We start from the raw sequence: 57,274 nt of genomic DNA, 5'->3' as shown, positions 1-57,274 counted from the left end.
TAATCGTGACTGAGCTGCTGGGGCTACTGGCCATCTGCCTGCTGGGGGCCGGCTACTGGCAGGTTCGTCGCCAAAGCGAGTTTGCCCGTCGCTGGCTGGAGCGCTATTGCCGCCAGCAGCAATTTCAGCTGCTGAGCGTCTATCGCTATCGTTATGTCTGGAAGAAGGGCCGCTTGCTGGCCCGCTTTCGATTCGAATTCAGTCACGACGGTCTGCAGCGCGACGAAGGCGATCTCTGGCTGCACAGCCTGACCGTGCTGAATGTGTCGGTACCGGTGTTGCGCGAACCCCCGTCACCTATGCTGTAATGCATGGACGACCCTTGCCTGGCCGCAAGGTGTTCGCTTCATGTGTCAGCCACCCCCTATTTTGACGGTAACAAGGAGACGATAATGGAACATATCACTCACCCTTTCAGTGAACTGTTCGAGCAACTGGGGCTGGATGCCAGCCATGAAGGCATAGAGCATTTTCTCTCCACTCACCGCCTGCCGCCCGAGGTGGAGCTGATGGATGCCCCCTTCTGGAGCGCATCCCAGGCCGGCTTTTTGAAAGAAGGGCTGCAGGACGACTCGGACTGGGCCGAAATCATCGATCAGCTGAACGCCAGCCTGAGATAACACCACCGGAGCCATCATGCCCCAACAAAATATTATCGACGCCATTCACAGCCTGGTGCGAGAAGGCAAGGCCATCTCCACCGCCGCCGTCAAGGCTCGGGTCAGTGGCCCGGTCAACATGGTCCAGTTGCTGCAACTGGTCAGCCGTTACAAGCAGTCACCGGGCAGCCTGCCGTCGGCCGAGCCCATCAACGCCGTCGACGAGCCGCAACACGACGCCAGCCTGGCCGCTAAAGTGGCCGAGCTGGAAGCCCGGGTCGCCCGGCTGGAAGCCCTGTTGACGTCGTCAACCGCCCTTAAAGAGGAACAACACGACTGATGTGGGTCTGTGAACTGAACTTCGATTGTTACCAGGACATAGAGCTGGCCCAGGCCGAGCCGGCCATTCGCCAGTTTATCGATGCCCTGCGCTATAACGGCCAGATCCTGGGCCGGGAATTTCCCACCTCCATGCATCAGGGCTGGCTCAGCGCCCGGGTGGTCTGTCCGGAAAAAGACAGCCTGCACCCGCGTTATCACAGCCGCCAGGTGACACTGGCCATAGAGCAGTTGCACCAGGCCGGGCTGACCAGCCCCAAGGTGCAACTCAGGGGCCAGGACCTCAACTCGGATACCACGGATCATTGCGAGCAGCGCCGCTGGCAACTGCTGTATACCACCTACCTGCATAGCTGCTCGCCGTTACGCTGCGGCGACCATTTCACCCCGGTGCCACTGTATCGCATACCGCCGGTCGCCAATGGCGACAGCAAACAGATACTGAAGTGGCAGGAAGACTGGGAAGCCTGTGATCAGCTGCAGATGAACGGCTCCATTCTGGAGCACGGTGCCGTGAACGAGCTGAGCGAGCCGAACAGTCGCCTGGCCAAACGCGGTCGTGATCTGGCCAAACGCATCGAATACCTGACCGAGGTGCCGACCTTCTACTACCTGTATCGGGTCGGTGGCGACAGTCTGGAGGCAGAGCTCAACCGGCCCTGTCCGAATTGTGGCGAAGCGTGGAGACTGGCCGAGCCGGTGCACGAGATTTTCGACTTCGTCTGCGAACCCTGCCGGCTGGTGTCCAACCTGTCCTGGGATTTCAAGAGTTAATACCGCGTGAGGCGTGAGGCGTGAGGCGTGAGGCGTGAGGCGTGAGGCGTGAGGCGTGAGGCGTGAGGCGTGAGGCGTGAGGCAAAAATGATAGCCGCCCATTTATGCGGTGCAAGCCCGATGGCACATCGGCATATTCAGGTCCGGAGCCGCCTTGCTCCCTCCCCTTGAACACCACTCCCGCAGAATAGTAGCGGGTGCAACGCAAGGGGAGGGCTGGGGAGGGGTTACTGCAGAATACCTGCATACTCTGCCGCTCCGGTGCCCAGGCCTAAAGCCCCCCCTCCCCGCCTCCCCCTGGCGAATGCCCGCCGCTATGCCTGTGCCCCCACTGCCAAGGGGGAGGTGCAGTTCGGTGCCAAGCTGTCAATTCGACGCTTGTTTTACTCCTCACGCCTTTCCCCTCACCCCTCACCCCTCACTGATGTTAGCCGCAGGGCTCCAGCCGGCGCAGAAACTGGGCCAGGTTCGGTGCCAGCACGCCGATGGGGCCCTTACCCAGCCGTTCCAGCAAGACTTCGCCGCTGGCGTTATCCAGGGTCACCAGCCGTTGTTCATCCCGACAGGTGGCCAGAAACCAGGTCGCGGGTAATTTGAGTTTCTGCAGCATCAGCTGGTGCGCAATCTGGTTTTGCTGCAGTCGTTCAAAATCCTGCTTATTCCAGGGCTGCAGCAGGGTCAGAAACAGCCCCTTGAAGCAGCCCGGTACATTACCCGCATAATAATGGCCGAACACCGCACTGATGTCCGGGTGCACCGGCATCGCCAGCGCGGTAGCAATATTGTCGAAATGGCCGGGCTCGGGCAAGCGCCAGGGCTGCCAGCCAACCCGCCCGCCCCGGGCCGGTAATTGCTCGGCGGGGGAAGCAAAATCGGCGTCGTGATCCACCAGCGGTATGCCCCCCAGTCGCCGCTGGCGTGCAAACAGCTCGGCCAGCGCCATCACCACTTGATCTTGCATGTTAAAGTCTCACAATAGGCTCAGTGACCCGCATTCTACCAACTGGATCCCGAAATGACACCCGAGCAGAAATACCAGGCCAGCACCGCGCTGGATGACCTTCCCCTGGGCAAGCAAAGCAGCTACGTCTGTGAATACGATGCCGGCCAGTTGCAGCCGGTGCCTCGCAGCCTGAACCGGGACGAGCTTGGGCTCGATGCCGATGCCTTGCCTTTCGCCGGGGAGGATCTGTGGAACCTCTATGAACTGTCCTGGTTGAATCGCAAGGGCAAACCCATGGTCGCCATGGGCGAGGTGCGCGTGGCCGCCGGCAGCCGCAACCTGATCGAGTCCAAGTCGTTCAAGCTGTATCTGAACAGCTTCAATCAAAGCCGGTTCGACAGTATTGAAGAGGTAGAAGATATTCTGACCCGGGATCTGACCCTCTGCGCTCAGGGGCCGGTAAAGGTCAAACTGTACGAGCTGCAGGCGGCGCCGAGCCAGTTTGGCATGCTGCCCGGCGACTGCATCGATGGGCTCGATATCGAGATTCAGCATTACCAGCCCCGGGCCGACCTGCTCATTAACGCCACCGACGCCGAAGAGGTGTGTGAGACGCTGCATTCCCATCTGCTCAAGTCCAACTGCCTGGTTACCGGCCAACCGGACTGGGGCAGCCTGATGATCCGTTATCAGGGCCCGCGTATTCGCCGCGAAGCGCTGCTGCGTTATCTGGTGTCCTTTCGCCAGCACAACGAGTTTCATGAGCAGTGTGTCGAGCGGATATTCATGGATCTGATGCAGCACTGCCGGCCGAAAGAGCTGACCGTCTATGCCCGTTACACCCGTCGTGGCGGCCTGGATATCAATCCCTATCGCAGTAATGTGGCCGGCAAGGCCGCCAATGTTCGTCTGCAGCGACAGTAACAAGCGAATCCAGGCGATCAATACGCCGGATTGCGTCAGAAGCTGGACTCCCTTCGGCCTGCTACGTAAACTGGCGCTTCATCCGCATATTATTCGGTATTCGTTATTGTGATTCTGTCTGCTGCCGTCCTGGTCTCGCATCTGGCAGGCGCCCCGGCGCTGTCGCCGTACCAACCCGAACCCGTTGAATTGCAACGGGCGCGGCAGCTGATGCTGAGCCGGCCCGGCGAGTGCATCGCCCTGACCAACTTCTTTCTGCAACGCAAGGAGGTCGATCCGGCGCAGATGATTAACTCGCGTCAGGACTTCGATCACCAGGAGCTGGCCCGGCGCTATCGCACTCGAGAGCAAAGTCAGGCCGCCTGGCAAATTCAGGCCCTGTGCCAGGCCAACGAAGGCCTGACATTACCGGCGGATACCAGCATCAATCAGGCCATCAAGCTCGCCAAACGCCATCATCAGTCCGATGCCGAGGCGGCCAGCCTGATGATCAAGGCCAAGCTGGCGCTGATAAAGCAGGATACCGAGCAGGCCGATACCCTGCTCGATGAAGCCGGCGCCCTGTTAACGACCAGTGCCCCGCCCTCCCTGACAGCGGCCCTGCCTCTGTTGCAGGCCAGCGTACTCTTGTATCAGCACCGCGGCGATGAAGCCCGGCTGGCGTTCGAGCAGATTCGAGTGCAGGCCCAGCAGCAAGGCGAATATATTCAGCAGGCCTGGGCCAACTATCTGCTGGGTGAATATTATCTGTTGCTGCAACAGGATGAACTGGCGCTGTCACACTATGTGGAAACCCTGGATCTGCTGGGCAAGCGTCGTCAGTACTATCTCAAGGCCATGGCCGCCGACAAGGCGGCCACCCTGTACGCCTCGCTGGGCAAAGGCGAACAGGCGGTACATTACGCCAACCAGGCCACCACCGAGTTCGAATTGCTGGGCAACTCCAGCCTGCTGATAGGCTCGCTGCTGAATCTGGGCCGGGTCACTCGCGCCGGTAACGACGCCAGCCTGGCGCTGGTTTATTTTTTCAATGCGCTCGATCTGGTCAAGATTCAGGGCGATGCCACCCTGATGGCTCGTCTTTATCTGGAAATCGGCCATTCTTACCGGCTGCTGAAGACCTATGCCGAAGCGCGCCATTACCTGACCCTGGCCCGGGCCAGCTTCGAGCGCAGTGAGGATATTCCTCGCCAGATAGACACGCTGCTGCAACTGGGTCAGCTGCATCTGGAACAACAGGAAAACGGCCTGGCCCTGCTCCAGCTCGACCGGGCACGCCAACTGGCCGAACAACTGGATGACGTGCCCCGCCTGATTGAGAGCCACCGGCTGCTGGCCCTGCTGTTTGAAACCAGCGGTAATCTGACCCAGGCGCTGGTTCATCACAAGGCCTTTCATGGCTATTACGAACGAGCCAGCCGGCTCAACCGGCTGCTGACCCAGAGCCTGGTGCAGGACAGCGATCAGCAGTTGCAACAAGAACGCGAGCTGACCACGCTACGCCAGCAGAATGAACAACTGCAACAGGACAAAGGACGCTTTACCCTGCTTGCAACCAGCCTGGGACTGATTGCCCCGCTGCTGCTTTACGGCTGGCTGCGTAATTATATTCGCAGCCGCCGCCTGTTGCAGGACAAGAGCGAACTGCAACAATCGTTGTTGCTTGAGCCCAGAACCGGTTTACCCAACTGGCGCCAGCTGATGCTGCGTTTACCCCAGGAAATGGCCAAGCGCCAGCAACGTTCCGAGCAGTGGTATCTCAACGAAGCCGAAGCACAACCGTTTAACGATAAAATCTATTATCTGCTGCTGCATGTCCCCTTTATGGTCGATCTGAGCGAGCGAATAGGGTTGGCCCATGCGGCCGCCCTGCAGAAAGAGCTGGGCGAATACCTGCAAGGACGCATTCATCCCAAGGCCCGGATCTATGACTTGCGCGAAGGGCAGTTCATCTACGTGATTTCGCAACGGCAGGTCAACTCGCTGCAACAAACGGTCGCCAGCCTTGAACGCATGTTTATGGAATTTCCCTGTCGATTCCGGCTCGATCAGCGTATGGCCATCGGCATTATCGGGCATCCGTTCCTGCCGAAGGCGCCCCACGCCCTGGATGACATGCGCCTGGGCGATATTCTTTATCTGGCCATGGCTGCCGCCCACCAGCTTGCAGAACAAACCGGTGAACGCGCCTGGGTAGAGCTGCTGGCGGTTGATTGTCAGCAAGCCGCTTTTTTTAATGGCGATATTCGCCACTGCTGTATTCAGGCTATTCTGAAAGGACTGGTCAAGGTCAATAGTTCACATAAAAAACAACAGATTGACTGGAATGCATTGGCCCCCGAGCCGGCAATCTCGATATAATTTTACAGGCCCTTCTGCGCTAGGGTGTAATGGTGAACCATGGACAATATCGACAATAATAAGATGTTAATGGAACTGGCATCCGTTATTGACAGGCTGGAAGCCATTCTGGGCGGCCTGCAACAACAAGAACAGCAGTCGCCAGCCTCGCTATCCGGTGGCACATTCTCGGAGCCGGCTGGTCGTCTTATCAGCCATTGGCAGAAATTGTTTGTTGTCCCGTCCGAGCCGGAAGCGTCACCCGTTCAGTCCCGGCTGTTGACCGAGCTGGAGCAACAGCTTGCCCGACTGCGGCAAGGGCATGCCCGGCTGTCTGGTGCACAGCAACTCAACGGCAATAAACTGCAACAGGTAGCGGCACAGCTGCAGCAATCCCCTTTCATCCCCGCCGAGACCCAGGCCCGGCTGGCAAAACTGAAACACGGCAACGAGGGCCATGAGAAAAAATTATGGCGGCTGCTGGACTGCTACCAGACCGCTCTGCACCTCTGCACCGAACAGCACAGTCAACACCAGGAACACTATCACGAACTGTGTTCCCGACTGCAGCAGCTGATTGCGGAGTTCAACTTCGCCGGCGAGGTTGCCGTCGAGCTGGACAAGATACAGCGTCAACTGTCACGACAGACAGAAACCGCCCAGCTACCGGGTATTTGCCTGCGTCTGATCGAGCTCACCATCGAAGGCTGCCGGTGTGAGCGCAAAAATTCCACCCTGTTTCTGACCAAGCTCCACAGTAATCTGGGGGAAATGCAGCATCACTTCGCCATTTCTCTGAGTGAGGGCCAGGCGTTATTTGATGCCCGTACCCACCATGGCCAGCATATCGCCGGTGAGCTCAGGGCCATTGGCGAGCATCTGGTCAGTCAGGATAGCGAACACCTGAAAGAAGAAATCGAACTGCGCATGCGCGGCATCAGCCATATTCTGGTACAGCATGAGCGGCTGCAGGAACGCGAACAATCGTTACTGAAACGCATGAATGAAATGGACCAACAGATACAATCGCTCAAAAGCGAAACGGTACATTTCAAACAACAGCTCAGGGCACAGAATGAAAAGCTGTTTATCGACAGCCTGACCCAGATCCATAACCGGGCCGGTATGGATGCCCGGCTGGAAATTGAATATCGTCGTTGGCTTCGTTATCAGGCCCCCTTGTGTATCGCCCTGATAGATATTGATTACTTCAAGGAAATCAACGATAAATACGGTCATCTGGCGGGAGACAAGGCCTTGCGTCTGATTGCCAGAACCATCCAGCAATCATTGCGGGAAAGCGACTTCGTCGCGCGATTCGGGGGCGAAGAGTTTATTGTTCTGCTGAACAACATCGATCCCGCTCATCTCAAGGTTCCACTGGAAAAGCTGCGCGAGCAAATTAAAAACATTCCGTTCCGTTTTAAAGAAGAGCGCGTGACCATCACCGCATCCATCGGTGCCACCCTGTTTCGGCAGGGCGACAGCATCACTTCCGCTCTGGAGCGCACCGATCAAGCCCTGTATCGTGCCAAGCATGCCGGGCGTGATCAGATAGTCATGGATTGACCTATAACAATATTACGGGAGTGGCCATGATCACCCATATTAATCCGGTCGGCAGCATGAACCTGCTGTCGCAGGTCGAAGTCGATCACCTCAAACAGTCCGCCTCCGGCGCCCTGTACAAACTGTTTCGCAATTGCGCCCTGGCGGTACTCAACTCCGGCAGCAAAACCGACAGCTCCAAGGAAATTCTCGACCGTTACCAGTCTTTCGATATCAATGTGATCCGCCGCGAGCGCGGGGTCAAGCTGGAGCTGTTCAACCCGCCGGATCATGCCTTTGTAGACGGTGAAATTATCCGCGGTATTCAGGATCATCTGTTTTCGGTGCTGCGTGACATCATCTACGTCAACAGCAAGTTGCAACAAGAAAGTCAATTGAGCCTAACCTCGTCGCTGCACCTGACCGACCTGGTGTTTTCCATTCTGCGTAATGCCCGGGCCGTCAATCCCGGCTCCGAGCCTAATCTGGCAGTATGCTGGGGCGGCCATTCCATCAACGCCACCGAATATCAGTACACCCGCGAGGTCGGCAACGAGCTGGGGCTGCGCGAGATGAACATCTGTACCGGCTGTGGCCCCGGCGCCATGGAAGGTCCGATGAAAGGCGCCGCCGTCGGTCACGCCAAACAGCGAGTTACCGGTAGCCGCTATATCGGCCTGACCGAGCCGTCCATCATCGCCGCCGAGCCGCCCAACCCCATCGTCAACGAACTGGTGATACTGCCGGATATCGAGAAACGGCTGGAAGCCTTTGTGCGTCTGGGCCACGGTATCATTATCTTCCCCGGTGGCGCCGGTACCGCCGAAGAAATTCTCTATATTCTCGGCATCATGATGCACCCGGAAAATCGGCACCAGCCTATTCCCATCATCCTGACCGGTCCTGAGGAAAGTGCCGACTACTTTCGCAGCGTCGACGAGTTTATCGGCAATACCCTGGGTCCCGATGCCCAATCGCTGTACCAGATCATCATCAATGATCCGGCAGAGGTGGCGCGGCGCGTCAAGAACGCCATGCCGCTGGTACGGGATTATCGCAAATCGGTCGGTGACGCCTACTCCTTCAACTGGTCATTGAAGATAGAACCGGAATTTCAGCTGCCCTTTAACCCGGATCATAAAAGCATGGCCAGCCTGAATCTGAGCAGCGATCAGCCACCTCAGCAGCTGGCAGCCAATCTGCGGCGGGCCTTTTCCGGCATCGTGGCCGGCAACGTCAAGGAAGGCGGCATCAAAGCCATCGAACAAGAAGGTCCCTTCCTGCTCAGTGGCGAGCCGAAAATGATGCACATGATGGACACGCTGCTGCAGGCGTTTGTGGAGCAACAGCGCATGAAGCTTCCCGGATCTGTGTATGTGCCCTGCTACCAAATCACACGCTAACAAGATGTACCCTTAAATGCAGTTACTGATCATCGATGCCCTGAACCTGATCCGCCGGTTACATGCGGTACAGGCGCAACGGCATCAACATGAAGCAACGGCGCTGGCTGCCACCGGTGCCGCCCTGACCAACGCCGCCAACCGCTTGCTCGGCCAGTTCAGGCCCAGCCATGTGGTGGCGGTGTTCGATGGCGCGCCAGTCGGCTTTCGTCATCACCTGTACCCGGAATACAAGGCCGGGCGCAAGCCCATGCCCGAGGCGCTGGCCGGTTACCTCGGTGAGCTGCAGCAGCTGCTGTGGCAACAGGGCATCGACGCCCTGCTGTCCGACACCGACGAGGCGGATGATCTTATCGCTACCCTCGCCAGTACCCTGAGCCGCCACGGCAAAAGCAGTATTATCGTGTCTACCGATCAGGGCTTTTGTCAGCTGTTGAACTCGCATATCCGGCTATGGGATCATTTCAATCAACGCTGGCTGGATGAAGCATTCGTACAGCAACACTTCGGGCTGAAGGTCGGGCAGCTGGTAGATTACTGGGCCCTGACCGGGGTGTCCGGCAGCCAGATCAAGGGCGTACCCGGCATTGGTCCCAAGCGGGCCAAAGCGCTGCTGCAACAATACCATACGCTGGACCAGCTGCTTGCCACGCCCCCACAGCTGAAAGATGAAAATACCGTGCATACCCATCAGCACCATGCCTTGCTGTCGAGACAATTGGTCAAACTGGTGGATGATATAGAATTGGGGTTCAATCTGCAGGATCTGCGTTATCCGCCTCCGACTAAAGGGTCATAGGAAAATGACGGCGAAAATGCTATAAACAAGGGGTAATAAGACTTCCCCTCGACCTATAACTAAAAACGGAACGCTGCCCATGAACAAACGCAGTATTACCGTGATCCCGGGTGATGGTATCGGCCCAAGCATTGTCGATGCCACCCTGAAAATTCTGGATCACGCAGGTTGTCACTTTCACTACGACTATGCCGACGCCGGCCTGATAGCCCTCGAAAAGCACGGCGAACTCCTCCCCCAAAGCACCCTTGACCTGATAGCCAAAAACAAAATCACCCTCAAAGGTCCCCTGACCACGCCCATCGGTGGCGGTTTCACTTCCATCAACGTCTCGTTGCGCAAGCACTTCAGCCTGTACGCCAACCTGCGTCCCGTGGTGTCGTTTGAAGGTACCAAGAGCCGGTTTGAAAACATCGATATCATCACCATTCGGGAAAATACCGAAGGGATGTATTCCGGTGCCGGTCAGAAGCGTTCCGAAGACAATGCCAGCGCCGAGGCGATGAGCATCATCACCCGCGAAGGCGCCGAGCGCATTACGGTGTTTGCCTACGAGCTGGCCCGTAAAGAAGGCCGCAAAAAGGTCACCATAGTCCACAAGGCCAATATTCTGAAATCCACCTCCGGTCTGTTTCTGGAAGTGGCCCGCGAAGTGGCATTGCGCTATCCGGACATCGAAACCAACGAAATGATTGTGGACGCCGTCTGCATGAACCTGGTGATGTATCCCGAACGTTTCGACATTATCGTTACCACCAACCTGTTTGGCGATATTATCTCCGACTTGTGTGCCGGCCTGATCGGCGGGCTGGGCATGGCACCCGGTGCCAACATCGGCAAAGACGTGGCCATTTTCGAAGCGGTACACGGCTCGGCACCGGACATTGCCGGCCAGAACATCGCCAACCCCTGCTCGGTGATCCTCGCCTCTATTCAGATGCTGGAGCATCTGGGCATGCAGGACAAGGCCCGTCAAATTCGTGAGGCGGTTCGCAAGACCATCGCCGAAGGCAAAACGGTCACTCGGGATCTGGGCGGCAACGCCAGCACCACCGAGTTTACCCAGGCGATCATCGCCAACCTGTAACCGACTGACAAATAAGTTAAAGGGCCGAAAGGCCCTTTTTTAGTCCATTCTCCGCGACAGACTCGAACGCCTCGGCCAACAAGATCTGTTCAAAAAAACACCACTCCGTTCACAGACAGCCAACTATAGTTAGTTTTATAGATGGAGGGAACAGGTCATGGACGGTCGAAAAATACTACTGCTAGCGTTCCTTTTCCTTCCGCAATTAGCCTGCATCACCTCCAGTCAAGCCTACGAACAAACCAGCCCAAGCTACCAGCAAGCCACCGCCACTCAACAACCGCCGCTGCGTTTTAGCCTGGCGCCCCCCAGTATTAACTCTGATATTCCCAGGCGTTACGGACTCGATATCGAGTTACAGTCGACAACGGACGGAAACCAGCGTCTGGCGGCGTATCCCAGCCTGAAGCTGACGCCGCAAAGTTCGGTCGGCCTGTCGCTCAAGAACCTGCGCCCCCGGCTCGATTTCGAAGGGGGCGGTTTTAAAACTTCGCTGAAACTGCGGGGAGACGGCATCAAGCTGAACATTCGCCCCTCCGATCCCGACACCCGGCTGGAATTCGACATCAAGATCACCGACGACGAATCCAGGCTGGACTGTAAATATCGGTTTTAAAGGCGTGGTGGTGTGAGTGTGAGGTGTGAGGCGTGAGGCGTGAGGCGTGAGGCGTGAGGCGTGAGGCGTGAGGCGTGAGGCGTGATTTTACACCTCTCCCCTCACGCTTCACCCCTTACGTCGTTTTATTCCTTGGGTTGCAGCTTGGCGACCTTGCGCGGCTGATACACGTGCACGGTAATTTCTTCCCGGTCGTGATACAGCTGCTTGGCCTGCACCTGAAAGCCGCCCAGCTCGGCCAGCTCGGCCAGCTTGTCCTTCAGCTGCTGCAGGTTATGCACCGCCTCGGCGTAGCGCTTCTTCATCGGCAATTTCAGGTTGAACATGGCTTCCTGGCAGTCTTCGTTCACCAGCCAGTCGGCCATGGTCGCCACTACCCGCGCCGGCTTTTCGACCATGTCACACACCAGCCAGTAGGTATTCTTGCGTGCCGGACGCCAGATAAAACCGTCTTCCCGGTAATGCTTCACCTGTCCGGTATCCATCAAGGCCTGGCTCATGGGGCCATTATCGATGGCGGTGACCATCATGCCCCGGGCCACCAGCTGATAGGTCCAGCCGCCGGGCGCGGCACCCAGATCGACCGCCCGCAAGCCCGATGTCAGACGCAGATCCCACTCATGGCGGGGAACAAACACATGAAACGCCTCTTCCAGCTTCAGGCTGGAACGGCTGGGCGCATCGGCCGGGAAACGCAGCCGGGGAATACCCATGTGAAAAGGCGAGTTGTTGAAGGTATAGGAATAACCCAATATGGCGTGATTATTGGCCATAAAAAACAGGTGCAGCACGGGTTTGGTGTCCGACTCGTGCCGGGTCAGCAACCCCTTGCCACGCAACGCCTGGCGCATGGGCACGGTAAACTTGCGACAGAAACGCGATAGCTCCTTGCCGTCGTTGGTATCCGGGGTTTCTACCCGGATATCGCCACACAGCTCCATGCCCTCGGCCGCGTCCAGCAGCGGCGTGATGCGATCGTCCAGCGGCAAGTCTTTTATTTCGGCACAGACCACCAGCATCTGGCGGGCAAAAATCAGCTCTCTGAACCACAGCTTGCGCGCCATTAAATCGGCGTCGTCCGGCTGAAAGCATTCGTAAATAACAAAGCCGCTGTCGTCCTTGGTACGAGCAAATCCAGGGCAGCCAAACTGCCCTGCTCTGTCCTGAATTTCCGCTGCCGCCTCTTTCTCGAACCCGGGGCGACAATATATTAATAAGTGTTTCATCAATAGTTACGCGGGAAACCCCACCCTTTCAGGGCGGGGAGGGATAGCGCAGCGGCATCAGCCGCCCCTGTTCCCGCTCCTCTTTTAAACTGGCTATCTATACAGTGGTTTACTAGACTAAGCGAATGAACAAACGCGCCTACAAATATCGCTTTTACCCCACCACCGAACAGGCCGAGCTATTAGCCCGGACCTTCGGCTGTGTGCGCTTTGTCTATAACTCGGTGTTGCGTTGGCGTACCGACGTATTCTATCAGTACCAGGAAAAAATCGGTTACACTCAGGCCAACGCCCGGCTGACCGCCCTCAAGCAAGATCCCACCCTGACGTTTCTGTCCGAGGTGTCCTGCGTGCCGTTGCAGCAATGCCTTCGCCATCAGCAAACGGCGTTCAAGAACTTCTTTGAGGGGCGAGCCAGGTACCCGGTATTCAAGCGCCGGCGGCACCGTCAGTCGGCGGAGTTTACCCGCTCGGCCTTCCAGTATCGGGACGGCAAGCTGTTCCTCGCCAAGTCGAACACCCCGCTAGACATGCGCTGGAGCCGTGAGCTTCCCGGCGAGCCCAGTACCCTGACTATTTCCAAAGATGCGGCAGGCCGTTACTTTGTTAGCTGCCTGTGCGAATTCGAGCCCAAGTCGCTGCCGGTCACCCAGGGAGTGACCGGCATCGATCTGGGCCTGAAAGACCTGTTTGTCACCGACCAGCGTGAACGGATCAGCAATCCCCGCCATACCGCAAAATACGCCACCAAGCTGGCCCTTGCGCAGCGTAGGCTGAGCAAGAAAAAGCTCGGCTCGGCCAATCGCGCCAAAGCCCGGCAGAAGGTGGCGAAACTTCACGCCAAGATCTCCGATTGCCGCCAGGACAACTTGCACAAGCTGTCCCGCAGATTGATTAACGAGAACCAAGTTATCTGCATCGAATCCCTGAAAGTGAAAAACATGATCCGCAACCGGAAACTGAGCAAAGCCATTGCCGACGCCGGCTGGGGCGAGTTCGTGCGCCAGTTAGCGTACAAGGCGGACTGGGCCGGGCGTTCACTGGTCGCTATTGACCCGTGGTTCCCGAGCTCAAAACGTTGCTCGGGTTGCAAACACACTCTGTCGTCGCTGCCGTTGTCGATCAGGACATGGGACTGTCCCGCATGCGGAGCCCACCACGACCGTGACATTAACGCTGCGATCAACATTAAAGCCGCCGGGCTGGCGGTGTTAGCCCTTGGAGAGAATGTCAGTGGCATGGAGTCAATCTTCGTATCCTGTTCTCGGTGAATTGGGAATTCCCTTCCTTCAGGTAGGGGAGCAGTCAACAAGACCTCAACCAGGTGCGACCGGCCAGCAACACGCTTAACCAGCCCGCCATAAAACAAACTCCCCCCAGGGGAGTCAACCAACCAATACCTTTGGTACCAAACAGCACCAAAGCATAAATACTGCCACTGAACAACAGGGTGCCCAGTGCAAAAAACGCCGCCGCCACCTGCAGTGGCACGGCCGGTTTGAACCGCCAGGCCAGCACCACCAGCAAGAGTGCCAGGGCATGATAAAACTGATACTGCACCCCGGTGTTAAAGGCACTCACCAGAGAGCCAGACAGGCCCCTCGCAGCCAGGCCGTGCGCGCCGTAGGCACCCAGCGCCGTGGCACTCAGCCCGAACAGGGCCGCCAGATAAAACCAGAGATTAACCAGCAAGCACAAACCTCCTCATACCGGCCACAATGGCCGCCAGATTGCGTTCCAGCGTGGTTCCCGACGACTTGCGCGGGCTGAAGCCATGATCGCCGTCCTTCACCCACTGGGTGTTCACGCCGGTTGCCAGATCATAACCGGCCACCGCCTCCCGGTTGCCGAAATTGTCCCGCTCCCCCTGAACCAGCAGGGTTGGCGTGGCGAGCGTGGCCAGGTGCTGCCCGCGAAAGCGATCCGGCTTTCCCGGCGGCGTAAAGGGAAATCCCAGCAGAATAAGGCCGGCCGGGGCCAGTTCATCGGCCACCAGCGAGGCCATGCGCCCACCCATCGACTTGCCCGCCAGAAACAGCCGGGGATGGGCAAACTCGGCCGCCATCTCGCGCCAGCAATCCAGCAGCGCCGGCTCCCGATCCGGCGGTCGCTTGCGACCATCTGCCCGGGTTTTCTGCATAAAGGGAAATTCGAAGCGGATCACCTGAATATCGTCATCGGCCAGCCCCAATGCCAGGCTGTTCATCACCGCATGTTCCATACCGGCCCCGGCACCGTGGGCCAGCAACACCCGATTGGGGGCATTGTCGGCCCCGTTTATCAATACATGACTCATCCGTTCAGCGCCTTTTGCTGCTCTTCTTTAACCACCAGCGCCAGCATCCACTCCCGAAAGGCGGCAATCTTGCCCAGCGCCGCCTGGGATTCATGACACACCAGGTAATAGGCATTCTTGGACATCAGCACATGCTCGAAAGGACACACCAGCCGGCCGGCATCAATCTCGGGCTGGGTCAGCACACTGTGCCCCAACGCCACCCCCTGGCCGTGAATCGCCGCCTGGATCACCATCGACGAGTGACTGAATATCGGCCCCTGATTGACATTGGCCGCCTGAATATCGAGCTGCTTGAACCAGGCTTTCCAGTCCCGCCGCGAGGTATCGTGCAGCAGGGTATGGCGCATCAGATCTTCGGGGGTCTTCAACGGCTTGGTACCCATCAGCAGCATGGGAGAGCACACCGGAATCAGGTATTCCGCATGCAGCTTGTCGGCCCGCAGGCCCGGCCAGTTGTCTCGACCATAATAAATCGCCACGTCCACGTCGTCGGTGAGCGAACCTTCATCCAGATCCACCGCCTTGATGCGCACATCGATGTCCGGATGGACCTCGCTGAAACGCACCAGCCGCGGCACCAGCCATTGAATTGCAAAGCTCGGCTGCAGGCTCACCGTCAGCGCGCCCTTGGCACTGCGCGCCAGCAATCGTTCGGTGGCATCGGAAATGCCGGAAAAAATATCCTTGATGTCCAGAAAGTAGCTCTGGCCTTCTTCGCTCAACAGCAGGGAACGGTTGCGCCGGCGAAACAGCTTGATGCCCAGATATTCCTCCAACCCCTTGATTTGATGGCTTATCGCCGCCTGGGTAACGAACAGTTCTTCCGCCGCCCGGGTAAAACTCAAATTACGGGCGGCGGCTTCAAATGCCTTGAGCGCATTGAGCGGGGGGAGTCGCCGGGACATCGATACCTCGATAAGCTTTTCTAATGGCGGGATTATAGGGGGCCGGCGAACGACAAGCCAGCGCCGCCACCATAAAGCAAAACAATTATCGTCCCACCAACGGCTTGCCCGAGGCCACCGCCGGACAGGGCGGTGGCAATATTCATTTTATGCCGCCTCCTCTGCTACACTGAGTACCGCTTTCTTTCATCTCTGTTCAGGCCACCCATGACCGACATGCTTCCCGTTTCCCTGCTCGACTGGCTGATGCTCAGCCTGGTGCTGTTGCTGATTTTGCTGGTGCTGTTTGTCCTGCTGCGCCGACTGTGGCGCGGTGCGCCCAAACAACCCTATCAGCAGAAATTGCTGTTCAGCCCCGAGTCTGCCGCCGCCCTGCGCTTACTGGACGAGGCGATGGGAGCACAACTGCGGGTCTTTGCCGCCGTCAGCCTGAGCGAACTGGTAGAGCTCAATCCCAAACTGAAAAAGGCCCAGCGCGAGCAGGCCCTGCACGACATCTACGGCGAAAAAATGGACTTCGTGCTCTGCTCGCCCAAGGATCTCAAGGTCAGGGCCCTGGTCGCCCTGATTGACGACAGCCTGAGCAAAACCGACGGCCGCCAGCGTCAGCTGCTGCTGCAACAGATTCAGGACACCGGCCTGCCGGTTATTCACCTCTCGCCCAAGGACGGACTCTCTGCCGCCGCCCTGCGTGACGAGATACTGGCTACCCTCAAGCAGTCCCGCCCCGTCATCGCTCCTGCAGGGCAAGGCCGGGTCGAGCCGGTACTCAGCCTGCCGGACGAAGAACAATCAGACGACCACAACGAACCGCGCTTTCGGTTATAAATTTTTTCTCGATTATAAATCGGCTTCCTGCGCAAAGAGGCAACAGGGTTGCCTCTACCGACCCGCTTCAAGCACATCCATGTGACGCTCAGCACATGACATCCCTGTCATGTGATGGTCGGCTGAGGCAATCCCTGCCGCCTCTTCTTAATCCCGGAGCCATCTGCTGGCGACGTCAACCGATGGCTCCGGAGTTCTAAGGAGGGTAAAGGGATCTGCTCCGCCGACCTTCTGTTTCAGGGATGAAACAGAGAGCGTACAGGGATGTATTCATAGCGTGTCGGAGGAGCGAACCCTTTACCCGATTTACGCGCGCTTAAGCTGCATACCACTCAAGACATCTTCGCAATAAAAGTCGATCTCATCACACCCACAGGTCGCCGATGGGCGTATCCGGACTGTAATGGTGGGCTATTTGCGCCTGCAACAGCTCGGCGGTGGCCAGGGCGTCGGTCTGGGCATGATGCGGATGGTAAAACGGCAGATGATAGCGACTGCGGCTGTCGGCCAGCCGAATCGAGACCGGTGCTCTGCCCCGCAGGCGGGCCCATAGCCCCAGCGGCTTGCGCCGGTGCAGCCGCGCCTCCAGCTCCATGGTATCCACCACCGGAAATTCGATGCCTTCGTTCAGCCGTGCCTTCAGCGCCCGATCCAGAAAACCGCGCTCTATGGTTCTGTGATGCACCACCACCACCCGCCCCGCTAGGGCGGTGAGCAAATCGTCCAGCACCAGCAGCAGGTCCGGCGCCGCCTTCACTTCGGAATGGGTAATGCCGTGGATCACCACCGATTCTTCCGCCATCGGCTTGTGCGGATTCAAAATCCAGTGCCTGGCTTCCCGGCAGCGAATACGCTGCAGATCGAAGGGCACCAGACCGATGCTGACGATGGCGTCTTTTTTGGCGTTGAGTCCGGTCGTCTCGAAGTCCAGCGCCACAAAAGGCACCTCATGCAACGGCGTCTGTGCATCGACGGCACCGGCGCGATAGTACCGTTCCAGCCGATAATCCCGTGCATGGCGGGCCAGCTCGCCAAACAGCGTCTGCCAGTCCGGTATTTCCGCACTCGGCCTGATATCGTCGGGTCTTAAATAAAACATGTTGTTTCCTTAGCTCCGATTCGGCTGATAGCGAAACTTCAGAAACTTCTGCGCATGACTCAGGATCTGAAAGGCATCCTTCAGGTTGCGGCGCTCGAAGTCCGACAGATTCTCGGGCTCGATATTGTTGTCCGGATCGGAGCCCGCCTCCACATCCAGCGCCTGGTGACGAATGCGCACCGTGGCGATAAATTCCATGGCATCGCGCAAGTCCGGCCCTCGCCCCTTGGGCAGTATGTTCGACTCGATAACATCGTTCAGCCGGTCGAAGGAGTTGTGCGCCTTGGAGCCGACCGCCAGCGCATGCACCCGGATCAGATCCGCCAGTGGTGCCGTGCCCCGCCGCTTGAGGTTGATGGAGTTGTTATGCTTGCCGTCCTGCTCCATCACGAATTCCTTGAAAAAACCAAGCGGTGGCGTACGGCCCAGGGCGTTGCGGGCCATGCTGGCCAGAAAACGCGGGCTGCGTTTGGCCCGGCGCGAGATCAGGGAATTCAATTGATCGGCCCACTCGATTTTGCCGTAGACCCCGTCCAGATCGAAGAAAATGGAACTGTTCAGCAGTGTTTGCGGGCTGGGGTTATCAATCCAGTCGCTGAAACATTGCTCCCACTGGCGGCGGGTTTTCTGCCACTCCACATTGGTGGCCATGATGCCCCCGGTGCAGTAGCTGTAGCCACAGGCGGCAAGGCCATCACAAACCCGCTTGGCCAGGGCGGCAAAGTAGGCTCCGTGCAGATCGGGATCATAACGGTTATCGAGAATAATGGCGTTGTCCTGATCGGTCACGATCAGTTGCTCGTCCCGTGCCATCGAGCCCAGCGCCAGAAAACAGTAGGGCACCGGCGGCGGGCCCAGCTCGGCTTCCGCCAGCTCAAGCAGGCGCTGCTTGAAGCTGCGACCTATGCCGGCCATGGCGGTACCTATCATCTGGGAGTTGGCGTCTTCGTTCACCATACGCACAAAACAGGCCTTGACGTCATCGGCAATGGCGGCCAGCTCGTCGGCATTTTGTGCCCTGAATATATGCCGCACCACAAAGAGACTGCTGCGCGACTCGTGGCGCATCACATCCGACAGCGCGATCACTCCTATCGGTTTGCCCTTGTGCAGTATGGGCAGGTGATGCAGGTTGTAGCGCAGCATGATCAGCATGGCTTCAAACACGAACTGGCCGCTTTCCAGCGCCAGCAGATCCAGTGACATCACCTCTTCTATCCGGGTTTCGACCGACAGTCCTTCTGCCAGTACCCGGGTGCGTAAATCCCGGTCGGTCAGAATACCGGCTACCGGTTCGTCTTCCGACTCGGCGCCGGAATTCAGCACCAGAATGGACGACACCCCTTCTTCGGTCATCTTCTTCGCGGCCTCGAACACGGTGGCCGACAGCGGTATGGTCACCGGCTCGCGCGAGATCAGCTCCCGCACCGTCGAGGTCAGCAGTTCATCGCCTCCCTCCTGGCGGGAAACCGCCTGCCGCAATCGGGTTCTGTCTTCCACTTCCACAAAATCGGCAAAGGACTCGAACCCCTCATAGAGCTCGTTGAACAGCGCCTCGGGCAGGCAATAGGCCAGGGTATCTTCCAGCGCGGTAGCCGACATCCGCACCCGATTGTTCATCAGCAGCCCCATCTGGCCGAACAGACTGCCCTCGCTCAGCCGGTTATGCAGCTCGCCGCTACGCCGGTGCATCTCTACCGCCCCGCTGCGGATCAAAAACAGATCATGCACCCGATCCCCGTAATTCAGGATCACGGTGCCGGCCCGGTAATAGGCAATTTCTATTTGCCCGGCGATATGCTCCAGGGTGTGCTCCTCCAACATATCGAAGGGAGGAAAACGGCGAATAAACCCCAGAATTTCCAGTTGCTCAGCTTCCATAACCTGACTCACTCAATGCAAAAAACGAAAAAGGCAGACGGGATGCCCCCGCCTGCCTTGAACCATCTATACCACAGGGTAGCGCCTTGCTCAGCTACCGCGAGGCTCCGATGCCAGTCCCTTGATCAACGACACACAAGATACCAGCAGCACTATGGTGAACGGGAACCCGGTAGATACCGCCATGGCCTGCAGGGCGGCCAAACCGCCACCCAGCATCAGCGCAATGGCCACCAGGCCTTCAAAGGTACACCAGAACACCCGTTGCGGCTTGGGCGAATTGACCTTGCCGCCGGAGGCGATGGTGTCGATCACCAGCGAGCCGGAATCGGACGAGGTCACAAAGAATACCACCACCAGTATGATACCGATGAACGAGGTGATCTGCGCCAGCGGCAGCGCATCGAGCATGATAAACAACTGCAGCGGCACGGCAGCATCGGCCACCGCCTGATAACCGTCGTTCACCAGCTGGCTGATGGCGGTGCCGCCGAAGGCGGTCATCCACAGCACACAGGCGGTCGAGGGTACCAGCAGTACCGATACCAGAAACTCACGCACGGTACGGCCACGAGACACCCGGGCGATAAACATGCCGACAAACGGAGACCAGGAAATCCACCAGGCCCAGTAGAAGGCGGTCCAGCCCTGGGAGTAGTTGGCATCTTCTCGCTCGAACGGCATCGACAACGCCGGCAGGTGCTCGACATAAGAAACCAGGTTAGAGAAGAAGCCGCTTACAATCATCAGCGTCGGACCGACGATGATCACGAACAACAGCAGCAGAGCCGCCAGCGCCATGTTGATTTCCGACAGCCGTTTCACGCCCGCATCCAGCCCGGCCAGCACCGACACCAGAGCGATGGCGGTAATAATGATCACCAGCACGATTTCGGTGGTGGTGCCCATTGGCAGACCAAACAGAAAGTTCAGGCCGGCGCTGGCCTGAGAAGCGCCGAAACCCAGTGACGTTGCCAAACCAAACATGGTGGCAATGACCGCCAGCATATCAATTAAATGCCCCGGCCAGCCCCAGACCCGCTCGCCCAGCAGCGGATAGAACACGGAGCGTACCGTCAGCGGCAAGCCCTTGTTGAAGGAGAAAATCGCCAGACCCAGCGCCAGCGTCGCATATATCGCCCAGGGGTGAAGCGCCCAGTGATAAATGGTGGCGGCCATGCCCAGGCTTCTGGCGGCGTCGGCATCACCCATGGCGGCGCCCAGCGGCGCCCAGTCGGTGCGCACACCGTTTTCGACGCTGATACCGCCGAAGGAGGTGCCGAAATGAGACAGCGGTTCGGATACGCCATAGAACATCAGACCGATACCCATGCCGGCGGCAAACAGCATGGAGAACCAGCCGATATAGGTAAAGTCGGGAGTGGCTTCGGTGCCGCCAATCCGCACCTTGCCGAGGGGAGACACTATCAAGCCCAGGCACACCAGCACGAAAATATTGCCGGAGCCGATAAAAAACCAGTCCAGGTTGGAGGTCAGCCAGCTGCGCAGATCACCAAATAGTGGCGCGACCTGGTTCTGAAACGCCAGCGTCAAAAACACGAAGGCGACGATGGCCAGGCCGGAGATCATGAACACCCGGTTATGAATATCCAGCCCGAAGGGGCCTATCTGCATGGCGATGTTGTCCTGCCCTACCTGATAGTCGGTATCGATGGGATTCACCTTGCCTTCCGGGGCGATCACATCATGATTGTCTTTATCTGTCATTGCTCAGATCCCTTGCACTCTAAATCATTAGAGCTGTAATGAAACACTCGGTAAAGTTAACACAAAAAACCCGGTAACTGCTTGAATTCGGGGCTGAACGGCTACTTTACAATCATTATGCAGCGAAAAATAACACCGACTGACAACTATGCCAGCCCGGTGACCGTTGCCAAACGCGCCTGTTATAACACAGAGTCTTCTCAGAATAGCGCAGAAAATGTTGTCCTATGGCGCCGGTGTCGCAGAATTCAGCAAGATCTCATACCGCGCCTGAGCGGCCACCGACAATTCATGCGCCGTCCGGGTCACCATGCCGACCGATAGTTCCATAGACCACAGCGTGCGCGGCACAAAGCATCACGGCCCCCAGCGACATGCAGCAGGTGAGCGCCGCCATACGGCACCTGGCCAAGCGCCAGTAACAAGGCTGGAGTTATGTCAGGGCGTAATAAATGAACAAAGCGCCTTGCGGCGCTATTAAACAGTCCCTTCTGTCGTCATTCTCGCGAAGGCGGGAATCCAGTGCGCCGGGCTGTTAGTGTTAGATTTTTTGCGCCAGCACGGCATCGATATCTGCCGCCGAGTGACGCTCGGCCAGCGCCTCCCCGGGCACATCACTGGTGCGATTGACGATACGCCCTCTTTGTACGGCGGGCCGTGCGGCAATCTCTTTCGCCCAACGTTGCACATGGGTATAACTGGCGGCATCAATAAACTCGGCCGCATCATACGCCCGCCCCAACACCAGGTTGCCATACCAGGGCCAGATGGCCATATCGGCAATGCTGTAGTCGTCTCCGGCAATATAGGGGTTATCCGCCAGCTGTTTGTCCAGCACATCGAGCTGTCGCTTGGCTTCCATGGTAAAGCGGTTAATGGCGTACTCTATTTTTACCGGCGCATAGGCATAAAAATGGCCAAAACCGCCGCCCAGATACGGGGCCGAGCCTTGCAACCAGAACAGCCAGTTCAGCACTTCGGTACGTTCGGCAATGTTGGTCGGCAAAAAACGGCCAAACTTTTCTGCCAGATACAGCAGTATGTTGCCGGACTCGAACACTCTAATGGGGGGCGTCGTTGAGCAATCCAGCAGTGCCGGAATTTTGGAATTGGGATTTATCTCGACAAAGCCGCTGGAAAACTGATCCCCGTCGCCAATGCTGATCATGTAGGCATCGTATTCGGCATCCGTGATGCCCAGTGCCAGCAGCTCTTCCAGCATAATCGTCACTTTCTGACCATTGGGCGTACCCATGGAATGCAGCTGCAGCGGATGCTTACCTTTGGGTAAGGTTTTCTCGTGGGTCGCACCCGATACGGGGCGGTTGGTTTTTGCCCAGGTGCTGCCGTCGTCTTCGGGCTGGCTCCACACCTTGGGGGGATCATATTCACGCGTCATCTCGTTTCCTCATCTTAATATACCGGTTTATCAATGGGTACCATGCCTAACATGATCATGCCTCACTGTAACCAATATTGGCCACTACGCCCAGCATCCCCCTTTTGGGGATGAGTCGGTTTACTGCTGCTTATACCCTGCGCCGACGGTATGTCCGAATATCCCATATCGTCAGCCATCAGCAGTAGTATGTTGGGGCGGACTTCTGCAGATATGGCCAGCGGGCTCGACATTGCCAGGGTCAGTACCAGTAGTGTGTTGCGCATCATCATGAATTTTTTCCCTTAAAATTTATACATCACCATGCCCTGAAGACGCACGGCGTCCCCTTCCCGACCATCCTGCACTTGACGACGGTGATAGCTGGTTTCGAGGCCGTAGCTGACATTGGTGATCGGCGACCAGATGTAATTGAGGTGCCAGGCTTCGAACTGCTTGTTGGCACCGCCGGTGAGGGCACCAAAGTTCACCGCGTCGTCCAGATCAGCCCGAGCGACTCCATAGCCTAGCGTCATATTGCCCGGTCCCACTGTCAGGCTGAGCCCGGCGGTACCGCCGCTGGCCTTGATACTCTCCAGTTCTCCTGTCCGGGGATCGATATAAGCGGGTGCTGCCGGGCTACCTTCGAGATAACCACCGATGCCGTCGCCGTGGGTCAGTGAGCCTCGCAGCACCAGCCCCTGCGTCAAAAGGTAGGCAGCCTCCAAATTCAGTCCCCAGCCGAAGGCGTTCTGCTCTTCATCATTGGCTGTCTGGTAATACTCCAGCTGACGTAACACCGCCGAGGTACCGTAACTCAACTCACCCAGCCGGCCTTGGTAACGCAGGGTCAAATCGGGTAACGGTTGCGTAGCACTGTCGCTAGTAGCCACTGTCATCTTGCCCCCAAGATTATTCGGATCTTCCAGTGCCACGGAGAAGCCGCCCTGGGTATAACGCAGCTGAGCCTGTCGGGAGGCGTTGCCTTGACCGGGCTGGGGGGTAAAATCAATAGTCGGGCTCATACCGAGGAAACCGCCGAAATTGGTCCAGGTCTGGCCCGCTGTAATGCCGTTCCATTCGCCATAGGCGTGGCGCAGGCGGAAACTGCCGCCGCCATTGCCGAAGAAGTCCCCTTCCAGTACCACCTTGACGTCGCCCTGCTCGGTGACGGTCTGGCTACTCACCCCTAACCGGCTCTGGTAGCCGTGTAGAATACTGTGGCCCTCGGGCCCCTTCTCACCATCCAAACGGATATCGGCACGCTTGACCGTATTGCCCAGGTTTGCACCCACATCATGGATTACATCGAGCTTGGCGTAGCCATACAAGCTGGCGCGGGTATCGCCTATCTGCCACTCAAAAGCAGTCGCAGAGCCAGATAGCGCAGCGCCAACGAAGACGGCATAAAAGATGACGGCGTTGGGTTTCATATCAGTAAAGTCCTTTTCACAGAGTTATAAGTCGGCTTGCTCTGGTACCACTCCAAGACAATGCCAGGAGCTAGAAAGACCGACCCACAAAGTGGGGGTGGCACCAGAAAAAAAACATCAATCAAACATTTCATTCACTTTTAAAAAACAAATGCAGTGTAAGAGGGGTAAATTGTCCCGACAACGAAAAACAACACTGACGTGCACCAGGTGCACCAGGTGCACACTGTTGTTTTTAATAGATTTTAAGATAAAAAAACACCGGTATGGACCGGCGTTGAAAACAGGACTCGATGACCGACCGAAGACAGTCTTGTTGTTATTCAAATATCAATTGGTGCTACGCGATACCTTACCTAGCGGGGCTGTCTGAGAGGCTCGACTGGGCGCCGTTTCCCGCGACCAATACACCCCGACGGCACTTATCAGGCACAGCAGGCTGAACAGCATCGAGATGTATTGGGTATTGGTGCCCCCGCCGCCGAGGCCGAGCAATGCTTGAGCAATCAGCGGGGTGAAACCGGCGCCCAGCACAGCGGTAAGCTGATAGGTGAGCGATAGCCCGGTATAGCGGGTGCGGGTGGTGAATTTCTCGCTGATAAAGGCACCCATGGGGCCGTACATCACCGCCTGGATCAGCGGATTACCGACAATAAAACCGATCAGCATCATCCAGGGCGAACCGTGGCTTATCAATGCGAACATGGGCCAGATCATGATGCAGCCCACCAGAGCACCTGCCAGCATTACCGGCCGGCGACCGAAGCGATCCGACAACAAAGCCATCAGCGGTATGGTGAAGATATGCAGCACATTGGCCAGCGTCAGCATCAGCAAGGCGTCGCTGCGGCTGTGGCCGATGGACACCGCATAAGTCAGCACGAAGGTCGCCAACAGCGACTGTATGAACAGTGGTGCCAGGCCGGCGAGTACGCCCAGGGAAATATCGGAGGACGACTCCCGGAACAGCCGTACCAGAGGAATGCCGGTATGGACGCTCGACTCCGGACTGGCTTCCTCGGCGGCCTTGGCTTCTTCAAACTCGGGAGATTCGGTCACGCTGTAGCGCAAGTAGAGACCGATGATCACCAGGATGGCGGACAGCAGAAAAGGAATCCGCCAGCCCCAGCTCATGAACTGAGCTTCGGGCAACAACGAAAACAGACCCAGTACCATGGTCGCCAGCACGGCCCCGGAGGGCCCACCAGACACCGCTATGCTGGCTCCGAGGCCCTTGGATTTCTTGCCAGAATGTTCCATCGCCATCAGAGTGGCGCCGGCCCACTCACCGCCCACCGCCAGACCCTGAATAACCCGCAGCAGCACCAAAGCGATAGGCGCAGCAATGCCGATAGTCTGGTAGGTAGGTAACAGGCCAATGACCACCGAGACCCCGCCCATTACCATCAGGGTGATGAAGAGGATCTGCTTGCGGCCAATTTTGTCGCCGAAGTGGCCAAACAGCAGACCGCCGACCGGACGGGCCACATAGCCCGCCGCCAGGGTCAGGAAGGACAAGATGAGTCCCAACGCGGGATCCAGATCGCCGAAAAACAGCGTTGGAAACACCAGACTGGCGGCACTGCCGTACAGCAGGAAATCATAATACTCCACCGTGGAGCCCAGATAACTGGATATGATGGCCCGGCGGCTTTCCTTCCGTTGCTGATGGGGATCTTTCATACCGTCACCAAAGTGGGTTTGTGATGTGGGATTGGACATTTGACTCTCTCCTTTGAGATAAGGCCGGGCACGCCGGCCGTGCTTTCCTGCTTTTTTTAGCCCAGGTGTATTAGGCGCTTAGCTGCGGACCCGCAGCAGATCCAGGGCAACATCCACTATCATGTCCTCCTGGCCGCCGACCATGCGCCGCTTGCCCAGCTCTACCAGAATGTCTACCGTTTTCAGGCCGTATTTGTGGGCCGCCACTTCCGCGTGGCGCAAGAAGCTCGAATAAACCCCCGCATAACCCAGCGCCAGGGTTTCCCGGTCTACCCGCACCGGCCTGTCCTGCAGCGGGCGCACCAGCTCGTCGGCCGCGTCCATCAGGGTGTACAGATCTGTGCCGTGGTGCCAGCCCTGCCGTTCCGCCGCGGCAATAAACACTTCCAGCGGCGCATTGCCCGCCCCCGCGCCCATCCCCGCCAGGCTGGCGTCAATGCGGTCGCAGCCCTCTTCCACCGCCACCATGGAGTTGGCGACACCGAGACTGAGGTTGTGGTGGGCGTGCATGCCGGTTTCGGTGTCGGCATTGAGCACCGCCTTCACCGCCCGAAAACGATCGCGGATATCCTGCATGTTCATGGCGCCGCCCGAATCAACGATATAAATACAGGTGGCGCCGTAGCTCTCCATCTTCTTCGCTTCCACCGCCAGGTTGTCGGGCGTGGTCATGTGGCTCATCATCAGGAATCCCACCGTGTCCATGCCCAGTTTGCGGGCGTGCTCGATGTGCTGACGTGACACGTCCGCCTCGGTACAGTGGGTCGCGACCCGTACCACCCGTGCACCCGCCTGGTAGGCGTTGTCCAGATCGTGAACTGTGCCGATACCCGGTAACAGCAGGGTCGCCACCCTGGCGTGGCTGACTTCGGACGCCACCGCCTCAATCCATTCCAGATCGGTATGTGCACCGAAGCCGTAATTGAAGCTGGAGCCTTGCAGGCCGTCACCATGGGCCACTTCGATGCTGTCTACCCTGGCCGCGTCCAGCGCCCGGGCGATGGATCGAACCTGATCCAGGCTGTACTGGTGGCGCACCGCGTGGCTGCCATCTCGCAGAGTGACGTCGGAGATATAGAGTTTCTTGCCGGGAGTAAAAGTCATGCTGCTGTTCTCCTTAATTGAGCTGGGACTGGGCCATCCGCTCGGCGGTGGCCAGGGCGGCGGAGGTCATGATGTCCAGGTTACCGGCGTAGGCCGGCAGGTAATGGGCCGCGCCTTCCACCTCGAGAAACACCGTGGTCTTGAGCCCACTGAAGTCCCCCAGACCAGGAATATGCAGCGGTGCCTCCGGTCTGATTGTCTCAAACTGCACCTGCTGCTTGAGCCGGTAACCGGAAACATAGGACTGCACCGCCGTCACCATCTCTTCGATGGACGCCGCGACCGCCGCCTGATCGACGGCCTCGGACAACACGTAAACGGTGTCACGCATCATCAGCGGTGGCTCGGCCGGATTGAGCACGATAATGGCCTTGCCCCTGGCCGCCCCGCCGACCTGCTCGATGGCTCGGGTGGTGGTTTCGGTGAACTCGTCAATATTGGCACGAGTGCCGGGACCGGCGGACTTGCTGCTGATCGATGCCACAATTTCGGCGTAGTGCACCTTGGCGACCCGCGATACCGCCGCCACTATCGGGATGGTGGCCTGGCCGCCGCAGGTCACCATGTTGACGTTGCCCTCAGCCAGGTTCTGCTCCAGGTTCACCACAGGCACACAATAGGGGCCGATGGCCGCTGGGGTCAGATCGACGAGCCGGATGCCGGGCTTGTGTTGGCGCAGCAGGGCGTCGTTCTTGATATGGGCGCCGGCGGAAGTGGCGTCAAACACGATGTCGATGTCGGCGAATGCCGGCATCTGTACCAGGCCATCCACGCCTTCATGTGTGGTGGCCACGCCCATGCGGGCGGCGCGGGCCAGACCATCTGAGGCCGGGTCGATGCCGACCATGACGCCCATTTCGATATGCTTGCCGTGGCGCAATATCTTGATCATCAGATCGGTGCCGATATTGCCCGAGCCGATGATGGCTGCTTTCAGTTTCTTCATTTCTTATTCCCTTCTGTAATGGGTTCAGTCCCGGCTGAAGTTCACGGCTACCTGGCCGACACCCTCGATATGGGCTTCAAAACGATCGCCCGCCGCCACCGGTGACATGGGTCCCAGGGCTCCGGTAAGGATCACATCGCCGGCGCGCAACGGTTCGCCCAGTCGGCTCATGGTTCGCGCCAGCCAGACTGCGGCGTTGAGCGGGTGTCCCAGGCATTCGGCACCACAGCCAGCGGACACCTCCTCACCATTTCGGGTCATCCGCATGGCCGCGTTGCGCAAATCCAGGCCATCCAGCCGGCGGGCCGGACCGCCCAGCACAAACAGGCCGCTGGAGGCGTTGTCGGCCACGGTATCTACAAAGCGGATGTTCCAGTCACGTACCCGGCTACCGACAATTTCCAGCGCCGGCAAAACCCAACCTGTAGCCTCCACCAGCTCGGCCAAGGTGGTATCGTCGGCAGGCAAATCCCGCTCCAGGATCAGGGCAATCTCCGCTTCAATCTTGGGTTGCAGCACCCGGCCGAATGGCAGGGTGTCGTTGTCGCCGTACCCCATGTCGGCAAACAAGGTGCCAAAGTCGGGTTGGTCCACTCCCAGCTGCTGTTGTACCTTGGGATTGGTCAGGCCTATCTTGCGGCCCACCACTCGGCGCCCACCGGCTACGCCGTGAGCCACATTGATGCGCTGGATGGCGTAGGCCGCCTCAGCATTGTCTTCTCCGATCTGCGTCCGCAGCGGGTCAATTGTTGTACCGGTGAGCTCAGCCTGGCGCAGGGTAGCGGCAACTTGCTCCAGGGTTTCTTGATTCGGTTTCATCATTTTCTCTCTCAGTACTCAGTGGGTCAGGAAGTCCAGCACCATACGGTTGAACTTGTCGGCATGCTCCCACTGGGCCCAGTGACCACAGCGGTTGAAAAGGTGCAGCTCGGCGTTGGGCAAGCCGGCCACCAGCCGCAGGCCGGTATCCATGGGCACGAAACGATCCTGGCATCCCCAGATCACCAGGGTTTCGGCAGTGATTTCGCCAAGCCGTGGGCTGAAGTCAGGGAACTGTTTCGGGTTGGCTTGCAGGCTCTTGACGAAGTTATCCAGGTGATCACGGCGCGCCAGCATGTTGTCGAGCCGAGTCTGGAACAGTTCTTCGGTGAGGTCCGAGGTGTCGTAAACGAAGATGTCCATCATCTCCTTGAGGTTATCGATGGTCGGCTCCCGATACAGTTTCTGCAGACGCTTGATGCCTTCGGTAGGCATGGGAGTAAACAGGCTGGCACCGCCTGTGCCACCGCCCATCAGCACCAGTTTGCCGACGCGCTCTGGATAACCAAGGGCGAAGGCTACGGCACTGTGGCCGCCCATGGAGTTGCCGAGAATATGCACCTTTTCAATATCAAGAGCATCCAGCAGTCCCTTGAGAGCTGTGGCGTTGAGGTCAGAGCGGGAGCCCTCGCAAACCAGGCTGTCACTCTTGCTCCAGCCCGGGCAGTCCAGCAATATCACCCGAAAACCGGCTTCCACCAGAGGGGCGACGTTGCGGTTGAAGTTGGCCCAGCCGCTGGCACCGGGGCCGGAGCCGTGCAGCATAACGACGACCTGTTCGCCCTGACCGCAATCGTTATAGTGCAGTTGCACATCAAGCTCATCTTGCTGGATGCGGACGAAACGGCTGGTAGCGGCTTCGGTGAGAGTGTGGTTTGTCATGGTCTGATCCTTCTTGTAGTGAAATGAAAAAATGGTTCAGCGAAGGGGGGCTGCGCTAATCGAGCCAAAGCCGGCGATCCATTCGGGAATCTCGCGGTAGTAGCCGTGATCTGCCACATAAGGGCCAAAAGCCGAGAGCGCAGCAAAAGTCGCCACCCAGGTCTTGATCTCGTTGGCCGACTTGCCAGCCAGGGCCGACAGTTCATCGTTACCAAGCCCATCCAGCTCGGCCAGACGACCTTCCGCCAGGGTGGCCATGAACTGTCGATCCCAGTCCGGGTTGAGCGGATACAGGCTGTGCTGATCGTCGATAAAGGCACGGGCTGCTGCTATCACCCGCTGAGTACGAGCCTCACGTTCTTCCATCGGCAAGTGGCGGCCGCTGCCCTTGAGCCGGTCGGCCATGTGTTCGCTGGCAGTGGCCAGCTCCGGTACCGGTGGCTGATGTGACAGACCACCCGACCCGAGCAGCAGCACCCGCTTGTCCAGCGCGCGGGCGAATCGACCGATGGCTTCACCCAGCAGACGGGCGCGTTGAAAGCTGGGTAGAGGCGTCGCCACTGCATTGATGAACACGGGGATAACCGGTATCCGATCGATGCTGCCCAGCAAGAATTCCAGCGGTTGGGCGAAACCGTGATCCACCTGCATGCAGTAGGACACGGCGGCATCGATACCCTGCTCAAGTACCAAACGGGCGCAGTCTTCAGCCAGCGTCTGGGGCACAGGCAGTTCACCGGCAGCAGTACCGAAATCGCCGATGGCGTGAGCTGCCATGCCGATACAAAAGGACGGCATGATGTCGTAGAAGAAGCCGTTGTAATGATCGGGTGAGAACAGGATCACCAGCTCGGGATCGAAACGGGCAATACGCTCCCTTGCTGCAGCGACGGTAGCATCCACCTCCGCCAGCACGGCAGGAGCAGGATCCACATGACCGATCAGCGGTGTATGGGACAAGCAGTGCAGATAAACACTCATATCAGGCCACCTTGCGTGGCGCAGCAGACGCCGACTGAGATTGGATGTTGGCCCTGAGCGCCTGGCGAAGTTGCTGGCACAGTGTTTCAAGCGTCTGGGGAATCGCGATACCGGCGACAAAACGATCCGGCCGCAACACGGCTATCGATGCCGGATATAGACCAAACCATTCCTTTAACCGTCCGCTCTCATCTCCGATGCGAATGAGCCCTTCCGCTAAACAGGCCTTGGCCTTCAGCTGCACCGAAGGTACCACCTGAATGAAGCAAGTGCCGAGACGCTGCCAATGAGCCAGCTCTTCCGTACTCAGGCCGTAGCAAGGATCCGTACCCCAAGCGATAACCGCGAAGCGGCGACCGATCACCTCGTCCAGTAGCAGTACCTGCTCTCCCTGCCGGACCTTTGGCTGGATGAACAACTTGCCCACCGGCGACTGCTTCAGCGGCTGAGTCGATTCGACCAGCACCCCCTGATGGTACTGGGGCATGGGCTTGAAACGCATTTCCAGGAAGTAGCGTTTGACCGGCGGCAAGTAGTTGAGTAACCAGGAGATACCGTCGCGCAGGCTGGCCTGCCACTTCTTCGACGGCGCCAGCACATGCCCCGCGGTGACCGACAGATCAATCATCGCTCTGGCATGATCCCGGCGTTCCTGCTGATAGGTATCGAGCAGTTCGTCACCGGCCAGTCCCTTGACCGCCAACGCCAGTTTCCACGCCAGGTTGCTGGCGTCGCGCATACCGCTGTTGTAACCCTGGCCCTGCCACACCGGCATGATATGGGCGGCATCGCCGGCCAGCAGCACACGACCGTTGCGAAATTCACCGGCCAGACGGGCATTGTGGGTGTAGACCCGCTGACGGATAACATCGACTCGAGTCGGATCCGGTACCACCTTGGCCAGCAGCCGTTGCAGCGCTTCCGGCTGGCTTAGCTGCTCCTCTGTCTCGCCCGGCATCACCATGAATTCGAAGCGGCGAATACCGTGTGGCAGAGCCGCCGACACATAGGGCCGCTCCGCATCGCAGCACATATAGACGTTGGGGGTACCGAGGGGATCATTGCGCACATCGATCACTATCCACTGATTGGGCGCCGTCTTACCGTCGAAACTTATGTCCAAAGTGCGGCGCACCAAGCTATTACCGCCGTCACAGCCCACCAGGTAACGCGCCCTCAGTCGCTCTTCCCCATCGGGGGTCGCCATCTTCAGCCAGACGCCTTCTGAATCCTGGCCGAACTCCTGCAAATCCCGGGAGAACAGCACCTTGACGTTGTCAAAACGGGCCAGGCCGTCGTACAGCACTCGATCTGCCAGCGGCTGGATAAAGGCATTGCGGCGCGGCCAGCCAAACTCCTCGGTGTTGGGCTGGATATCGGCGAAGCAACGCCCCTTGGGGGTCAGGAAGCGCATGGCATGCATGGGCGTGGTATGTGGAAGTACCTGTTCGGCGAGGTCCACCGCCTGGAAAGCACGCAGACTTTCGTCATCCAGCCCTATGGCACGGGGATAGTCGATCAGGGTATCCAGTTTTTCCACCACCAATACCTCAACACCGCAGTGTCCCAGGTAGTTGGCAATCATCAGCCCGACCGGGCCGGCACCGGCGATAATCACGTCCGCGTCGAAAGGGCTGTCGATGCCCGAGGTCAGAGTTTTGGGAATTGTTGCTGTCACGTTCTTCGCTCCTGAATCAGTGAAACTAAATACCTTCCATTCGACAGCAGGCATGCCTTACCCGTCGGCTCCGGATGATGGAGTCGTTGCTGTCAGGATCATTAATGGGTTGCTAAACTCGGGCGCCAGGCCCGGAGACACTCAGCTGCAGATCAAAAGCCACCCTGGATCAAGGTGTAACAATTTGTGATGTTGGGATTCATAATTGTTTACCATTTGTTTCAGTTGTTAACTTGCGATCGAGTATAAAAAGCTTCCAGTGATGGAACAATCAAAAGCAGCCCACACGTGCACCAGGTGCACGCATTTGTTTATTAAGGATTTTAAATTGAGCGACGATAAAAAAAGCGACTACAAGCCGGTGCGCGGCTTGATCCGCGGACTGAGCCTGCTTAACAACCTCAACCGTTTCGACGGCGGCGCCCGCATCGGCCAGCTGGCAGAAGTAACGGGCCTGCACCGCACCACGGTGCGCCGTCTGCTCGAAACCCTGCAGGATGAAGGCTATGTGCGGCGCAGTGAATCCGATGACGGCTACCGACTGAGCCTCAAGGTAAGGGAGCTGAGCGAAGGCTTTCGCGACGATCAGTGGATCTCCCAGCTCGCAGCCCCTCTGCTTGGTCAACTTCTTCAGGACGTCGTTTGGCCCACCGACATCACCACCCTGGATGTGGATGCCATGGTGATCCGTGAAACCACTCACCGCTTCAGCCGGCTGTCGTTCCATCGCTCCATGGTGGGCAGGCGACTGCCGTTGCTACAGACGGCCGCAGGACGGGCCTATATCGCCCACTGCCCAGATACCGAGCGAGAAAGCATATTGGCACTACTGGCTTCCCGTAATGATGTTCAAGGTAAGCTGGCGCGCAACCGGATCTGGGTGGATAAACTGATCCGCCAGACCCGAGCCAATGGCTACGGTGCAAACCACGGAGAGTGGGGAGATGAAGAAAAAATAGGTTCTATCGCCGTGCCCATTCGCCACGGCGAGCAGGTAATGGGCTGCCTGAACCTGGTCTATATCGCCAAAGCCATGACCATAGAAGATGCAGCCAAACGTCACCTGGGCGCGCTGCAGGCTGTGATCGCAGACATAGAACAGCAGTTGTAGTTGCAAGACGCGCTGTTTGCTGAATCAGGAAACTAGCTGCTGCTCTCTTGACGAGCGGACTCGAGAGCAGACAAATGAATAAGGCACAACAGCAAAGCTGGCAAGGATATAACCGGAACTTGATGAAGAGCTCCATCAACCACTTAATGATGATTTTGAAAATACTTCCACAAGATAGTCGATCATGGCTCTTACTTTTGCTGGCAAACGCCGATCTGGGGGAAAGAGGACATACACACCACCTGGGTCGATAGGAGGATGATCGAGCTCCAGAGCCACTAGTTCATTGCGAGCCAGCGCATCGGAAACGATAAAATGTGGCTGATAGATAACCCCCTGCCCCTCCAGTGCGGCGGCCAGCAGTGCATCGCCGTTGTCGGCCTTTAGGTTGCCTTTCACGCGTACCTGAATGTCACCTTCACGACCAAAAAACCAGCTGCCTTTATTCTGCCGCCGAGACAGGGTATAGCTGAGACAGTTATGTCCGGACAGTTCAGCAACACGCCGAGGAGTGCCATGCCGCGCCAGGTATTGCGGTGACGCACACACCCGCATCGGGCAATCTCCTAATCGCCTCGCTTTGAGCGTGCTATCGCCGAGATATCCAACTCGAACGAGCAGCTCCCACCCTTCTTGTATTAAGTCCTGCTGCGAATCGCTGAGCCCCAACTCGACTTCAACCAGTGGATATCGGCGGCTGAAGGCTGGTAACAAGGGCGCGATAAAGCGGGTCCCGAAAGATAAAGGCACGTTCATGCGTAATCGGCCAACTGCCTCAACGCGTTGCGCGGTCACTTCGGCTTCGGCTTCATCGAGCTCTTGCAGAATGCGCTGGCAGGCTTCCAGGTATTCGGTGCCAGAGTCGGTCAGAGTCAGTTGTCGCGTCGTGCGATGCATCAGTTTGACGCCTAGTCTCGCTTCCAATGCATCCACATGTTTGGTCGCCATGGCGGGAGACATATCCAAGACACGGCCCGCCGCAGAAAGACTGCCCTGAGCAATAGCCTGCACAAAAATCCGCATGCCAGTAAATCGATCCAACACTTATTTCATACCCACAGTAAGAGGAGTTACCTTATATTAGCACCTTCTCTTACTTATAGAGGGTAGATATAGTACTGAAACAGGCCGATACCGGATGACAGAAACAATGAGCGAGATGATAACGGCTACCCAGAACGTATCAGTGACGCAACCGGTACTGTTTATCCCCCACGGGGCAGGGCCATGCTTTTTTATAGACTGGAAACCGTATGACACCTGGCAAGGTATGGCTGATTTTCTTAAAAATATCGCTGCCCTGTTGCCGGCTCTTCCAAAGGCGATATTAATGATTAGTGCGCATTGGCAAGCCCCTGTTTTCGGCATTACCTGCGGTGCGCAGCCGGAGTTGATTTACGATTATTACGGCTTTCCCGAGCACACTTATGAGCTGATTTACCCGGCACAAGGCTCCCCGGTATTGGCTGAACGGATCGCCATCTTGCTCTCCGAGGCAGGTTTAAACAGCCAGCAAGATACGTCGAGGGGATTTGATCATGGCATGTTCATTCCCTTGAAGCTGATATTCCCCCAGGCAGAGATTCCGGTGGTGCAGCTGTCGTTGCGCCATGATCTCGACCCTGAAGCACACCTGGCTGCTGGCAAGGCTCTGGCACCGTTGCGTGATGAAGGGGTATTGATCGTTGGCAGTGGCATGAGTTTTCACAATATGGGGGGCTATGGCGATGCAAACTTTACCCAGCCGTCACAGGTGTTTGATGAATGGTTGACGCACACCATTGCCGCCCCGCCAGCGCAAAGATTTGCCGGTCTGCGTGACTGGCCTCATGCCCCCCATGCACTTCAATGTCATCCGTCAGGCGATGAGGAGCATCTTATACCGCTGATGGTCGCAGCGGGTGCCGCAGGGGAAGACAGTGGCAGAAAAATCTATTCACAACAGATACTCAAGACTCAGATATCGGCATTCCGTTTTGGCTGAGCCTTAACCTTAACGTCGGCAAGATATTCACAATCCATGCAAAACGGTAGGAGCTCATTTATGCACATCAAACTTTCTGGAAAGCAGGCGCTAGTCACTGGCTCTACGGCCGGTATTGGCCTCGCGATTGCCACCGGGCTGGCCAAAGCCGGTGCCCAGGTTACCCTGGTTGGTCGCGACCAAGCCAAGGTGGACACGGCTCTGAATTACATTCGCCAAGCCAGCGGCCGTGACGATGTCGGCGGCATAGTGGCCGATGCCGGAACGGCGGTCGGCTGTCAAACGATCATCGAATCCCTTCCGGAAACCGATATCCTGGTCAACAACCTGGGTATCTATGGCGGCTGTCCATTCTTCGACATTAACGACGATGCCTGGGAAGAGATCTTTCAGGTGAATGTGATGAGCGGTGTGCGCCTGGCCCGACACTACGCGAAGGGCATGCAAACACGCGGCTGGGGTCGTATCCAGTTTATTTCCAGTGAATCGGCGCTCAATATCCCGGCTGAAATGGTGCACTACGGCGTTAGTAAGGCTGCATTGCAGGGCGTTTCTCGCGGTCTGGCCAAAGTACTGGCCGGCAGTGGCGTGACCGTTAACACCATATTACCCGGGCCTACCCGTACCGAAGGTGCTCAGGCCATGATGGCTGAAATGGGCAAGGAACGTGGCGTAACAGCGGAACAAATGGAAACCCTGTTCCTGGCAGAGAACCGCCCTTCAACATTGCTCAAGCGCTTCGCTACGCCAGAGGAAGTTGCCAATCTGTGTATTTATGCGGCCTCCCCTCAGGCCAGCGCCACCACTGGCGCGGCGCTGCGGGTAGAGGGGGGCATTGTTGAAAGTATTGCATAACGCCCCATCAACCACAGGAGCAGAACATGAAATATGACTCAAAAGAACGCTATGGCAGCGTCAGTAAAACCTTTCACTGGTTAATGGCAGTATTGATCGGTTGGCAGCTACTCAAGTTCGGGGATCGTATCGCCGAGGGCGAACACTGGGTAGGTGAAACCTTGGTACCCTGGCATGTGTCCATCGGTACCTTACTGCTGGTAATGATCGTGCTGCGCCTGGTGTGGGTGATGACCCAGCGTCATCAGCGCCCCGCCCAGGATCCTGCCACCGCCAGGCTGGTTAAAGCCGGCCATGGTCTGCTCTTTGCCGGCATGCTGCTGATGCCGCTCACCGGTATCATGGTCATGCTGGGCGGTGGATATGGCCTGACCGCATTCGGCCTTGAGATCTTTGCCAAAGGTGATGAAATTGCCTGGGCCGCAACTATCGGCAGCCTGCACTCACCGCTGGTCTGGGCCTTGACCGTGCTGATTATCGGTCACATCGGCATGGCTCTGACCCACCACTACGTTCATCGGGACGACACGCTAAAACGCATGCTGTAAGTGCCTTCAACAAGACTAGGGGGCGTTCTCAATTATGGTAAAATTCTGCCGATAGTAAGTGCATCATGGATCTGAAGAGAGTGGAACGTATGCCCCGGCCAGTGCTGAGCGATGATCAATGGGAACGAATCAAGGACCTACTTCCGGGGAAGGCCGGTGACTGTGGGGTCACAGCAAAGGATAACCGTCTTTTTGTTGAAGCCGTGTTGTGGATTGCTCGAACAGGAGCGCCCTGGCGGGATTTGCCAGAACCCTTCGGCCATTGGCATCGAGTGTATGTTCGCTATAACCGCTGGTCACACAAGGGCGTATGGACGCAGATTTGGGAAGCTGTCTCGGATGATCCCGACTTGGAATATTTGATGGTGGATGGAAGTATCGTTCGGGTCCATCAGCATGGGACCTCAAAAAAACAGAGCGCGATGAGCAAGCGCAAGGCAAGTCACGAGGCGGACTGAGTACCAAAATCCACCTCGCTGTCGATGCGTTGGGTAACCCGGTCCGCTTTCTATTAACGCCCGGACAAGCATCGGAATATGGTCAAGCCAACCACTTGATTGAAGGCATGAAAGCGGACTTCGTGATGGCAGACAAGGGTTATGACTCAGATCGCTTCGTCGACGCAATCCGTGACAGTGGAGCCTGCCCGGTGATCCCACCGAGAAAGAACCGGACCAGCCCACGGGACTACGATAAAGTGTTGTATAAAGAACGTAATTTGGTTGAACGCGCTTTCCAGAAGCTCAAACATTACCGTCGTATCGCGACTCGATATGAGCGTGTCGAGAAACACTACACCGCCATGCTCAGCCTCGTATCAACATCGACTGGTAGTTTTTCGCCAGTCGTTCTTACCTTGTCGCTATGCGGCGAAATTGCTTCAACTTTTGGAAAAATCGCTCTACCAGGTTGCGATTTTTGTAGATATCTCGACCCAGCGGCCTTGCCTGTAAGCGGTTCTTTCTTGATGGAATAACCGCCTCTGCACCAACATGCTGAATGCATTTAACAAACGCACCTGAATCATAGCCTTTATCAGCCAAGACCTGGGCAGGCGTGAAGCCATCCAATAACGCCTCCGCTTGTCCGTATTCGGAGGCTTGCCCTTGGGTTAGCAGTAAGCGCACTGGATTACCCAAGACATCAACGGCAGCATGGACTTTAGTCGTCAGGCCACCTCTGGACTTTCCCATAGCTTCGATGCCTTGCGCTGTTTTTTTGCTGCCCCATGCTGATGAACACGAACGATGCTGCCATCGACCATGAGTTTTTCAAAATCAGCCTCTTTGGATAACTCCTCCATTATCTTGAGCCAGACGCCCTTATGAGACCAACGACTATACCGAACGTAAACACGGTGCCAATGACCATAAAACTCAGGTAAATCACGCCAAGGTGAGCCAGTTCGAGCAATCCAGAGTACCGCTTCAACGAACTTGCGGTTATCGCGTGCCGTCACGCCTCTATCACTTGCTTTACCGGATAGTAACTCCTTGATCCGCTCCCATTGATCATCTCGTAGCCAGTAGTGCCTCATCAGCAGTGACCTCAAATACAGTAAAGGTATCTAATGAGACTTAAAGTATCAAATGAGAACGCACCCTAACTCATCAATAAAGTAAGTAGTATCAATTGGGGAGAAAGGTTGCAGTGATAGTGTATTGGTTCAATGACTCTGGACATTCATTAACGCGGTAGAATAATCTACCGCATAAAGAAATCTTCGTAAACAAGAAGAATCGACATTCCTTATTCACCAACCTTCAAAATGGAAACGGCCAGTCTCGTGCTCACTCAATATTAATCGATAGCAGAGGCTTGCCGGGCCATGGATGTGGGTGAAAACAGTTTGCACCACTGGGTTAAACAACTTCAGCAATGAAGCCGAACTGGTCTTCGGCTGAAACATCGGCATAACGCCATGTCGGGTCGGGCAGACCAGATAAAAAACCGCCGGCAAAACCGGCGGTAAAATATCAAGCACTGAGTGTACGGAATCGTCAGAACTGGTACTGGGCGCTCAGTTGCAGGCGGCTAGCATCCCGCTGGTCACCCGCTATGGTTTTCAAGTCGACAAACTGGTACTCGGCACCCACCATCAGCCGCTCGGTAATGTCCCAGATGACGTTGGCGAAGGTGTAATCCACCTCATCGAAATGGGCATCGTACCCCTGAGCCTTCGGCAGATCCTGATCCAGCCGGGAATAACCAACCGAGCTGAACCACAGGGGGTTCCAGTTGTGGTTGAGAGATATACCACCACCCTGAATGTCCACGGTTTCCAACTCGCCATTACGCACATACACATCGGGCGCACTCTTGTGGCCCATATTTCCTGGGTTACCCATGTAGTTACCTATGCCGGAGCCAATGGTGTAGCTGCCCTTCAGGTTGGTACTTTCCAGCAGCGGCAGGCTGAACTGTGCCTGCACCCCATAGCCGGTGGCCCTATCGTCCACGCTGCCGATATTATCGTTGGTCGACAGCTCGCGTACCACGCCCGACAGCGCTAACTGGCGGCGATACTCATAGCGCAAGGTCAGATCAGGCAGTCGGCTTTCCTCGCTCGCAATCGCTAAATCGGGGCGAGCAATGACGGTATCCGGATCTTCCAGCGCCACCGACAGGGCACCGTCACCCTGCTTGTGGGTATAACGGAGCTGGCCCTGGCGCTCCATGTTGTAGCCGATGGGATCCCCCAAAGCCAGGGTACGGGTGCTGCCCACGAAGCTCATGAAGTTGGTCCAGGTCTGGCCAGCCAGAAAGCCCGCATACTCGCCATAGGCATGGCGCAGGTTGAGCTTGCCGTCGGGAAGAAAATGCACTTCGAAGAAGGTGTTCAGCTTGCCGTAGTCGGTCTGGGTCTGAGTGCGGAAGTTGAGCCGGGTTTCATATGCGGTGAAGTCGGTGCGGCCGTCGGTGGCATTGGCCGTCGGGTTGAGCAGATTGAACGGGCTGGTGGCATAGCCCAAGTCGTAATCCGCATCGTACAGCATGTCCAGCTTGACGTAACCGCCAAAGGCGAAATCGGTTGTGGTGCCCGGAATATTGATGGTAGTGCGATGGTTCCAGGGCGGCCCCACGCGGCTCGGCTCGCCAGTGACAATAGGCTGGCCCGCTTCCACCACCGGCATGGCCAGGGCCCCGCCACTCAAAATGCCGGTCGCTAGGAAGACAGACAGCGCCACTTTGGTTTTTCTCATGTTCAACTCGCTCCATGGTTGTTATCGATGAAATCAGGTTCCCTTGTTTTCTGAATCGGTTGTCGGTAAAGGGGATACACCCTTCCGGTCCACCACAGCAATCCGCTACGGGCATCAGATAACCAACAACCTCTTCACTTTCCGGAAACATTCTCCACCAAGCCAACACATGAAGAATAATAATATCTTGAGATGCTGCTATATCATTTTCTGTATATCAATAAGGTCAACGACCGTTAGGGAGTGGAGCCTCAAGGCACTCTGATAAGTACAAAAAAGCCACTTCCAAGGGAAGTGGCAAAAATAACGCTATCTAACCAGCAGCATTCAATTACATCAGGCTGGGTAACCACAGGGAAATGGCAGGGAACACGGCGATAATCAGCATGCAGATAAACATGGACAGCAAAAACGGTAACATTGCCTTGAACAAAGACCCCATCGGTAGATTTGCCGAGGTCATCGCAATATAAAGCCCCGGGCCCACCGGTGGTGTTACCAGTCCCACCAGAGTGGCCAGGCTGATAATAACTCCAAAGTGAATGGGGTCTATGCCAAAAGACAGCGCAGCCGGCAGAATGATCGGCACTATCACTATCATCACGCTGATACTTTCCAGAAACATGCCCAGCAGGATCACCAGCAAATAGACCAGCATCAGAAACAACAACGGAGATGTGGTAATGCCGCTGATCCATTCAACCAGCATATCGGGAATGCCTTCAAAGGACAGCGCCCAGCCAAACACGGACGCAGTGGCGATCAGCCCGGTGATGGTGGCAGTATTGATGCCGACGGCACCGAAAATACCTGGTAAATCTTTGATATTTATAGACTTATATACGAAAAAACCCATAACAAACGCCATAATCGAAGCAATGGCACCAGCTTCGGTCGGCGTCATCACGCCAGCGATAATACAGATAATTACCACTAGGGGTATGGTGCCAGGCAATAAACCGCTGAGCACTTCCTGGCGCACATTTTTGTGTTTGAGATGCTCACCGGAAGGCAGGCCGGAGACGATGCCGGTAACAAAAATAACCAGAGCGAAACCGAGCACGATCAGAATACCCGGCAGTATACCGGCAATAAACAGGGCGGATATCGGCTGGTACGCCACCACGCCATAAATAATCATCAACATGGAGGGGGGAATAATAGGCCCGAGCAAGCCACCGGCCATGGTAACGGCGGCAGAAAACTCTTTTTTGTACCCCTTCTCAACCATGGTCGGCACCATCAGTCGGCTCATCACCGCGATTTGTGCAGTGGCCGAGCCCAGAATAGACGCCGCCATAGCATTGGTCAGCAGATTCACATACGCCAGGCCACCTTTAAAACCGCCCACAAATACATCGGCGGCATTCATCAGCCGAGAGGTCAGGCCGCCCTTGTTCATCAACTCGCCAACCAACATGAACAAAGGAATCGCCAACAGGCCATTCTGGTTCAGTGAGCCATACAATTGTATGGTCAAATCACTCATTAACACTGTGAGATCGGCTTGCATTAAAAACACAAGCGTTCCCAGCAAGAGAGTAATGAAAATAGGCAAACCGATCAGCAGAGCAACAAAAAAGGAAACAGTGGTAATCATAATGATGCCTCGCCATGAACAACCTTCGCCGGGCATATTATTTTTACAAACTGATGCCAGGACATGCAATAAAAGGAGACCACCAAGACTGCATAATTATACCATCTCGGCAGTTGCGTGGTGGGTGAGACATCTACTTTAATCTCCGGCCGCATAATCCACTCGGTTGCGTAGTAACACAAGGTAATCAGCACCCCCAGAGCCACCAGCTCCAATGCTTTCTCAAGCCAGATGTTGTAAGGCTTCTTAAGCACCGAAAGAATAAAATCAACCCTGACCAACTTTCTGGAATAAAGCAGATAACTTACACCGATAAAGGTGGCAGAAATCAGTATTTGCACAGCCACTTCTTCCGCCCAGAAAATCGGGCTGCTGAAAAAGGATCTGAGCACTACCTGAGCCGACAAAATAAACGTCAGGCATACGACCAGCAGGATCAGGAGCCAATACTCTATCTTGCCGAGCAACTCATCTATTTTATTGATAGTCCTTGACATAATAACCTCGAGTAGTAGGGCCTTCGGCCCTACCCAACTAATAACCTATTTTTGAATTTGTTGCAGATAGAACTCGTTCGTCAGCTCATTTTTTTCTGTATATTTTTTAATGACATTGTCGGCTGCATTCTGCAACTGCTCACGATCAAACTCGCTGACAGTGACACCTTCTTGCTTGAGGAAATCAAGATTTGAGACTTCGGCTGCCGCCTGTTTCTCAAACCCCCATTGCTCCGCCTCTTTGAATGATTTCAAGATAATAGTCCTGTGTTCATCAGAAAGGGAGTTCCACCATTTTTCCGATGCGACCACCACGCCGGGAAAAGCCATATGGTTGGTCAAGGTCAGGTAAGGTGCCTGCTGGTACATTTTCAAGCCGACCACGATATCCAGGTCTACATCAACCGCATCCAGCAGGTTAGTGGTCAATGCGGAAGACACATCGCTGATAGCCAACGCGGTAGGAGCGGCGTCGAGCTGATTCCACCAGTCATTGAACAACTGGTTAGGGAAAGATCTTATCTTTTTATTTTTAAAATCATCAAGTGTGGTGACTGGCTTGGTGGAAAGAATATGACGCATACCGGCAAAGGTATAACCCAGGCCAACCAGCTTATGCTCTTTCAAATCATCCAGCATCTGTTGCGCGGCCGGGTGGTTGCTCGCATTGGCCGCATCCGTTACATCGTTGAAAATATAAGGAAGAAACCAGGCGTTCATCGGTTCAGCCCGGTTGGACAGACTTCCCGCAGTCAGGATCGCCAGTTGAATACCGCCGGACTGCAGCAGGTTGATCATCTGATCGTCGCCGCCCAGTTTGGACAACGGGAAAATCCGGATGGAATCTTTCCCCGCTGATTCTTTTTTCAAATTGTCGTTGAAGCGCTCCGCCACCTGGTTCCAAATGTGGCTTGGCGGGGTAACATGACCCAACCTGAGGGTGTCGGCACTCGCTGAAAAACTGAACGCCAACGCAGCTCCCAGCACACTACCGGTAAATAATTTCTTTAACATCACCATGACAAGTAAACTCCATTTAATAGCGAACCTTTAGTCAAAAAATACCTGATTACTTCTTAACATGACTAATCATGACTACGGGTTCGAACGAACAAATCCACTGTATTACTTCATCTGTGTTATCGGATCTCAAAACCGCCAAAAACCCGAGGTCGAGCCGTTTGCCTCGACCTCAAGGTTTATTTCCCGCCGTTGCTGTTACTTCTTGATAATGAGTGACACATCACCCACACCTTCGACGGTACCGGTGATCTTGTCACCGGCCACCACGGCACCCACACCTTCCGGGGTACCGGTAAAGATCAGGTCACCCGGCTGCAGGTGATAGAACTTGGACAGGTGTGCAATGATTTCCGGCACATTCCAGATCAGTTTGGTCAGGTCGGATTTTTGTTTCACTTCACCATCGACCGCCAGTTCGATATTGCCGCTTTCAACAATACCGGTCACTTCTTTCGGTACAATCGCAGAGATAACGGCGGACTCTTCGAAGTCTTTACCCAGGTCCCAGGGACGACCGGTTTCACGGGCTTTCAGCTGCAGATCGCGACGGGTCATATCCAGACCGCTGGCGTAGCCGAAAATAATATCGTTGGCATCGCTTTCAGCGACTTCGAAACCTTCTTTACCAATTGCCACCACCAGCTCCATCTCGTAATGGTAGTTGCCGGTCTGCAGCGGATAGGCAATTTCTCTGCCGCTGGGGATCAGGCTGCTCGGGTGCTTGGTAAAATAAAAAGGTTCGTTCTTTGACTTGTCGACACTCACGCCCATTTCGGCGGCATGGGCGTGATAGTTACGACCGACACAAAAAATACGGTGTACCGGAAACAGGGCATCGGTGCTGGCAACTACGGCGACAGTCTGTTCTTTAGCCGGGAATAATAATGTGTTTGACATGTTCTCAGTCTCTCTGTGAATGATTAAAAAATACCCAGATAACGATGCAGGGGTGCTTCGTCGGCGGTGATCATGAATACGGGATTATCGGCTGAACCATTACGCAGGGTGATGTCGCTGTAACCCGGCGCCGACAGCGTGTCTTTTTCATTCCAGGCCACCGCAGCGCCGCCATCGACGGACAGCTCGCCCTGGCCTTCCACCACATGGAATACACAGGCAGTGGTGCGCTTGGGCAGGGTCACGGTTTCACCCGGTCTCAACATAAGGGCACCGAAGCCGATGCTGGGGAACAGGCTGGCGCCGGTTTCCGGATTGACGTAGCTGACCTGCAGCAGACCGTCTTTATAGTGTTCGGCCATCTCGACCAGACAGGAACGGGTTTTTTCCCAGGGATAACGCAACATGGGCGAGTCGGTTTCACCGCGCCGGAAGTTGATGTTGGGCACCACGCCGGCGGCGCTGTAGTCGGCGAACGACTTGTCGCGCGGCAGGACGTTTTCCTGCGGCTTGCCCTCCATTGCCCAGGAGCCTTCCAGCTGATAAATCAGCGGTAAATCAAGGATATCCAGCCAGACGATGGGGCCTTCACCTTCGTGATGGTGCTCGTGCCACTTGCCGGACGGGGTCAGGATCAGGTCACCGCGTTCCATCTTGCAGGGTTCGCCGTTAACCGTGGTGTAAGCGCCCTCGCCCTCAATAATGATGCGCACCGCATTGGGCGTGTGCCTGTGGTTGGGGGCGGTTTCACCCGGCAGGATCAGCTGCAGCCCCATATAGATGCTGGGCGTGGCCTGCATGTTGTTCAGGCCATGACCCGGATTGGCCAGCACCAGTACCCGGCGCTCGGCTTTTTCCATCGGCGTCAGTTCACCGGCCTGCAGCAGCAGCGGGCGTACACTGTTGTAGTCCCAACACAGGGTGCTGGTCTTTCTGCTGGGCACCTTGGGCGGCAAGACCGCACGCATATTGGGCCACAGCGGGACCAGGTTCTGCTCGGTCAGCTCATTGCGGTAGCTTTCCGGCAGATCTTCAAGTGTTCCGAGTTGTTGCATCTTCATCATCCTCGTATTGACGGCGCTTGCGCCGCTCGGTTCAGGTGCCGGTGCCATCAGGCGGACACCGGGCTCCCCATCCCAGTCAGCAGCTTATTTACCGTTCTCTTTCAGGCAGTTTTCCACGTTCCAGCCATACAGCCATTCAATGGCGTCATAGAAACGCTCCTGGCTGCGGCCCTTCCACAGGTCGTTGCGGATCAGACGCTCAACGCCCTTCGCATGGTACAGGCGACCCATTTCACGGCTGGACAGCACGATGCGACCGGTACGGGCGATACGTGACTGCTGATACAGATCCAGCGCCTTGTCCCAGTCGTTATTGTTGACTCGCAGGGCCTCGCCCAGGGTGACTGCGTCTTCCAGCGCCATACAGGCACCTTGCGCCATATACTGGGTGGTGGGGTGCGCCGCATCGCCCAGCAGGGTGGCACGGCCAAAGCTCCACTGAGCAACCGGGTCGCGATCGGCGGTGGCCCAACGTTTCCAGCTCTTGGGCAGCTCAATCAACTGGCGCGCCATCGGACAGATACCCTGGAAGTAGCTTTCGACTTCTTCCTTGCTGCCTTCGGTCACGCCCCATTCTTCCTGTTCGCGGCTGTGGAAGGTCACCACCACGTTGTATTGCTCACCACCGCGCAGCGGATAGTGCACTAGGTGACAGTTGGGGCCTGCCCACAGGCTGGCGGCATTCCAGCGCAGCGCTTCTGGGAAGTCTTCTTTCTCGACCACGGCCCGGTAGACTACATGACCGGTTACCTTGGCCGGATCCTGGACATAGGTTTCACGCACCACGGATTTCACGCCGTCGGCACCGATCACTGCAACGCCTTGATAAACGTTACCGTGCTGGTCATAAACGCTAACGCCGTTTTCATCTTGTTCGACGCGCTGAATATGGGTATCGGTCTTGAATTCGACCCGGCCGGTTTCTTGTGCGCCTTCAAGCAACGACAGGTGCACGTCCACCCGGTGGATCACCGCGTAGGGGTTACCGAAGCGCTGACGGAAGTTCTCATCGGTGAGGATTTTACCAATCTGGGAGCCATCAACGGCGTCATGCATCACCATATAGTCGGTGAATACGGCACGGCTGCGGGCCTTGTCGCCGATGCCCAGGGCATCAAAGGCATGGAAGGCGTTCGGGCCAAGCTGAATGCCAGCACCAATCTCGCCGATTTCCGGTGCCTGTTCGAGCACCTGCACCCGGAACCCTTGGCGCACCAGCGCAAGGGCGGCTGCCAGACCACCGATGCCGCCGCCGACCACAATGACTTTTTGTTGCGCGTCTTGCTTATCCATAATAGTTCTCCATGTATGAGGTTATGACGGCTGCGTAAACACTTAGCCCATAAAATCAGGTTGCTGGTCAGGCGCCGCTTGCTGGAAAGCCGACTGCTGCTGACAGAATTGATACACTGCCATCACTTTCGGATAGTTGGTCAGATCACAGCCCATGCGCTCGGCATTAGCCACCTGAGGCACCAGGCAGCAATCGGCAAGGGTCGGCGCATCGCCAAAGCAGTACTGGCCATGTCCGTAACGGCTGAGCAGCGCTTCTACCGCGCTGAATCCCTCGGCAATCCAGTGGTTGTACCAAGCGGTTTTCTGCGTGTCGCTGATGCCGAATTCATTTTTCAGATAGCCCAGCACGCGCAGGTTGTTCACCGGGTGCATGTCACAGGCAATGGCACTGACCAGTTCCAGCACCCGCGCCTTGGTCAGGGTATCGCCAGGGAGCAGTTTTTGTTCGGGATATACATCGTCCAGGTAGGCAATAATGGCCAGAGACTGGCTGATACTGATGTCATTGTCTTCCACCAGCAGGGGCACGCCCTTGGATGGATTCAGCGCCTGATAATCGGCCGAACGCTGTTCACCCACCCGAATATTGATGCCCTGATAGCTATAATCCAGCCCCTTCAGGGCGAGTGCGATACGTACCCGGTAAGAGGTAGAGCTGTTAAAAAAACTGTAAAGCTGCATAGAGTCCATCCTTTCGATTAGATAACACGAAGCTGTCATGCGTCAGCGTAAGTTCGGACACTGATGACTATCTGGCGGTATCGAGCCGCCGTTCACGCTATCTACCCGGTTGTTATGGTGCTGCACAGATATACTCGCCATACAAGAACAGCACCTTTGCCTAACTTATACGCAACATTATTAACCGGGAAACCTATACCGAATAATGATATTTTAAGATACTGCTATACAATTTTAGGTATACATAAATGGACTGGACCAAACGCTTACGCCTGAAACACCTACACCTACTGATCAATCTGGCGGAGACCGGTAACCTGAGCGATACCGCCCGCCTGTCCCATACCACCCAGCCCGGTTTATCTAAATGGCTAAAGGAGCTGGAAGAGGATATTGGCTCGCCGCTGTTTGAGCGCCATTCCCGTGGTCTGACACCCACGGTAATGGGCCAGGCGCTGATCAGTCATGCCCGGCGCATTGTCACCGAAATGTCCCGCGCCCAGCACAACCTGGAAGCCTTGCAAGAAGGCAGTTCGCGCACCATTGCGATCGGCACCTCTCCTGCGTCAGCACCCAGTTTCGTACCGGCAGCCATTACCAAGTTTCTAGGCATACATCCCAAGGCCCGGATGGAGATCCAGGAAAGCACCATGAACTCACTGCTGGAGAAGCTGGAACTAGGTCAGCTGGATGTGGTGGTCGGCCGACTGGACAACTACCAGCCGCGGCAGACCCTACGAAGCGAAATGCTCTACAGCGAGCCACTGCGGATCATTGCCCGGCCCGGGCATCCGCTGGCGCAGCATACAAGTTTGAGCTGGGATGATCTTTATCAATACGAATGGATTGTCTGGCCGCACGGCACGCCAATCCGCAGCAAGCTGGATATCGCCTTGACTGCAGCGGGCAGAAAACCGCCGGCGTACCGGGTGGAGTCGTCGTCACAGGTGGGCAACCTGTGGCTGCTGCAATACAGCGATATGCTATCGATTGCCTCAGAACGGGTTGCCCGGCATTTTGCCGGTCGGGGTTTGGTCGTTCCCCTCGCGATCGAGGTCGGCGGCGCGGACGGTTATGTGGGTATGTGCTGGCGTGACGAGGAGCTCTCAGATCCCATTATCCTGGATCTGTTGCAATGCCTGAGAGAGACAACCAGTGTGGCGGGCCAGTGATACACTTCCACTGCACTGGGAACCTTTTCCGTCAACCGTATCGTTCATTATCAGTAGGGACAGGAAAGCCTTCACCTAACTAAGAAATTCTTTTTATATTAATACGTTATTTGATAGTAACACTGGCCGTTTCTCATTCTTTTACTAGGGGGCGTTCTCAATTATGGTAAAATTCTGCCGATAGTAAGTGCATTATGGATCTGAAGAGAGTGAAACATATGCCCCGGCCAGTGCTGAGCGATGATCAATGGGTACGAATCAAGGACTTACTTCCGGGAAAGGCCAGTGACTGTGGGGTCACAGCAAAGGATAACCGTCTTTTTGTTGAAGCCGTGTTGTGGATGGCTCGAACAGGAGCGCCCTGGCGGGACTTGCCAGAGTCCTTCGGCCATTGGCATCGAGTGTATGTTCGCTATAACCGCTGGTCACACAAGGGCGTATGGACGCAGATTTGGGAGGCCGTCTCGGATGATCCCGACTTGGAATATTTGATGGTGGATGGAAGTATCGTTCGGGTCCATCAGCATGGGGCCTCAAAAAAACAGAGCGCGATGAGCAAGCGCAAGGCAAGTCACGAGGCGGACTGAGTACCAAAATCCACCTCGCTGTCGATGCGTTGGGTAACCCGATCCGCTTTCTATTAACGCCCGGACAAGCATCGGAATATGGTCAAGCCAACCAGTTGATTGAAGGCATAAAAGCGGACTTCGTGATGGCAGATAAGGGTTATGACTCAGATAGCTTCGTCGCCTCAATCCGTGCCAGTGGAGCCAGTCCGGAGCTCCCACCAAGAAAGAACCTGACCAGCCCACGGGACTACGATAAGATATTGTATAAAGAGCGTAATTTGGTTGAACGCGCTTTCCAGAAGCTCAAACATTACCGTCGTATCGCGACTCGATATGAGCGTGTCGAGAAACACTACACCGCCATGCTCAGCTTCGTATCAACGGTGATATGGTTGGCATGATTGAGAACGCCCCCTAGGCAGCATCTAATGAAATAGGTTCTTAATGTGCATCATATTCGGAACATACGTCGATGTAGCATTGCTCGGCAGCAAAAAATCAGTCGCTGTGCAGCGGTTGCCTATACCCTGCCCCCCATGTGTGGCGCGAAACTCCATGGCCGAATACTCTTCAACTGCTCCTCAAGGGCATTTTGCGCCACCTCGGTATCGTAAGCCGCCTGAGTCCGTAACCAATAACCATTGGGCAAACCAAAGAAACGACAGAGCCTGAGGTCAGTGTCTGCGGTGATTGAACGCTTGCCGGCGATAATCTGTCCGATGCGCTGGGCCGGTATCCCTATTTCTTTTGCAAGACGGTATTGAGAAATACCGATGGGTTCCAGATATTCTTTTTTCAGTTGCTCGCCAGGCGTAACAGCATCAATAATGCGCATGCGTGACCTCCTAGTTGTAATCAATAATGTCAACGTCTGCCGCACCAGCTTTGGTGCAGCGAGCAAGTCGAAGCCCTACTTCATGAATGACGGAGTTTTCGCCTCACGGTGCAGGGCTTGTTGACACCTTAGAGTCAGAGCGATGACTTGTGATCGTTTTAGCCCGGTACTGCAGTGGATAAACCCGCCAGAGATTCCGACCCCCAATACAGCATTCCCGACTTTTTCCCCAGGACCGTTGCCGAGATATGGGTATCACAGGGCTTTTCCGCCAGCCCGTAACAGACGTGCAGCGGCAGCAGGTGCTCCTCACGAGGATGACAGAATCGGGCATAGGGGGCGCGATCCCAATGCGCCAGTCGCTCCGCCCGCTCCGACTCTTCCATGTCAGCATTGGTGCAGGTTTCCTCCAGCCAGTCTTCGAACGCCTCGTTACCGGCCTGAATGTCCGGGGTATTTGGCGCAAAGAAGGCGCGCATGTTATGGAAGGAGAAACCGGAGCCAATCACCAGCAGATTCTTGTAATCCAGTGCCTGTAACGCACGGCCGATCGCGAGGTGCGTAGTGGCATCCAGGCTGTTGACCAATGACAACTGCACACACGGAATATTCGCCTGCGGGTACATCAGTTTGAGTGGCACAAACAGGCCGTGATCAAAGCCCCGCCGCTCATCGAGCCGCGCACTAATACCGGCCTTTTCCAACACCTCGTGGATCTGCCCCGCCAGTACAGGCTCACCGGGGCAGGGATACTTGATGTCGTAGGACTCAGGCGGAAAACCGAAGTAATCATAGATCAGAGACGGGTTGGCCCCCGAGGTGATGGTCGGTATCGCTTCCTCCCAGTGAGCACTGATAACCAGTATTGCGGAGGGCTTGCGCAGTAGGCCGGCAATCTCCGTGAGCCGAGCCACCATCTCTCGATGGCCCGGATCCCCCAGCAACGGCATAGGGCCGCCACCGTGAGAAATGAACAGAACATCCGGTTTTACATTCATGGCGGTTACTCTCTTAGCGTCGGTCAAGGATTCCAGTGACCGAGGTTATATTGCACCGGGCCCTGCCGGCACAATCCCGCTGGGGTTCAGGGCTTTGATGGAATAATAACCCGCCTTGATATGATCGATATTCACCGTGTTGGCGATACCCTCAAGCGCCAGGATCCGCTGCATGTAGGTGTGCAGGTACGGCATGGCCCGCAGGGTATTACGGTTACATTTGAACAGCCCGTGATAAGCGGCATCGAAGCGCACCAGGGTCACAAACAGCCGCACATCGGTTTCCGTCAGACGGTCACCGAACAGGTAGAGGCGCCCATCGGCCAGCCGCGACTCGAGTTCATCCAGCGCGGCAAACACTTTGCCGTAAGCCTCGTCATAAGCCTGCTGGCTGGACGCAAAACCGGCCTGATAAACACCGTTATTCAGATCTGTATATATATAGTCGTTCAGGGTGTTGATCTCGCCGGCAAGGTCCTCCGGGTAAAGGTCCGGGCCCGAATCCACTATTCCTGCAAAGGCGCTGTTCAGCATCCGCAGGATATCCGCAGACTCATTATTGACGATGGTCCCGGTCTGCTTGTCCCACAGCACCGGCACGGTGGCACGACCGGAAATCTCGGGATCCGCACGGGTGTACAACTCATGCATGTAGCGCACGCCATTAAGCGTATCTTCGTTGGCACCCGGGTAGCCGCCGAACTGCCAGCCCTGATCGGTCAGCCGCGGGTTGACGACGGTGACGCCGATAATATCCTGCAACCCTTTCAGCTCGCGGACCATCAGCGCCCGCGACGCCCAGGGGCAAATATAGGCGACATAAAGATGATAACGCCCTTTCTCGGCCTTGAAGCCACCAGAGCCGGTAGGGCCAGGCGTACCATCCGGCGTGATCCAGTGCCGAAACGGCGAAACCTGACGAATAAACCGCCCCTCATCGTCTTTAGCCTGTACCGGCTGCCAATTCTCTTGCCAAACACCGTTAACCAACATAATTCATATTCCTGTACATTACAGAAGCGCGCTCCACTTATGAACGCGCACCAGTCCAACCGCTATTGCCGTGTCGTGATCACGTCAGGGATTATCATGCGTCGGTACGCAGCCCGTTCCCCGCACCACCGAAACGCTCCAGCAGTACCTTGTCCAGCGCGAACCGTCCTGCGCCCTGAACAGCGAGCGCCAATGTGACCGCGAACAGGGCCAGGGCATACTCGTAGCCGTTGTTGGACATGAACAGGCCATTACCAATATGCACGGCGAAAATGGCCACCAGCATGGTAAAGGCCGACACCAGTGCCGCCGGACGGGTCAGCAGGCCCAGCACCAGCGCCAGACCGCCGAAGAACTCGGCCCCGCCGGCCAGCAGAGCCATCAAATAGCCCGGTGCCAGGCCGATGCTCGCCAGCCACTGTCCGGTCCCTTCCAGACCATAGCCACCGAACCAGCCGAAGAGTTTCTGAGCGCCATGGGCCGCAAGAATGAGCCCGACCGGTACCCGCAGCACCAGTGCTGCATAACCGCCGGTACTACTGAACAATGTCCGTGCAAATTGATTTTTCATGGGGGTTCCTCGAATAAAGGTCATGTTTGAGTGTTTCTGAAAGTAGGTATTCAGGTATGAGAAACACTTTACTAGCCCCATCTGTAAAGATTAATACCGCTCTTATTGCCTAATTATAAACAAATTGTTGATAATGAAGTTTTCATTCTCGTCAGGAGCTTTCATGGACCGTATCGATGCCATGCGTGCCTTTATTACCGTGGTTAGCGAAGGCAGCTTCACCCGTGCGGCAGAGCGGCTGGACATGTCGCCGCAGCTGGTCAGCAAATATGTGTCGCGACTGGAAGAGCGGCTCGGAGCACGCCTGCTCAATCGCACCACTCGCAAGGTACATTTGACCGAAGCCGGTCATCGTTATGCCCGGCGTGCCCAACAGGTACTGGATGATATCGACGACATGGACAGTCAGCTCAATGACCTGCAGCAAGGCGCCCGGGGACAGCTACGCATCAGTGCACCTGTCTCTTTTGCCACCCGGCACCTGGCTCCCCTTATCTGTCACTTTCAGCGCGCTCATCCATTGGTGAGTATCGATTTACAACTGAATGACCGGAAGGTCGATATTGTGGAAGAAGGCTTCGACATAGCGCTGCGCATCGGTCACTTGAAAAGCTCGTCGATGATTGCCAAATTAATCGCTCCGGTCAGGCTGGTCATGTGCGCCGCGCCGGCTTACCTGGCACAGCACGGCATGCCCTCCAGCCCGGATGAGCTGAAAAATCACCGATATCTACGCTACAGCTACATGGAAGACAACGCCGGCTTCCCCGCCAATGAGTGGCTACGGCCGACCGGGCATGAACCGAGCGGTGACATGATCTGTAACAACGGGGAAGTGCTGGTCAACGCCGCCGTCGAAGGGGCCGGCATTATCGTTCAACCGACCTTTATCTGCGGTGCGGCCATTGCCGAAGGCAAACTCAAGGTGATTCTTCCGCAATACGAACCGAACGCCATGGGCCTGTATGCTGTATACGCGCACCGAAAACTGCTGGCCAGCAAGGTCAGATGCTTTATCGATTTTATGGAAGGATACTTCGGCGACCCGCCGTACTGGGATAACTTCGACCGGAAGACAAGCCCGCTCCCCGAGTAAAAAGGAGTGCTTCCACACCTGCAGTGGAGTGTAATTCCAGCCTGACGAAATATCCGGTGAATATTTTCAGCAGGCTGAAATAGCGAGTGTCATCTCTTGTGGTGCAATCGCGTAAGTGGCCTTTTTCTCAGCCAATTCCTGACCATCAAACCTTGCCGATATGCTCCAGCAACAAGCGGCCAACGCTTTCCGGTGCTTCAACCGAAGGCACATGGCCTACTTGTTCCAGGATCACCGGCTCACCGGCTTCGGCACAGCAGGCCAGGTGTTCCAGGGATTCCGGCGGGGTGGCCACGTCGTCGCGGCCTCCCACCAGCAACAGCGGCACGCCAGGCTCACCCAACCGATCACTGAAATCGCAGGCACCGAGCATCTCGCACAGCAGGGAGTAGCTGTTGGCGTCGCCCCGCCCCATTATGGTGTTCCAGCCCTTGAGCAGGGCCGGTTGCGCCTCACAGGCTTTGGGCCCAAACCAACGCGGCACTATGTCCACCGCCATGGCAGCCAGACCTTTTTCGCGCACCGCCGCCGCCCGGGTTTGCCAGGCATCACGAGTACCGATAACGGCACCGGTATTGGTCAGGGTGGCGGACAGCAGGCGCTCGGCATGCTGGCTCAGTAACTGCTGACCGATGACGCCACCGATGGACGTGCCGACAAAGTGGAATCGCTCGGCGCCCGCCACCTCGGCCAGGGCCAGGGCTTCCGCCGCCAGAGCGGCGGGAGTGATTTCATTCCCGCTCCAGGCCGCGCTGCTGCCGTGGCCGGGCAGATCCCAGCTCAGCACCCGGTAATGGGGCAGCAGCCCGGGCAACAATTCATCCCACACCACCTGACTCATGCCCAGCGGATGGGCTAACACCACCAGCGGCAACGCAGAATCGCCCAGCAGGCGGTAGCCGACAGCACGACCGTTAATTTCCAGAAAAGACATTCAGCCTCCAAATAGTTAGGGCCTTGGCCCTGGCTCTTAGTCACAAGTTCTTGTTGTTTGTCATACCGTGCACTTTCGTCGGCCCAAGCTCACTGCTTCTCTGGTCCTCCTTGGCTGTACTCCGAGTTGACAGCCAGTATCTGACAGGCAGCACCGCAGCATCACGAAGCAGCAGCGGGGATTGCCGTAGCCGACCGTCAAATGCCAGGGATGGCATTTGCCGAGCGTCCCATGGATGGGCTTGAAGCGTGTCGGCGGAGCGCAACCGCGCTGCTGCTTCGCATTGCGATTGCCTTCAGCGACTTATAACTAAAAGACAGCCTTGGCCTTAGCTCTTAAACTCGCTCGATCAGGGTCGCAATACCCTGACCCACGCCCACACACATGGTACACAGGGCCAGGCGTTTATTCTGCCGATGCAGTTCATGAGCGGCGGTCTGCAGCAAACGGGCGCCGGACATACCCAGCGGGTGACCCAGAGCGATGGCGCCGCCGTTGGGGTTCACCCGTGGGTCGTTATCATCCAGCCCCAGCTCGCGCATACAGGCCAATGCCTGGGCGGCAAAGGCTTCGTTGAACTCGAACAGGTCGATATCATCCATCGACAACTGGTGACGTTCCAGCAACTTCTGCACCGCAGGTACCGGGCCTATGCCCATGATGCGCGGCTCTACCCCGGCGGTGGCCATGCCCAGAATACGGGCCATCGGCTTGAGGCCGTGGCGCTGCACCGCTTCTTCACTGGCGATCAGCATGGCGGCGGCGCCGTCGTTCACGCCCGAGGCGTTACCGGCGGTGATGCTGCCACCGGCGCGGAACGGCGTCGGCAGCTTGGTCAGTTTCTCGACGGTGGTGCCCGGGCGCAGGTGCTCGTCGTCGGCGAACAGCAGCGGTTCCTGCTTGCGACGGGGAATTTCCACCGGCACGATTTCTTCGGCAAAGCGGCCATTGCGCTGGGACTCGGCCGCCTTCTCCTGGGAGCGGGCGGCAAAGGCGTCCTGATCTTCCCGGGAAATATTGAACTGCTCGGCGACGTTTTCTGCCGTTTCCGGCATGGAATCCACACCGTACTGGGCTTTCATCTGCGCATTGACAAAGCGCCAGCCGATGGTGGTGTCTTCTATTTTCTGGCCACGGCTGAAGGCCGAGTCCGCCTTGCCCATCACATAGGGCGCGCGGGACATGGACTCCACGCCGCCGGCCAGCACCAAATCCAGCTCACCGGCCTTGATGGCACGCACCGCCGTGCCCACCGCATCCATACCCGAGCCGCACAGGCGGTTGATGGTGGTGCCGGGTACGCTTACCGGCAGACCGGCCAGCAGGGACGACATGCGTGCCACGTTGCGGTTGTCTTCACCGGCCTGGTTGCCACAGCCCATGATCACTTCGTCGATGGCCGCCGGATCCAGCGCCGGCACCTCGGCCAGTACCGCCTTGAACACCTGGGCCGCCAGATCGTCGGGACGCACCGCCGCCAGGGTGCCGCCGAAGCGACCGATGGCGCTGCGACGGGGATGACACAGATAAACCGGCTTCATTGGGCGGCCTCCTGGGAGATGGGTTTGGCGTGATGGGCGGCGGTTCTGGCCTTGAGTTCACGCAGAATAACCAGTTCCTCGGCGCTCGGCTCGGGGGTCAGCGCCAGCTCGTCGGCAAAGCGTACCGGCCAGCCGGTGGCCTCACTCACCTGCTCGCGGGTCACGCCCGGGTGCAGAGACACCACGGTCAGCTCCTTGGTGTCGGCATCAGGGGCCATCACGCACAGATCGGTGATCACCTTGGTCGGACCCTGTCCGATGTTGGGCACATCATCACGGCCCTTGCCATCGCGGCCGTAGCCCAGGGTGGTGATGAAGTCCACCGCTTCCACAAAGGCACGCGGCGAGTGCTTCAGGGTGATGAACACTTCCTTGGCGTTGCTGGCGATCTCGGGCGCACCGCCGCCACCGGGCAGGCGCACCTTGGGCGACTGGTAGTCACCAATCAGGGTGGTATTGAGGTTGGCGAATTTGTCTATTTGCGCGGTACCGAGAAAACCCACATCGATATGGCCGCCCTGCAGCCAGTAGCGAAACATCTCGGGCACCGCCACCGTGGTCAGCGCCGACTCGCACAGCTCACCGTCACCGATAGACAACGGCAGTATCTCGGGCTTGGTCTGCAGGGTGCCGGATTCATAAATCAGCACCACCTCGGGGGCATGGGTCAGTCGGGCCAGGTTGGCCGCCTCGCTGGGCAGGCCGATGCCGACAAAACAGGTCATGCCGTTGCTCAGCGCGCGGGCGGCGGTGACCGTCATCATTTCGGAAGAAGTGAATTCGAGTGTCATTATGCTTGCCCTCCTGCGTTGTAGACATTCTCTTGCAGCCAGTTATTGAAGCTGTCGCGATCCCGTGCGATCGCATCCCATTCCTTGTAGAAGCTGTTGTTGCGCGGGTAATAGCCGTAGGCATAAGACGGCGCGGCGCCGCCTTTCACTTCGGCAATGGCGTCGATGGCCCAGCCCGGGATCACACAGGCATTCGGCTCGGCCTGCAGGTCATCGACGATTTCCTCAACGGTCACAATGCTGTGCTTGCCCGCCAGAACGGCTTCTTTCTGTACCCCGACGATGCCGGACACCAGCACATTGCCCTGCCGGTCGGCACGCTGGGCATGAATGATACTGACATCGGGTCGCACCGAGGGTACCGCCGCCAGCCGCTCATTGGTGAAGGGGCATTCGATAAAACGGATCTGCGGGTTGACCTTGGGCAGATCGCTGCCGATGTAACCGCGCAACACCGCCAGCGGCAGACCGGCGGCACCCGCTTCATAGGCACAGGCCATGGCCGCGTGACTGTGTTCGAAAATCTCGAGCGGCTGGGGATAGCCCTTCTCCACCGCATCGCGCAGCCGGTGCAGGGAGCCGACCCCCGGGTTGCCACCCCAGGAAAAAATCAGCTGCTCGGCACAGCCGGCACCAATCAACTGGTCATAGAGGATATCGGGCGTCATGCGGATCAGCGTCAACTTACGCTTTTCCTGCCGAATGATTTCATGACCCGCCGCAAAAGGGATCAG

55 protein-coding genes and 2 pseudogenes (2 of these 57 only partly in view) are annotated in these 57,274 nt (G+C 56.9%); 22 read left to right on the top strand and 35 right to left on the bottom strand.

Annotated features, from left to right (window positions below):
• The 5 genes from Q0753_RS05070 to Q0753_RS05050 all read left to right on the top strand — a co-directional run.
• A protein-coding gene (locus Q0753_RS05070; protein WP_298718145.1) for a DUF3549 family protein crosses the window boundary here: on the top strand, positions 1–13 show its final stretch. 1,040 nt of this gene lie to the left of the window's left edge; 13 of the gene's 1,053 nt are visible here — the last part of the coding sequence; the start codon falls outside the window, past its left edge; it ends in the stop codon at positions 11–13.
• Positions 6–308: a DUF3301 domain-containing protein gene (locus Q0753_RS05065; RefSeq protein WP_298718143.1), complete on the top strand. Its 303-nt coding sequence runs from the start codon at positions 6–8 to the stop codon at positions 306–308. The genes Q0753_RS05070 and Q0753_RS05065 overlap by 8 nt, the downstream gene beginning before the upstream one ends.
• Before the next feature lie 84 nt (positions 309–392).
• Positions 393–620, top strand: a complete 228-nt coding sequence (locus tag Q0753_RS05060; RefSeq protein WP_298718141.1) for a DUF2789 domain-containing protein — start codon at positions 393–395, stop codon at positions 618–620.
• A 16-nt stretch (positions 621–636) separates the two neighbouring features.
• A complete protein-coding gene (locus Q0753_RS05055; protein ID WP_298718139.1) occupies positions 637–939 on the top strand; it encodes a hypothetical protein in 303 nt (100 codons plus the stop codon).
• Positions 939–1,712, top strand: a complete 774-nt coding sequence (locus tag Q0753_RS05050) for a Zn-ribbon-containing protein (RefSeq protein WP_298718137.1) — start codon at positions 939–941, stop codon at positions 1,710–1,712. The genes Q0753_RS05055 and Q0753_RS05050 overlap by 1 nt, the downstream gene beginning before the upstream one ends.
• A gap of 427 nt (positions 1,713–2,139) precedes the next feature.
• On the opposite strand, the gene Q0753_RS05045 is transcribed toward Q0753_RS05050, so the two are convergent.
• The gene (locus Q0753_RS05045; RefSeq protein WP_298718135.1) at positions 2,140–2,673 is read right to left on the bottom strand and encodes a SecY-interacting protein Syd; all 534 of its coding nucleotides are present in this window, start codon (positions 2,671–2,673) and stop codon (positions 2,140–2,142) included.
• 54 nt (positions 2,674–2,727) lie between these two features.
• Between Q0753_RS05045 and queF the strand changes: the two genes are divergently transcribed.
• The 7 genes from queF (at position 2,728) to Q0753_RS05010 (ending at position 11,372) form a co-directional block, all read left to right on the top strand.
• Positions 2,728–3,579 carry an NADPH-dependent 7-cyano-7-deazaguanine reductase QueF gene (queF, locus tag Q0753_RS05040; protein WP_298718133.1) on the top strand — a complete coding sequence of 284 codons (852 nt, stop codon included), beginning with the start codon at positions 2,728–2,730 and terminating at the stop codon, positions 3,577–3,579.
• A gap of 108 nt (positions 3,580–3,687) precedes the next feature.
• Complete coding sequence (locus tag Q0753_RS05035; RefSeq protein WP_298718131.1) at positions 3,688–5,940, top strand: GGDEF domain-containing protein; 2,253 nt, start codon at positions 3,688–3,690, stop codon at positions 5,938–5,940.
• A 39-nt stretch (positions 5,941–5,979) separates the two neighbouring features.
• Positions 5,980–7,488, top strand: a complete 1,509-nt coding sequence (locus Q0753_RS05030; RefSeq protein ID WP_298718129.1) for a GGDEF domain-containing protein — start codon at positions 5,980–5,982, stop codon at positions 7,486–7,488.
• A 26-nt stretch (positions 7,489–7,514) separates the two neighbouring features.
• Positions 7,515–8,870 carry a nucleotide 5'-monophosphate nucleosidase PpnN gene (gene ppnN, locus Q0753_RS05025; protein WP_298718127.1) on the top strand — a complete coding sequence of 452 codons (1,356 nt, stop codon included), beginning with the start codon at positions 7,515–7,517 and terminating at the stop codon, positions 8,868–8,870.
• Positions 8,871–8,886: 16 nt separating this feature from the next.
• Positions 8,887–9,669 (top strand): flap endonuclease Xni, encoded by a 783-nt coding sequence (xni, locus tag Q0753_RS05020; RefSeq protein WP_298718125.1) that lies wholly within the window; start codon positions 8,887–8,889, stop codon positions 9,667–9,669.
• Between the two features lie 79 nt (positions 9,670–9,748).
• Complete coding sequence (locus Q0753_RS05015; protein WP_298718123.1) at positions 9,749–10,756, top strand: isocitrate dehydrogenase; 1,008 nt, start codon at positions 9,749–9,751, stop codon at positions 10,754–10,756.
• Between the two features lie 157 nt (positions 10,757–10,913).
• Positions 10,914–11,372: a hypothetical protein gene (locus Q0753_RS05010; protein ID WP_298718121.1), complete on the top strand. Its 459-nt coding sequence runs from the start codon at positions 10,914–10,916 to the stop codon at positions 11,370–11,372.
• 125 nt (positions 11,373–11,497) lie between these two features.
• Here the strand turns inward: Q0753_RS05010 and rlmM are convergent, their stop codons facing one another.
• Positions 11,498–12,598 carry a 23S rRNA (cytidine(2498)-2'-O)-methyltransferase RlmM gene (rlmM, locus tag Q0753_RS05005; RefSeq protein WP_298718119.1) on the bottom strand — a complete coding sequence of 367 codons (1,101 nt, stop codon included), beginning with the start codon at positions 12,596–12,598 and terminating at the stop codon, positions 11,498–11,500.
• 125 nt (positions 12,599–12,723) lie between these two features.
• Here rlmM and Q0753_RS05000 point away from each other — a divergent pair, with 125 nt between their 5' ends.
• On the top strand, positions 12,724–13,869 hold the full coding sequence (locus Q0753_RS05000; RefSeq protein WP_298718117.1) for an RNA-guided endonuclease TnpB family protein: 1,146 nt from the start codon (positions 12,724–12,726) through the stop codon (positions 13,867–13,869).
• A 34-nt stretch (positions 13,870–13,903) separates the two neighbouring features.
• Here Q0753_RS05000 and Q0753_RS04995 read toward each other — a convergent pair whose 3' ends face one another.
• From Q0753_RS04995 to Q0753_RS04985, 3 genes are read right to left on the bottom strand one after another with little or no spacing between them, the layout of a single operon-like run.
• Complete coding sequence (locus Q0753_RS04995; protein ID WP_298718115.1) at positions 13,904–14,290, bottom strand: DUF423 domain-containing protein; 387 nt, start codon at positions 14,288–14,290, stop codon at positions 13,904–13,906.
• The gene (locus tag Q0753_RS04990; protein ID WP_298718113.1) at positions 14,280–14,894 is read right to left on the bottom strand and encodes an alpha/beta fold hydrolase; all 615 of its coding nucleotides are present in this window, start codon (positions 14,892–14,894) and stop codon (positions 14,280–14,282) included. The genes Q0753_RS04995 and Q0753_RS04990 overlap by 11 nt, the downstream gene beginning before the upstream one ends.
• Positions 14,891–15,802: a transcriptional regulator GcvA gene (locus Q0753_RS04985; RefSeq protein ID WP_298718111.1), complete on the bottom strand. Its 912-nt coding sequence runs from the start codon at positions 15,800–15,802 to the stop codon at positions 14,891–14,893. The genes Q0753_RS04990 and Q0753_RS04985 overlap by 4 nt, the downstream gene beginning before the upstream one ends.
• Before the next feature lie 207 nt (positions 15,803–16,009).
• On the opposite strand from Q0753_RS04985, the gene Q0753_RS04980 reads away from it, so the two are divergent.
• Complete coding sequence (locus Q0753_RS04980) at positions 16,010–16,630, top strand: DUF2726 domain-containing protein (protein ID WP_298718109.1); 621 nt, start codon at positions 16,010–16,012, stop codon at positions 16,628–16,630.
• Between the two features lie 364 nt (positions 16,631–16,994).
• On the opposite strand, the gene Q0753_RS04975 is transcribed toward Q0753_RS04980, so the two are convergent.
• The 12 genes from Q0753_RS04975 to Q0753_RS04920 form a co-directional block, all read right to left on the bottom strand.
• Positions 16,995–17,729 (bottom strand): 3'-5' exonuclease, encoded by a 735-nt coding sequence (locus tag Q0753_RS04975; RefSeq protein WP_298718108.1) that lies wholly within the window; start codon positions 17,727–17,729, stop codon positions 16,995–16,997.
• A 9-nt stretch (positions 17,730–17,738) separates the two neighbouring features.
• Complete coding sequence (locus Q0753_RS04970) at positions 17,739–19,610, bottom strand: DUF294 nucleotidyltransferase-like domain-containing protein (protein WP_298718107.1); 1,872 nt, start codon at positions 19,608–19,610, stop codon at positions 17,739–17,741.
• A gap of 90 nt (positions 19,611–19,700) precedes the next feature.
• Positions 19,701–21,338, bottom strand: a complete 1,638-nt coding sequence (locus Q0753_RS04965) for a BCCT family transporter (protein WP_298718106.1) — start codon at positions 21,336–21,338, stop codon at positions 19,701–19,703.
• Between the two features lie 541 nt (positions 21,339–21,879).
• Positions 21,880–22,737 (bottom strand): glutathione-dependent disulfide-bond oxidoreductase, encoded by an 858-nt coding sequence (yghU, locus tag Q0753_RS04960; RefSeq protein ID WP_298718104.1) that lies wholly within the window; start codon positions 22,735–22,737, stop codon positions 21,880–21,882.
• A 284-nt stretch (positions 22,738–23,021) separates the two neighbouring features.
• Positions 23,022–24,149 carry a DcaP family trimeric outer membrane transporter gene (locus tag Q0753_RS04955; protein WP_298718102.1) on the bottom strand — a complete coding sequence of 376 codons (1,128 nt, stop codon included), beginning with the start codon at positions 24,147–24,149 and terminating at the stop codon, positions 23,022–23,024.
• 330 nt (positions 24,150–24,479) lie between these two features.
• On the bottom strand, positions 24,480–25,871 hold the full coding sequence (locus tag Q0753_RS04950) for an MFS transporter (RefSeq protein WP_298718101.1): 1,392 nt from the start codon (positions 25,869–25,871) through the stop codon (positions 24,480–24,482).
• 78 nt (positions 25,872–25,949) lie between these two features.
• Positions 25,950–26,975 carry a 4-hydroxy-2-oxovalerate aldolase gene (gene dmpG, locus Q0753_RS04945; protein ID WP_298718099.1) on the bottom strand — a complete coding sequence of 342 codons (1,026 nt, stop codon included), beginning with the start codon at positions 26,973–26,975 and terminating at the stop codon, positions 25,950–25,952.
• A 13-nt stretch (positions 26,976–26,988) separates the two neighbouring features.
• Positions 26,989–27,921: an acetaldehyde dehydrogenase (acetylating) gene (locus Q0753_RS04940; RefSeq protein ID WP_298718097.1), complete on the bottom strand. Its 933-nt coding sequence runs from the start codon at positions 27,919–27,921 to the stop codon at positions 26,989–26,991.
• 24 nt (positions 27,922–27,945) lie between these two features.
• The gene (mhpD, locus tag Q0753_RS04935; protein ID WP_298718095.1) at positions 27,946–28,740 is read right to left on the bottom strand and encodes a 2-keto-4-pentenoate hydratase; all 795 of its coding nucleotides are present in this window, start codon (positions 28,738–28,740) and stop codon (positions 27,946–27,948) included.
• An 18-nt stretch (positions 28,741–28,758) separates the two neighbouring features.
• Positions 28,759–29,622 carry an alpha/beta fold hydrolase gene (locus tag Q0753_RS04930; RefSeq protein WP_298718094.1) on the bottom strand — a complete coding sequence of 288 codons (864 nt, stop codon included), beginning with the start codon at positions 29,620–29,622 and terminating at the stop codon, positions 28,759–28,761.
• A 36-nt stretch (positions 29,623–29,658) separates the two neighbouring features.
• Complete coding sequence (gene mhpB / locus Q0753_RS04925) at positions 29,659–30,603, bottom strand: 3-carboxyethylcatechol 2,3-dioxygenase (protein ID WP_298718092.1); 945 nt, start codon at positions 30,601–30,603, stop codon at positions 29,659–29,661.
• A 1-nt stretch (position 30,604) separates the two neighbouring features.
• Positions 30,605–32,281 (bottom strand): bifunctional 3-(3-hydroxy-phenyl)propionate/3-hydroxycinnamic acid hydroxylase, encoded by a 1,677-nt coding sequence (locus Q0753_RS04920; RefSeq protein ID WP_298718091.1) that lies wholly within the window; start codon positions 32,279–32,281, stop codon positions 30,605–30,607.
• 328 nt (positions 32,282–32,609) lie between these two features.
• On the opposite strand from Q0753_RS04920, the gene Q0753_RS04915 reads away from it, so the two are divergent.
• A complete protein-coding gene (locus tag Q0753_RS04915; RefSeq protein WP_298718090.1) occupies positions 32,610–33,392 on the top strand; it encodes a DNA-binding transcriptional regulator in 783 nt (260 codons plus the stop codon).
• A 135-nt stretch (positions 33,393–33,527) separates the two neighbouring features.
• On the opposite strand, the gene Q0753_RS04910 is transcribed toward Q0753_RS04915, so the two are convergent.
• On the bottom strand, positions 33,528–34,433 hold the full coding sequence (locus Q0753_RS04910; RefSeq protein WP_298718088.1) for a LysR family transcriptional regulator: 906 nt from the start codon (positions 34,431–34,433) through the stop codon (positions 33,528–33,530).
• A 109-nt stretch (positions 34,434–34,542) separates the two neighbouring features.
• On the opposite strand from Q0753_RS04910, the gene Q0753_RS04905 reads away from it, so the two are divergent.
• The 4 genes and pseudogenes from Q0753_RS04905 to Q0753_RS04890 all read left to right on the top strand — a co-directional run.
• Positions 34,543–35,376: a class III extradiol ring-cleavage dioxygenase gene (locus tag Q0753_RS04905; protein ID WP_298718086.1), complete on the top strand. Its 834-nt coding sequence runs from the start codon at positions 34,543–34,545 to the stop codon at positions 35,374–35,376.
• Between the two features lie 60 nt (positions 35,377–35,436).
• Positions 35,437–36,231 carry an SDR family NAD(P)-dependent oxidoreductase gene (locus Q0753_RS04900; RefSeq protein ID WP_298718084.1) on the top strand — a complete coding sequence of 265 codons (795 nt, stop codon included), beginning with the start codon at positions 35,437–35,439 and terminating at the stop codon, positions 36,229–36,231.
• A gap of 26 nt (positions 36,232–36,257) precedes the next feature.
• Positions 36,258–36,779 (top strand): cytochrome b, encoded by a 522-nt coding sequence (locus Q0753_RS04895; protein WP_298718083.1) that lies wholly within the window; start codon positions 36,258–36,260, stop codon positions 36,777–36,779.
• An 89-nt stretch (positions 36,780–36,868) separates the two neighbouring features.
• A pseudogene (locus tag Q0753_RS04890) lies at positions 36,869–37,602 on the top strand (IS5 family transposase); the annotation flags it as partial.
• Positions 37,603–37,633: 31 nt separating this feature from the next.
• On the opposite strand, the pseudogene Q0753_RS04885 reads toward Q0753_RS04890, so the two are convergent.
• The 9 genes and pseudogenes from Q0753_RS04885 to maiA form a co-directional block, all read right to left on the bottom strand.
• Positions 37,634–38,316 (bottom strand): annotated as a pseudogene (locus tag Q0753_RS04885) (IS5 family transposase); the annotation flags it as partial.
• Positions 38,317–38,779: 463 nt separating this feature from the next.
• On the bottom strand, positions 38,780–39,982 hold the full coding sequence (locus Q0753_RS04880) for a DcaP family trimeric outer membrane transporter (protein ID WP_298718081.1): 1,203 nt from the start codon (positions 39,980–39,982) through the stop codon (positions 38,780–38,782).
• Between the two features lie 331 nt (positions 39,983–40,313).
• Positions 40,314–41,618 carry a TRAP transporter large permease gene (locus tag Q0753_RS04875; protein ID WP_298718079.1) on the bottom strand — a complete coding sequence of 435 codons (1,305 nt, stop codon included), beginning with the start codon at positions 41,616–41,618 and terminating at the stop codon, positions 40,314–40,316.
• On the bottom strand, positions 41,579–42,079 hold the full coding sequence (locus Q0753_RS04870) for a TRAP transporter small permease (RefSeq protein ID WP_298718077.1): 501 nt from the start codon (positions 42,077–42,079) through the stop codon (positions 41,579–41,581). The genes Q0753_RS04875 and Q0753_RS04870 overlap by 40 nt, the downstream gene beginning before the upstream one ends.
• Before the next feature lie 45 nt (positions 42,080–42,124).
• A complete protein-coding gene (locus tag Q0753_RS04865; RefSeq protein WP_298718075.1) occupies positions 42,125–43,099 on the bottom strand; it encodes a TRAP transporter substrate-binding protein in 975 nt (324 codons plus the stop codon).
• 198 nt (positions 43,100–43,297) lie between these two features.
• Positions 43,298–43,999, bottom strand: coding sequence for a fumarylacetoacetate hydrolase family protein (locus Q0753_RS04860; RefSeq protein WP_298718073.1), 702 nt, complete (start codon positions 43,997–43,999; stop codon positions 43,298–43,300).
• A 23-nt stretch (positions 44,000–44,022) separates the two neighbouring features.
• Positions 44,023–45,054, bottom strand: a complete 1,032-nt coding sequence (locus Q0753_RS04855; protein WP_298718071.1) for a cupin domain-containing protein — start codon at positions 45,052–45,054, stop codon at positions 44,023–44,025.
• 93 nt (positions 45,055–45,147) lie between these two features.
• The gene (locus Q0753_RS04850) at positions 45,148–46,356 is read right to left on the bottom strand and encodes a 3-hydroxybenzoate 6-monooxygenase (RefSeq protein WP_298718069.1); all 1,209 of its coding nucleotides are present in this window, start codon (positions 46,354–46,356) and stop codon (positions 45,148–45,150) included.
• Between the two features lie 42 nt (positions 46,357–46,398).
• Positions 46,399–47,040: a maleylacetoacetate isomerase gene (gene maiA, locus Q0753_RS04845; RefSeq protein ID WP_298718067.1), complete on the bottom strand. Its 642-nt coding sequence runs from the start codon at positions 47,038–47,040 to the stop codon at positions 46,399–46,401.
• Between the two features lie 248 nt (positions 47,041–47,288).
• Here maiA and Q0753_RS04840 point away from each other — a divergent pair, with 248 nt between their 5' ends.
• Positions 47,289–48,212 carry a LysR substrate-binding domain-containing protein gene (locus Q0753_RS04840; protein ID WP_298718065.1) on the top strand — a complete coding sequence of 308 codons (924 nt, stop codon included), beginning with the start codon at positions 47,289–47,291 and terminating at the stop codon, positions 48,210–48,212.
• Positions 48,213–48,430: 218 nt separating this feature from the next.
• Positions 48,431–49,182, top strand: a protein-coding gene (locus tag Q0753_RS04835) for an IS5 family transposase (RefSeq protein WP_298718161.1) whose coding sequence is annotated in 2 segments (ribosomal slippage) — positions 48,431–48,766 and positions 48,769–49,182 — 750 coding nt in all. Because the reading frame shifts where the segments join, the coding sequence is not laid out codon by codon here.
• A gap of 119 nt (positions 49,183–49,301) precedes the next feature.
• Here Q0753_RS04835 and Q0753_RS04830 read toward each other — a convergent pair.
• The 4 genes from Q0753_RS04830 to Q0753_RS04815 form a co-directional block, all read right to left on the bottom strand.
• The gene (locus Q0753_RS04830; protein ID WP_298718063.1) at positions 49,302–49,616 is read right to left on the bottom strand and encodes a HigA family addiction module antitoxin; all 315 of its coding nucleotides are present in this window, start codon (positions 49,614–49,616) and stop codon (positions 49,302–49,304) included.
• Between the two features lie 158 nt (positions 49,617–49,774).
• On the bottom strand, positions 49,775–50,614 hold the full coding sequence (locus Q0753_RS04825) for a class III extradiol ring-cleavage dioxygenase (protein ID WP_298718061.1): 840 nt from the start codon (positions 50,612–50,614) through the stop codon (positions 49,775–49,777).
• A 45-nt stretch (positions 50,615–50,659) separates the two neighbouring features.
• Complete coding sequence (locus tag Q0753_RS04820) at positions 50,660–51,607, bottom strand: glutathione S-transferase family protein (RefSeq protein WP_298718059.1); 948 nt, start codon at positions 51,605–51,607, stop codon at positions 50,660–50,662.
• Between the two features lie 94 nt (positions 51,608–51,701).
• On the bottom strand, positions 51,702–52,178 hold the full coding sequence (locus Q0753_RS04815) for a DoxX family protein (protein ID WP_298718057.1): 477 nt from the start codon (positions 52,176–52,178) through the stop codon (positions 51,702–51,704).
• A 163-nt stretch (positions 52,179–52,341) separates the two neighbouring features.
• On the opposite strand from Q0753_RS04815, the gene Q0753_RS04810 reads away from it, so the two are divergent.
• Positions 52,342–53,274 carry a LysR family transcriptional regulator gene (locus tag Q0753_RS04810; RefSeq protein WP_298718055.1) on the top strand — a complete coding sequence of 311 codons (933 nt, stop codon included), beginning with the start codon at positions 52,342–52,344 and terminating at the stop codon, positions 53,272–53,274.
• 145 nt (positions 53,275–53,419) lie between these two features.
• Here Q0753_RS04810 and Q0753_RS04805 read toward each other — a convergent pair whose 3' ends face one another.
• The 4 genes from Q0753_RS04805 to Q0753_RS04790 form a co-directional block, all read right to left on the bottom strand.
• Entirely contained in the window at positions 53,420–54,208 is a 789-nt protein-coding gene (locus Q0753_RS04805) for an alpha/beta fold hydrolase (protein ID WP_298718054.1), read from the bottom strand.
• A 335-nt stretch (positions 54,209–54,543) separates the two neighbouring features.
• Positions 54,544–55,749, bottom strand: a complete 1,206-nt coding sequence (gene pcaF / locus Q0753_RS04800; RefSeq protein WP_298718052.1) for a 3-oxoadipyl-CoA thiolase — start codon at positions 55,747–55,749, stop codon at positions 54,544–54,546.
• On the bottom strand, positions 55,746–56,540 hold the full coding sequence (locus Q0753_RS04795; protein WP_298718050.1) for a CoA-transferase subunit beta: 795 nt from the start codon (positions 56,538–56,540) through the stop codon (positions 55,746–55,748). Before Q0753_RS04795 ends, pcaF begins: the two co-directional genes overlap by 4 nt.
• On the bottom strand, positions 56,540–57,274 hold the 3' portion of the coding sequence (locus tag Q0753_RS04790; RefSeq protein ID WP_298718047.1) for a CoA transferase subunit A. 84 nt of this gene lie beyond the right edge of the window; only the last 735 of its 819 coding nucleotides appear in the window; its start codon lies off the right edge, out of view — the gene reads right to left on this strand; the stop codon is at positions 56,540–56,542. Before Q0753_RS04790 ends, Q0753_RS04795 begins: the two co-directional genes overlap by 1 nt.

The organism is uncultured Oceanisphaera sp. (genome assembly GCF_947495715.1).
In the GTDB taxonomy this organism is placed as follows: domain Bacteria; phylum Pseudomonadota; class Gammaproteobacteria; order Enterobacterales; family Aeromonadaceae; genus Oceanimonas; species Oceanimonas sediminis.
The sequence above is the reverse complement of the archived record's forward strand: the minus strand, read 5'-3'. Positions and strand labels throughout refer to the sequence as shown.

Bases quoted from the DNA above. Each gene is read 5' to 3' on its own strand.
- queF (WP_298718133.1), top strand. From the start codon at position 2,728: ATGACACCCGAGCAGAAATACCAGGCCAGCACCGCGCTGGATGACCTT.
- Q0753_RS04815 (WP_298718057.1), bottom strand. From the start codon at position 52,178: ATGAAAAATCAATTTGCACGGACATTGTTCAGTAGTACCGGCGGTTAT.
- Q0753_RS05050 (WP_298718137.1), top strand. From the start codon at position 939: ATGTGGGTCTGTGAACTGAACTTCGATTGTTACCAGGACATAGAGCTG.
- mhpB (WP_298718092.1), bottom strand. From the start codon at position 30,603: ATGAGTGTTTATCTGCACTGCTTGTCCCATACACCGCTGATCGGTCAT.
- Q0753_RS04930 (WP_298718094.1), bottom strand. From the start codon at position 29,622: ATGACAAACCACACTCTCACCGAAGCCGCTACCAGCCGTTTCGTCCGC.
- Q0753_RS04860 (WP_298718073.1), bottom strand. From the start codon at position 43,999: ATGTCAAACACATTATTATTCCCGGCTAAAGAACAGACTGTCGCCGTA.
- Q0753_RS04990 (WP_298718113.1), bottom strand. From the start codon at position 14,894: ATGAGTCATGTATTGATAAACGGGGCCGACAATGCCCCCAATCGGGTG.
- maiA (WP_298718067.1), bottom strand. From the start codon at position 47,040: ATGCAGCTTTACAGTTTTTTTAACAGCTCTACCTCTTACCGGGTACGT.
- Q0753_RS04870 (WP_298718077.1), bottom strand. From the start codon at position 42,079: ATGTCAAGGACTATCAATAAAATAGATGAGTTGCTCGGCAAGATAGAG.
- Q0753_RS05000 (WP_298718117.1), top strand. From the start codon at position 12,724: ATGAACAAACGCGCCTACAAATATCGCTTTTACCCCACCACCGAACAG.
- mhpD (WP_298718095.1), bottom strand. From the start codon at position 28,740: ATGAAACCGAATCAAGAAACCCTGGAGCAAGTTGCCGCTACCCTGCGC.
- Q0753_RS04810 (WP_298718055.1), top strand. From the start codon at position 52,342: ATGGACCGTATCGATGCCATGCGTGCCTTTATTACCGTGGTTAGCGAA.
- Q0753_RS04850 (WP_298718069.1), bottom strand. From the start codon at position 46,356: ATGGATAAGCAAGACGCGCAACAAAAAGTCATTGTGGTCGGCGGCGGC.
- Q0753_RS04820 (WP_298718059.1), bottom strand. From the start codon at position 51,607: ATGTTGGTTAACGGTGTTTGGCAAGAGAATTGGCAGCCGGTACAGGCT.
- Q0753_RS04895 (WP_298718083.1), top strand. From the start codon at position 36,258: ATGAAATATGACTCAAAAGAACGCTATGGCAGCGTCAGTAAAACCTTT.
- Q0753_RS04880 (WP_298718081.1), bottom strand. From the start codon at position 39,982: ATGAGAAAAACCAAAGTGGCGCTGTCTGTCTTCCTAGCGACCGGCATT.
- xni (WP_298718125.1), top strand. From the start codon at position 8,887: ATGCAGTTACTGATCATCGATGCCCTGAACCTGATCCGCCGGTTACAT.
- Q0753_RS04965 (WP_298718106.1), bottom strand. From the start codon at position 21,338: ATGACAGATAAAGACAATCATGATGTGATCGCCCCGGAAGGCAAGGTG.
- rlmM (WP_298718119.1), bottom strand. From the start codon at position 12,598: ATGAAACACTTATTAATATATTGTCGCCCCGGGTTCGAGAAAGAGGCG.
- Q0753_RS04805 (WP_298718054.1), bottom strand. From the start codon at position 54,208: ATGTCTTTTCTGGAAATTAACGGTCGTGCTGTCGGCTACCGCCTGCTG.
- Q0753_RS04830 (WP_298718063.1), bottom strand. From the start codon at position 49,616: ATGCGCATTATTGATGCTGTTACGCCTGGCGAGCAACTGAAAAAAGAA.
- ppnN (WP_298718127.1), top strand. From the start codon at position 7,515: ATGATCACCCATATTAATCCGGTCGGCAGCATGAACCTGCTGTCGCAG.
- pcaF (WP_298718052.1), bottom strand. From the start codon at position 55,749: ATGAAGCCGGTTTATCTGTGTCATCCCCGTCGCAGCGCCATCGGTCGC.
- Q0753_RS04950 (WP_298718101.1), bottom strand. From the start codon at position 25,871: ATGTCCAATCCCACATCACAAACCCACTTTGGTGACGGTATGAAAGAT.
- Q0753_RS04970 (WP_298718107.1), bottom strand. From the start codon at position 19,610: ATGGAAGCTGAGCAACTGGAAATTCTGGGGTTTATTCGCCGTTTTCCT.
- Q0753_RS04840 (WP_298718065.1), top strand. From the start codon at position 47,289: ATGGACTGGACCAAACGCTTACGCCTGAAACACCTACACCTACTGATC.
- Q0753_RS04940 (WP_298718097.1), bottom strand. From the start codon at position 27,921: ATGAAGAAACTGAAAGCAGCCATCATCGGCTCGGGCAATATCGGCACC.
- Q0753_RS05010 (WP_298718121.1), top strand. From the start codon at position 10,914: ATGGACGGTCGAAAAATACTACTGCTAGCGTTCCTTTTCCTTCCGCAA.
- Q0753_RS04875 (WP_298718079.1), bottom strand. From the start codon at position 41,618: ATGCCCGGCGAAGGTTGTTCATGGCGAGGCATCATTATGATTACCACT.
- Q0753_RS05045 (WP_298718135.1), bottom strand. From the start codon at position 2,673: ATGCAAGATCAAGTGGTGATGGCGCTGGCCGAGCTGTTTGCACGCCAG.
- Q0753_RS04900 (WP_298718084.1), top strand. From the start codon at position 35,437: ATGCACATCAAACTTTCTGGAAAGCAGGCGCTAGTCACTGGCTCTACG.
- Q0753_RS04905 (WP_298718086.1), top strand. From the start codon at position 34,543: ATGAGCGAGATGATAACGGCTACCCAGAACGTATCAGTGACGCAACCG.
- Q0753_RS05015 (WP_298718123.1), top strand. From the start codon at position 9,749: ATGAACAAACGCAGTATTACCGTGATCCCGGGTGATGGTATCGGCCCA.
- Q0753_RS05055 (WP_298718139.1), top strand. From the start codon at position 637: ATGCCCCAACAAAATATTATCGACGCCATTCACAGCCTGGTGCGAGAA.
- Q0753_RS04855 (WP_298718071.1), bottom strand. From the start codon at position 45,054: ATGCAACAACTCGGAACACTTGAAGATCTGCCGGAAAGCTACCGCAAT.
- Q0753_RS04795 (WP_298718050.1), bottom strand. From the start codon at position 56,540: ATGACACTCGAATTCACTTCTTCCGAAATGATGACGGTCACCGCCGCC.
- Q0753_RS04975 (WP_298718108.1), bottom strand. From the start codon at position 17,729: ATGTTTTATTTAAGACCCGACGATATCAGGCCGAGTGCGGAAATACCG.
- dmpG (WP_298718099.1), bottom strand. From the start codon at position 26,975: ATGACTTTTACTCCCGGCAAGAAACTCTATATCTCCGACGTCACTCTG.
- Q0753_RS04825 (WP_298718061.1), bottom strand. From the start codon at position 50,614: ATGAATGTAAAACCGGATGTTCTGTTCATTTCTCACGGTGGCGGCCCT.
- Q0753_RS04955 (WP_298718102.1), bottom strand. From the start codon at position 24,149: ATGAAACCCAACGCCGTCATCTTTTATGCCGTCTTCGTTGGCGCTGCG.
- Q0753_RS05030 (WP_298718129.1), top strand. From the start codon at position 5,980: ATGGACAATATCGACAATAATAAGATGTTAATGGAACTGGCATCCGTT.
- Q0753_RS04985 (WP_298718111.1), bottom strand. From the start codon at position 15,802: ATGTCCCGGCGACTCCCCCCGCTCAATGCGCTCAAGGCATTTGAAGCC.
- Q0753_RS05060 (WP_298718141.1), top strand. From the start codon at position 393: ATGGAACATATCACTCACCCTTTCAGTGAACTGTTCGAGCAACTGGGG.
- Q0753_RS04865 (WP_298718075.1), bottom strand. From the start codon at position 43,099: ATGGTGATGTTAAAGAAATTATTTACCGGTAGTGTGCTGGGAGCTGCG.
- Q0753_RS04980 (WP_298718109.1), top strand. From the start codon at position 16,010: ATGACCGACATGCTTCCCGTTTCCCTGCTCGACTGGCTGATGCTCAGC.
- yghU (WP_298718104.1), bottom strand. From the start codon at position 22,737: ATGACGCGTGAATATGATCCCCCCAAGGTGTGGAGCCAGCCCGAAGAC.